The following is a 53,415-nucleotide window of genomic DNA, read 5'->3' on the forward strand; positions in this document are numbered from 1 at the left end:
GCCTCCTCCCCCAAGACCTCCCCGGGGCCAGGCTCACCCCAAGCCTAGAGGAGGCCCTGGAGGAGGCGGACGTCGTCATGGTGCTCAGGCTCCAGAAGGAGCGCATGGAGGCGGGGCTCATCCACCTCGAGGACTACATCGCCCGCTACCAGGTGACCGAGAGGAGGCTCGCCCTGGCCAAGCCCCAAGCCCCCCTCCTCCACCCCGGCCCCATGAACCGGGACGTGGAGCTGGAGGGCCGCCTGGCGGACTCGGCGAGGAGCCTGGTCACCCGCCAGGTGCAAAACGGGGTGGCGGTGCGCATGGCGGTGCTCTACCACCTTTTGGTGGGAAAAGGGAGGTGACGTGCGGTACCATGAGGCCATGGTGAAGGCCGAGGAAGCCCTGGCGGAGCTTCTCAACCGGGTGCGGGTGCGCCCCCCGCAAAAGGCCCGCAGGAAGCGTCCCAAGCCGGTGCTCCTAAAGGGAGAAACGCCCCCTCTCCATGAACTCCTCACCCAGGAACGGCGCTAAGGTCTTCTTCGCCGACACCAGCGCTCTCCTCTACCTCGTAGTGGACCACCCTGGCGAGCCCTTCGCCTGGGTTCGGGGCCTCCTCCGGGAGGCCCCCCTGGCGGCCTGCGACCTCTTCCTTCCAGAAGCCGTGGCCGCCCTAAGAGGGCGCCGGGACGGGGGCCACCTGAGCCCGAGGGGCTTTCGGAAGGCGGTGCGGTCTCTGGAAGAGCTGCTGCCGAGCCTTTACCTCGTGGAAAGCGGCCTGGCCCTGATGCAGGCGGCAAGCCTCCTTGCCCGCGAGTATCCCCTGCGGGGAGCGGACGCCGTCCACCTGGCGGCGGCCATGGCCCTTTTTCGCCAGGTTGCGGGGGTGTTCTTGACCCTGGACCGCAGGCAATACCGGGTGGCCAAGGCTCTGGTGCCCACCTACCCGGTGCCCGAACTGGAGGAAGCATGATCCTGATCCGAAACGTACGGCTCGTGGACGCTATGGGGGAACGCGGCCCCCTGGACATCCTCATCGGCGAGGGGAGGATCCTCTCCCTGGAAGGAGGCGAGGCCCAGCGGGTCGTGGACGGCACGGGGTGCTTCCTCGCCCCGGGGTTTTTGGACCTCCACGCCCACCTTAGGGAGCCGGGAGAGGAGGTGAAGGAGGACCTCTTCTCGGGGCTTCGCGCGGCAGTGCGGGGGGGGTACACCGACCTCGTCTCCATGCCCAACACGAGCCCCCCTGTGGACACCCCGGAGGCGGTGCGGGCCCTGAAGGAAAAGGCCAAGGCCCTGGGCCTCGCAAGGCTCCACCCCGCGGCCGCCCTCACGGAGGGGCAGGAGGGGAAGCACCTCGCCCCGGCGGGGCTTTTGAAGGAGGCTGGGGCGGTCCTCCTCACCGACGACGGCCGCACCAACGAGGACGCCGGGGTCTTGGCGGCGGGGCTCCTCATGGCTGCACCCTTGGGCCTCCCCGTGGCGGTGCACGCGGAGGACGCGGGCCTAAGGCGAAATGGGGTCATGAACGATGGCCCCCTCGCCGACCTCTTGGGCCTGCCGGGCAACCCCCCCGAGGCCGAGGCCGCCCGCATCGCCCGGGACCTCGAGGTCCTGCGCTACGCCTTAAGGCGAAGCCAGGCCACCCCCCGCCTCCACGTCCAGCACCTCTCCACCAGGCGGGGCCTGGAGCTCATAAGGGAGGCCAAGCGGGCGGGCCTTCCCGTGAGCGCCGAGGCCACCCCCCACCACCTCACCCTCACCGAGGAGGCCCTGAGGGCCTTTGACCCCCTCTTCAAGGTGGCCCCGCCCCTGCGGGCGGAGGAGGACCGGGAGGCCCTCATAGAGGGGCTTTTGGACGGCACCTTAGACGCCGTCGCCACCGACCACGCCCCCCACACCCTGGCGGAGAAGGAGGGGGACCTCCTCCGGGCCCCCTTCGGGATCCCCAGCCTGGAGGTGGCCTTCCCCCTCCTCTACACCGAGCTCCACCTGAAGCGGGGCTTTCCCCTCCCAAGGCTCGTGGAGCTTTTCACCGACGGCCCCAGGCGGGTCCTGGGCCTTTCCCCCCTCCGCCTGGAGGAAGGGGCCGAGGCGAGCCTCGTCCTCCTCTCCCCCAAGGAGCGCCCCGTGGACCCCAGCACCTTCGCCTCCAAGGCCCGCTACTCCCCCTGGGCGGGGTGGGTCCTTGGGGGCTGGCCCGTCCTCACCCTGGTGGAGGGGCGAGTGGTTTTCCAGGCGCCAGAATAGCGGACGCCATCGGCCTCGGGCTGGAGTGGGTGGAGGGGCTTCCCCTCTGGGAGGCCCGCCCTCCCTACCGGCACCCGAAGGCGGTGGACCGGATCCGGCAAAGCCTCCGCCCCAAGGAAGGGTCCTCCTGCCCCTGTATCCGCGTGGCCGGCGTCTACGTGCGCTTTCCCGACGGCTCCTACAAAAGGCCCGACATCGCCATCTTCTGCCGGGAGCCCGAGGAGCTGGACGAGGCCATCACCCTTCTCCCCGAGGCGGTGGTGGAGGTGGTGAGCCGGGGCTACGAGGCCAAGGGCCTGGAAATCGCCCCCCGCTCCTGCCTCTCCCAGGAGGTGAAGGACGTGGTGGTCTTTGACCCCTACACCCTTCTCGTCCTCCACCTGCGCCGGGACGGGGCTTTCCGCCACGTCTCCCCCGTGGAGCTGGAGCTCGAGGCGGGCTGTCTCCTCACCGTATGACCTTTTCCCGGGTTCACGGGCGGCGAAGCTCCCTCAGGGAGGGAACCCCCTCGGCCTCCATGAGGCGGAGAAGCCCCAGGAGGAGCCGCCTGGGGAAGAGGGGCCCTCCGTAGACGAAGCCCGTGTAGACCTGGACCAGGCTGGCCCCGGCCTTGAGCCTCTCCCAGAGGTCCCAAGGGGTCTCCACGCCCCCCACGCTCACCAGGGCAAGCCCCTCCGCGCCCTCCGCCAGGTGGCGGAGGACCTCCAAGGCCCTCCTCTTCAGGGGCCTTCCCGAAAGGCCCCCAGCCTCTCCCGCCAGAGGGCTCCTTAGGCCCTCCCGGGCGAGGGTGGTGTTCACCGCCACCAGGCCCTGCAGGCGGTGCTTCTTGGCCAGGGCGAGGACCTCGTCCAGGGCCCTGGGGGAAAGGTCCGGGGCCACCTTGAGGAGGAGGGGCTTGGGGGTGGCCGGGCGTAGGCGGGCAAGGAGCTCGTCCAGGAAGGGGCCTTCCTGGAGGGCGCGGAGGCCCGGGGTGTTGGGGGAGCTGACGTTCAAGACGAAGTAGTCCCCAAAAGGCTCCAAGAGGCGCAGGGCCTCGATGTAGTCCTCCGCCGCCCGCTCCAAAGGCGTGTCCCGGTTCTTTCCCAGGTTCACCCCAATGGGCAAGGGAAGCCCCCTCTGGCGGAAGCGCTTTAGGCGCGTGGCGGCCTCCTCTGCCCCCCGGTTGTTGAAGCCCATGCGGTTGATGAGGGCGTGGTCCTCGGGAAGGCGGAAAAGCCTCGGCCTGGGGTTTCCCTCCTGGGGCCTCGGGGTGAGGGTCCCCACCTCGGCGAAGCCGAAGCCCAGGGCCCACCAGGCCCCTAAGGCCCTGGCATCCTTGTCCATCCCCGCGGCGAGGCCTAGAGGGTTGGGAAAGGAGACCCCAAAGGCCTCCACCCTCAGGCGGGGGTCCTCCACCCGGAGAAGCCTTCCCGGCACCTCCAAAAGGGGCCCCCTTTCCGACCAGAAGGCGAGGAGCCCCAGGGCGAGCCCGTGGGCGCGCTCGGCCTCTAGGGCGAAGAGCAGGCGGTGCATGCCCCCATGCTATCCGGACGGGTTAGGATGGAGCCATGCGCCCTCGGTCCTTGCTTCCCTTGGCCCTAGGAACCCTCCTCGCCGCCTGCTCCGCCACCTTCACCCTCCCCCTTCCCGACCGGAGCGTGAGGGTGGCCGCCGTGGGGGACACGGCGGGCCGGGTGGTCTACCCGGCGGAGGCCCTGAGCTTTTCCCCTCCCGGGAGCGTCCTGAAGGACGCCCGGGTGGAGGGCGTCCTCGAGGCCAGCCAGCCCCTTCTCCTCACCCTGGACCTCTACGCCCGCACCCAGGACCCCGCCAGTGGCTGCCTGGCCCTCCCCGACCCCACCACCCCCTACGCCTACGCCTGCTCCGTGGGCCCCGAGGACGAGAAGGTGGGAGAAGCCCGTTTCAATGGCACCTCTACCGCCTCCTTCTCCCTGAAGGGCACCCACCTCACGGAGGGCTTGCAGGAGGGAAGGCTCTGGCTTGGGGTCATGGCCCAGGGCCTTCCCGCTGCCCAGGTCACCCTCACCTTCAAGAACCTGCGGGCCACCCTCACCCTAGGGCTCTAGCCCTTTGTGCCCTAGGGCGCCTGGGCCCTGGGCCCAGAGGGTATCATGGGGGTAGATGAAGGACGTCTTGCGCCTGGAACTGCCCGTCCTGCCCTTAAGGAACACCGTCATCCTCCCCCACACCACCACGGGGGTGGACGTGGGCCGCATGAAGAGCAAGCGGGCGGTGGAGGAGGCCCTCTCCGCCGACCGGTACATCTTCCTGGTGGCCCAGAAGGACCCCGAGGTGGACGACCCCACCCCGGAGGACCTCTACGCCGTGGGCACCCTGGCCGTGGTCAAGCAGGCCATGCGCCTTCCCGACGGCACCCTGCAGGTGATGGTGGAGGCGAGGAGCCGGGCGAGGCTCCTCCAGTACGTGGCCGCCCCCTACCTCCGGGCCGTGGGAGAGGTCCTTCCCGAACCCCCTCTCCAGGACCCAAGCCTGGCCCGGGTCCTGGTGGGGGAGGTGCAGGAGGCCTTTGAACGCTACCTGCAGAACCACAAGACCCTGCGCCTGGACCGCTACCAGCAGGAGGCGGTCAAGAGCACCCGGGACCCCGCCATCCTGGCGGACCTCGTGGCCCACCACGCCACCTGGCCCTTGGAGGACAAGCAGGACCTCCTGGAAACCCCCCAGGTGGAGGAGCGCCTGAAGAAAGTCCTGGCCCTCCTCCTGCGCGACCTGGAGCGCTTTGAGCTGGACAAGAAGATCGCCGCCCGGGTCAAGGAGCAGATGGACCAGAACCAGAGGGAGTACTACCTCCGGGAGCAGATGAAGGCCATCCAGAAGGAGCTCGGGGGCGGGGAGGACTTTCTCTCGGAGATAGAGGAACTCCGCGAGCGCATAGAAAAGAAGGGGATGCCCGAGCCCGTGAAGGAAAAGGCCCTCAAGGAACTCAAGCGCCTGGAGCGCATGCAGCCCGGCTCCCCCGAGGCCACGGTGAGCCGCACCTACCTGGACTGGCTCCTGGAGGTCCCCTGGACCGAGGCCGACCCCGAGGTCTTGGACATCTCCGTCACCCGGCGCGTCCTGGACGAGGACCACTACGGCCTGAAGGACGTCAAGGAGCGCATCCTGGAGTACCTGGCGGTGCGCCAGCTCACCCAGGGGAAGGAGGTGAAAGGCCACGCCCCCATCCTCTGCTTCGTGGGGCCTCCTGGGGTGGGCAAGACCTCCTTAGGCAAGAGCATCGCCCGGAGCATGAACCGCAAGTTCCACCGCATCTCCTTGGGCGGGGTGCGGGACGAGGCGGAGATCCGGGGCCACCGCCGCACCTACATCGGGGCCCTGCCCGGCAAGATCGTCCAGGGGATGAAGCAGGTGGGGGTGGTGAACCCGGTCTTCCTCCTGGACGAGATCGACAAGCTCTCCTCCGACTGGCGGGGGGACCCGGCGGCGGCCCTTCTGGAGGTCCTAGACCCCGAGCAGAACCACACCTTCACCGACCACTACCTGGACGTGCCCTACGACCTCTCCAAGGTCTTCTTCATCACCACCGCCAACACCCTCTCCACCATCCCCAGGCCCCTCCTGGACCGGATGGAGGTCATTGAGATCCCCGGCTACACCCTCCAGGAAAAGCGGGCCATCGCCCGCCACTTCCGCTGGCCCTTCCAGGTGAAGGAGGCGGGGCTTGAGGGGAAGCTGGAGATCACCGACCGGGCCATAGAGCGCATCGTCCAGGAGTACACCCGGGAGGCCGGGGTGAGGAACCTAGACCGGGAGCTCTCCAAGGTGGCCAGGAAGGCCGCCAAGGACTACCTGGAAAAGCCCTGGGAAGGCGTCAAGGTGGTGGACGCCGAGGACCTCGAGGCCTACCTGGGCGTGCCCAAGTACCGCCCCGACCGGGCGGAGAGGGCGCCCCAGGTGGGCCTGGCCCAAGGGCTGGCCTGGACCCCCTACGGGGGCACCCTCCTCACCATTGAGGCCGTGGCGGTGCCCGGCACGGGCAAGGTGAACCTCACCGGGAATCTGGGGGAGGTGATGAAGGAGTCGGCCCACGCCGCCCTCACCTACCTCCGGGCCCACCGGGAGGAGTGGGGGCTCCCCGAGGGCTTCCACAAGGACTACGACCTCCACATCCACGTGCCCGAGGGCGCCACCCCCAAAGACGGCCCCTCGGCGGGCATCACCATGGCCACCGCCCTGGCGAGCGCCCTCACGGGCCGCCCGGTGCGCATGGACATCGCCATGACCGGGGAGATCACCCTAAGGGGCAAGGTCCTCCCCATCGGCGGGGTGAAGGAAAAGCTTTTGGCCGCCCACCAGGCGGGGATCTACCGGGTCATCCTCCCCAAGGAGAACGCCCCCGAGCTCAAGGAGGTGCCGGAGGAGGTCCTCAAGGACCTGGAGATCCTCTTCGTGGAGGAGGTGGGGGAGGTCCTTAGGCTTCTCCTCCTCCCTCCCCCGCCGCCCACCCTCCCCGCCGACAGGCCCCAGCCGGGGGCGGGGGCTTAGGGAAGCTCCTCCTTGCGGTTGGCGTTGAGGAAAACCCTTTCCCCGAATCGGGCCACCACCTCCTCCGCGGGGACGTAGGTGGCCCCCAGGACCTCCATCACCCGCCTTAAGAGGAAGTCCCCCTCCCGTATCTGCCTCTCCACCTGGGGCAGGCAGTCCCGGTGGTAAAAGGCCATGAGAGGCTCCAGGTGCCCCTCGGGGCTAAAGGGCACCACCACGGGATAGGGGGAGGAGTGGGCCTTCTCGTGGAGAAAGTCCCAGTACTCCCGGGTCAGGAAGGGCAGGTCGGTGGCCGCCACCGCCACCCAGGGGAAGCGGGCGTGGCGGAGGGCCGAGTGGAGGCCGGAGAGGCTATCCGCCCCCGGCAGGAGGTCGGGGTAGACGGGGACGCCAAACCCGGGGTAGGGGCGGTTGGCCACGATGAAGCGCTGGGAAGCTCCAGAAAGGCTTTCCAAGACCCTTGCCAAAAGGGGTTTCCCCTCGTAGACGAAAAGGGCCTTGTCCTCCCCGAAGCGCCTCGAGGCCCCCCCTGCCAGCACCGCGCCCGAGTACACCCTCCAGTTTAAAGCCGGGAGGCGATCCTCTCCGCAAGGAGGGGGGCGTGGAGGAAGCCCGTGGAACCAAAGCCCGTGATGGCGAACCCGCCCTCCACGGGGAAAAGGTGGGGCCCGGGGAGGCGGAAGCGCACCCCCCGCCAAGCCGAGGCCACCCGGGGACGGTAGCCCACCAAGGCCTCGGCCCCCTGGAGGAGCCACTCCACCTCCCCCTCGGTGGGCGGGGGCAGGCGGGGGCTTTCCTCGTGGGGCAGGTAGCTTCCCCCAAGGGCGGCCCCCGCCAGGTAGACCCGGTGGCTCACCGCGCGGGGGAAGTAGTCCCAAAGGGTGAGGACCAGCCCCGGGATGTGCCGCCCCTCGAGGCCCAAAAGGTGCGCCCCACGGCTTCCCCCGGCGTAGACCAGCACCTCCCCCCTAACCCGCCCGCCTCCCTCCAGGAGCAAGTACGGGGGCTCCCAGGCGAGGACCCGCCCCCAAAGGAGGGGAAGCCCTTCGGCGAGGCGGGCTAAAAGGGGCCTGGGCTCCAGCCAGAAGGCCTCCTCCAGAAGCACCCCCTCCCTCTCCCAGCGGTGCTTGAGGCCGGAAAGCCTGCCCGCCACCTTGGGGTGCTCGGCCTCGGGGACGGGGCGGAAGACCCCAAGGTGAAGCTCGGCGAAGCGGCCGTAGAAGGCAAGGGCCCTCTCCAAGGCCCTTTCCCCCTCCTCCGCCAAGGTGAAGCGCCTTCCCCGCAAGGGGTTCACCAGGGCCACGGGGGGGCGGCTCGCCTCCCCCAGGGCCTCGGCCACCACCAAGACCCTTCGCCCCCTTTCCCAGAGGAGCCGGGCTAGGGTGAGCCCCGCCACCCCGGCCCCCAGGACCACCACCTCCGCCTCCCGCATGGCGCCTAAATACCCCACCGTGGCTTTCGCGGGGGCCCCAGAAGGGCTTCCCTCCAACCCCGATTCGGGCATCCCATGTCGCGAAACGAAAGCGCGGGCACCCAGGTACCCCTTGGGTTTCCCTAGAAGCGGTACCCCTCCCCCTCCCTCCGGCAAAGGCCCCGCTCCCGCAGGCCCTCCAAAAGCTCCCGGGCCTCCTCCTCCGGCAAAAAGGGGGAAAGGTGGTGGGGAAGCAGGTACCCGCCCCGCCGCCAGGCCTCCTTCATGGCCAGGCGCTCCAGGGCGGGCCTCGAGGGCCCCCGCCGGAGCAGCCTTTCCTGCCAGCGGGCCACCCCTCCATAGAGGAGACCCGCAAGGCCCAAGGCCAGGACCCAGCCCACCCCGGTGAAGCGAAAGCCGGCGAGGACCAGGAGAAATAGGGCCGAGGCCACAAGGAGGGGAAGGAAGGGGCGCACCCTTACCCCCTAGGCCACGGGCAGGGGGATGGGGGCAGGCACCTCGGCCCCCACCACCTCCCCGAAGAGCAGGTGGGGCGTGGCCTGCTTGATCTCCACCTGGTAGAGGCCCGGCACCGGGGCCTGGGAAGCGGGGAGGAGCACGGGGTGGTTCCCCCGGTCGTGCCCCTGCACATACCCCTCCTCCTTGGCCTCGCCCCGCACCAGGACCTCCACGGTCTTCCCCACCCACTCCAGGTTCCTCCGGTAGCTCCACTCCTTCTGCTTCTCAATGAGGCGCTGGAGGCGCTCCACCTTCACCTCCCGGGGCAGGTCCTGGAAGTGCTTGTAGGCCGGGGTGCCGGGGCGGGGCGAGTAAATGAACATGTAGGCCTGGTCGTACCCCACCTCGTCGTAGAGGGAGAGGGTCTCCTGGAAGTCCTCCTCCGTCTCCCCGGGGAAGCCCACGATGATGTCGGTGGAAAGGACCGCATCGGGGAGCACCTCGCGGATCCTCCGGATCCTATCCAGGTAGTGCGCCCGGCGGTACTCCCGGGCCATGCGGCGGAGCACCCGGTCGGAGCCCGACTGCACGGGCAGGTGGATGTAGCGGCAGATGGCCGGGGTCTCGGCGATGGCCTCAATGATGTCGTCGGTGAAGTTCACCGGGTGGCTGGTGAGGAAGCGCACCCGGGGGATGCCCATCCGGCCCACCATGCGGAGGAGCTCGGCGAAGGAGGGGAAGCCCGGCTGGTCCTTGCCGTAGGAGTTCACGTTCTGGCCGAGGAGGGTGACCTCCACCACCCCCGCCTGTTTCAGAAGCTCAATCTCCCTCAGGATGAGGTCGGGGTGGCGGGAGACCTCGGGGCCGCGGGTGGTGGGGACGATGCAGTAGGTGCAGTGGTGGTTGCACCCGCGGATGATGGTCACGTGGGCGGAAAGGGCCCCCTTGGGGGGCGGGGGAATGTAGTCCAGGACGTCCTCCCGGAAGGTGAGGTCAAAGAACCTCTCGTTCGCCTTCAAAGCCTCCGGGAGAGAGGTCAAGGCCCCGGGGCCCAGAAGGACGTCCACCCCGAACTTCTTGGCCATCTGCTGGCCCTCGTCCAGCTGGGCCAGGCAACCCATCATGCCGATGAGGAGGCCCCGCCTTTCCTTCTCCTTGCGGAGGTTTCCCAGGAGGGAGCGCACCTTCTCCACGGGCTTGCCCCGCACGGCGCAGGTGTTCACCAGAACGAAATCCGCCTCCTCCACCGAGTCCACGAGCTCCCACCCCAGGCTCACGAGCTCGCTGGCCACCAGGTGGGAGTCGTACTCGTTCATCTGGCATCCGTAGGTGATGATGTGCGCGCGCATACACCTCCGAGGGCGACCGGGGGGATCCCGGGCCCATCCCCTTAGTGTAGCAAGAAAAACCCCGCCTTGAAGGCGGGGCCCTTGGTGGCGGCGGTGGGACTCGAACCCACGACACCACGATTATGAGTCGTGTGCTCTGACCACCTGAGCTACGCCGCCCAGCGCCAGGCAACCCCCATCATAGGTGAGGGAAGGCCCAGGGTCAAGGCTCAAAGCCGACGAAGTCCTAAGTGTCCACACTTTGGCTTCGCGACATGGGAGGCCCGAAACGGGGCTAGGAGAGGGCTTTTTGGGGCCCCCGCCGCGGTGGGGTACTTAGCGCCGGGGCCCACATGCGGGCCCAAGCCAGCATGGGGTGGCATCAGATGATGCCCCGCTCCTCAAGAAGCCTCCCCTCGAGGAAGCGCCGGAGGCGGAAGGGCTCTATGTCCAGGCTCCGGGCCCGGCCAAAGACCACCTCCTCCGCCATCAGGCGACCCACCATGGCCGCCTGCTGCACCCCGTGCCCGGAGAAACCCGCGGCCACCAGAAGCCCCTCCTCCACGAAGCCCAGGATGGGGTTGTGGTCGGGGGTCATCTCGTAGTAGCCCCACCAGCTGGCCTTCCGGTCTAAGGAGAGGCCTTCCAGGAAGGGGAAGCGGGCGAGGCCGGCCTCGAGGGTGGGGCCAAGCCAGTCCCAGTCCACCCCCTCCCGGAAGCCCGGGGGCTCCTCGGGGTTGGAGCGGCCGAAGAGGAGGCGGGGGCCTTCGGAGCGGAAGTAGAAGCCCGTGCCGAGGTCCACGGTGAGGGGAAAGGCGTGGGGAAAGGGCGCGGGGGCGGTGGCGAAGACCATGCGGCGCACCGGGAAGACGGGGAGTTCCAGGCCCAAACGCCTCCCCACCTCCCCCGTCCAGGCCCCGGTAGAGAGGAGGAGGTAAGGGGCCTCGTACCGCCCCTTAGGCGTCTCCACCCGCCAAAGCCCCCCCTCCCGCCGGGCGGAGAGGAAGGCTTCCGAAAAGCGCACCTCCGCCCCCAGCCGCCTCGCCTCCCGGAGGTAATAGGCCGTGGCCCCGTGGGGGTCTATGGTCCCGTCCATGGGGCCAAAGGTGGCGTAGGCCAGGCCCTCCTCCCTAAAGGGCACCCTCCTCTGGGCCTCCGCCAGGGAAAGCTTCTCCACGGGGACCCCCAGGGCCTTCTGCACCTTGAGGGCTTCTTCTTGGGCCTCGGCTAGGCCCTCGGGCACCAGGAAGAGGTAGCCCGTGGGGCGGTAGGCGGCCTCGGGGATCTCCCGGTACTCCAGGATGGAGCGGTAGGAGAGGAGGACGTTCAAGGGCTCGGAGAACTGCACCCGCACCCCGGCGGCGCTTTTCCCCGTGGAGCCTTGGGCGTAGGTGGGTTCCTTCTCCAGGAGGAGGACCTCGAGGCCCCCCTCCGCCAAGCGAAAGGCCGAGGCCGCCCCCACGATGCCCGCCCCCACCACGACGATGTCCGGCATAGGTCAAGTCTAGGACACTTTTCCCTGGGGGAAGGGGTATGCTAGGCCCCGGAGGTCAGGTATGGCCTACAGGCACATCAGGATCCCGGAAGAAGGCGAGAAGATCACCATCAAGGACGGGGCCCTTCAGGTACCCGACCGGCCCCTCATCGGCTTCATCGAGGGGGACGGCACCGGCCCCGACATCTGGAGAGCGGCCAAGCCCGTGCTGGACGCCGCCGTGGAGAAGGCCTACGGGGGAAGGCGCAAGATCTCCTGGGTGGAGATCTACGCCGGGGAGAAGGCCAACCAGGTCTACGGGGAACCCGTGTGGCTTCCCGAGGAGACCTTGGAGTTCATCCGGGAGCACCTGGTGGCCATCAAGGGCCCCCTCACCACCCCCGTGGGGGGCGGGATCCGCTCCATCAACGTGGCCCTAAGGCAGGAGCTGGACCTCTACGCCTGCGTGCGCCCCGTGCGCTGGTTCCAGGGGGTGCCGAGCCCGGTGAAGCACCCGGAGCTCGTCAACATGGTGGTCTTCCGGGAGAACACCGAGGACATCTACGCCGGGATTGAGTGGCCCGCGGGGAGCGAGGAGGTGAGGAAGGTCCTGGACTTCCTCAAGCGGGAGTTCCCCAAGGCCTACGCCAAGATCCGCTTCCCCGAGACCTCGGGCCTCGGGATCAAGCCCGTGTCCAAGGAGGGCACGGAGCGCCTGGTGGAGGCGGCCATTGAGTACGCCATCAAGGAGGATCTCCCCAGCGTCACCCTGGTCCACAAGGGCAACATCATGAAGTTCACCGAGGGGGCCTTCCGGGAGTGGGGCTACGCCCTCGCCCGGGAGAAGTACGGCGCCGTGCCCCTGGACGGCGGCCCTTGGCACGTGATGAAAAACCCCAGGACGGGCCGGGAAATCGTCATCAAGGACGTCATCGCCGACAACTTCCTGCAGCAGATCCTCCTCCGTCCCGACGAGTACTCGGTGATCGCCACCCTGAACCTCAACGGGGACTACATCTCCGATGCCCTCGCCGCCCAGGTGGGGGGGATCGGCATCGCTCCCGGGGCCAACATCAACTACAAGACCGGGCACGCCGTCTTTGAGGCCACCCACGGCACCGCGCCTAAATATGCGGGCCAGGACAAGGTGAACCCCTCTAGCGTCATCCTCTCCGGGGAGATGATGCTCCGCTATCTGGGCTGGAACGAAGCGGCGGACCTCATCCTCCAGGCCATGGAGCGCACCATCTCCAAGGGCCTGGTCACCTACGACTTCCACCGCCTCCTCCAGGCCGAGGGGAAGCCCGCCACCCTCCTCAAGACCAGCGAGTTCGGCCGGGCCCTGATCGAGCACATGTAGCCCGCATCGGGGCCCCCGCCGCGGCTTTCGCCGCGGTGGAGTGCTTAGACCAGGGCGAAGCGGGCCTCGAGGGCCGGAAGGTCCGCCTCCAGGAAGCGGAGGCGGGCCTCGGCGTTGAGGGGAAGGGCCTTGGGTAAGGCCACCTGGGCGGAAAGCCCGAGCTCGGGGAGGAGGAAGACCCCCTGCCCGCCCCGCCTTTCCACCAGGACGCCGGGCCCCTCGTAGCCCTCCGCCATGAGGTAAAGGAGGGTCCAGTGGAGCTTGCTCTTCCGCTCCGCCTCCCGCACCAGGTCGGCCACCGCCTCCGCCGCCCCCACCCTTTCCAGGACCTCGGCCTGGGAGAGGGGCCTTTCCCCCTGGAGCCAGGCCCTGAGCTGCTGGTGGGCCACCAGGTCCAGGTAGCGCCTTAGGGGACTCGTCACCTGGGCGTAGAGGGGAAGGCCTAAGCCCTTGTGGGGGGCGGGGACCGCCTTGAGCTGGGCCCGCCTCAAGGCCTTCCGCTGCTCCCACATGGCGGCGAGTCCCTCCCCCCCCACCCGCCTTGTGGGGGCCTCCTGGGTGGCGAAGGGGAAGGGAAGCCCCTCCCGCACCGCCAGGTGGGCCGCGGCGTAGCCCGCAAGGAGCATGGCCTCCCGCACCCAGACCCGGCTTGGGTAGGGGGGGAGGGGGGTGATCCGGACCTCCTCCCCCTCCACCCGCACCTTTACCTCGGGGAGGGCGATCTCCAGGGCGCCCGCGGCGAGGCGCTTCGCCCGGAAGGCCTCCGCCAGGGCCTCCAGGGGCCTCAAGGCCTCCACCTCCAGGGCCTCCCGGTAGGTGAGGCGCTTTACCCGCACCCAGGAGGGGTAGACCCTCTCCTCCCGAAGCTCCCCTTCCTCCGAGACCCAAAGCTCAAAGGTGAGGGCCGGGGAGACCTCCCTTAGGCCCAGGCCGAGGGCCTCGGTGACGGCGGGGGGGAGCATGGGCACCGTCCCCTCGGGGAGGTAGAGGTTCGCCCCGCGGCGGAGGGCCTCCTCGTCCAGGGGGCTTTTCGGGGGGACGAGGGCGGCCACGTCGGCCACGTGGACGAAGAGGCGGAAGCCCCCTTCCACCTTCTCGGCGAAGACGGCGTCGTCGGGGTCTTGGCTTCCCTCGTCGTCTATGGCGAAGGCGGGAAGGTGGGTGAGGTCCACCCGGTCCTCCTTAGGAAGAGGGGGGACGGGGAGGTCCGGGGGCTGGAGGGGAAGGCCGAGCCTTTTCGGGTGGGGGTTTTCCCTTTGCCAAAGGCCCAGGCGGAGGAGAAAGGCGTGGGCCGCCTCGGGGGTTTCGGGGAGGCTTAGGGCCTTTAGGACGGGGCTTTCCCTCCTCTCCCCCCGGGCCAGGGCCTCCACCTCGGCGAGGAGGGGGCGGTCCTCCGGGGCGGGCCTTCCCTCCTTCAGGCGCTCTAGAGCCTCCTGGAAGGCCCGTTCCCGCTCCGCCCGCCTCCTTTCCGCCTCCTGTAGGGCCAGAAGCTCCGCCTGGGTGCGGGCCCGGACCCCTTCCCCCTCGAGGACGAAGCGCTCCCCCTTCTGGGCGAGGAGGTAGGCGCCCAGGGCGGCCTCCGGGGTGTAGGCCCCGTAGACCAGCTCGGCGAGCTCCCTAAGGCTCACCGTCTGCCCCTCTAGGAGTTCCCAGGCGGCCTCCTCCTCCCCCTCGGGCACCTTTAGGTCCAGGGAGGCGGGCCCCGGGTGGAGGAAGAGGACATCCTTGGGACGCACCCTCTGCCTCTCGCCCCCGGGAAGCTCCAGCTCCAGGCGGCCTCCCTTCTCCTCGGCCAGGGCGGGCTTGCCTTTGTAGATGACGAGCGCGGCCACGCCCCCCAGGATACCGCCTGGGTATAGTGGGGGCGTGGAGTGGGACCTCTCCGACCTCTATTCGGGCCCCGGGGATTCTGGGATCTTCCAGGACCTCGAGGCCGCCCTCGCCCTGGCGCAGGGCCTAGACCCCCAGGGGCTTCTGGACCCGGCCCAGGCCCAGGACCTCCTAAGCCGCTACGAGAAGGCCCTGGAGCTCGCCTACAAGCCCTTGAACTACGCGAGCCTCTACTTCGCCACCCGCACCCAAGACCCCGAGGCCAAGGCCCTCCTGGACCGGGTGCGGAGCCGCTTCACCGAGGTCAGAAACCGCCTCGTGCCCCTGGAGGTGGCCCTGAGGAAGCTCCCCGAGGAGGCCTTCCAGAAGCTCCTGGGCCACCCGGGGCTATCCGACCTCCGCCACTTCCTGCAAAGGCAAAGGGCCTACGCCCCCCACACCCTCTCGGAGAGGGAGGAGGAGCTTTTGAACCTCAAGGCCCTGGTGGGAAGGAGCGCCTGGAGCCAGTTCTACACGGAGTACACGGGCCGCTTCCGCTTTCGGGTGGGGGAAAGGGAGCTCACGGAGATGGAGGTCCGGGCCCTCCGCCGTGACCCGGACCCCGAGGTGCGCCGCGAGGCCCACCGGGCGCTTTACGGGAAGCTCCTCGCCGAGGCCCCCACGCTGAGCGCCGTCTTCAATGCGGTCTACCTGGACTACCTCCAGGACCTCCGCCTTAGGGGCTACCGCCACCCCCTGGAGCCCGTGGCCCTCCGGGACGAGGTGGAGGTGAGGGAGATTGAGGCTCTCCTGGAGGCCACCAAGGCCCACTACCCCCTGGTGGAGCGCTACTACCGCTGGAAGGCGGGAAGGCTCGGCCGGGAGAAGACCCCAAGCGAAGACCTGCTGGCACCTTTGGGAAAGAAGCCCAAGGTGCCCTTTGCGGAGGCCAAGGCCCTGGTGCTGGAGGCCTTCCGCCGCTTCTCCCCCGAGCTTGCGGAAATCGCCCGGGAGTTCTTTGAGAAGCGCTGGATAGACGTCTACCCGAGGCCCGGCAAGAGGGGCGGGGCCTTCTGCTCAGGGGGGCTTCCCTCCACCCACCCCTACGTCCTTCTCAACCACACGGACGACCTGGACAGCGCCCACACCCTCGCCCACGAGCTCGGGCACGGGGTGCACTTCTACCTCGCCCGCAAGCAGCGCCTCCTCAACTTCGGGGCCTCCACCCCCCTGGCCGAGACCGCCAGCGTCTTCGCCGAGATCCTCCTGGACGACCTCCTCCTGGAGAGGCTTTCCGGGGAGGAAAGGACCCTCCTCCTCGCGGAGAGGGTGGAGGACGCCATCGGCACCCTCTTCCGCCAGGTGATGTACACCCTCTTTGAGCGAAGAAGCCTGGAAGCCCGGAAAGAAGCCGCCCTCTCCCCGGAGGACTTCCACCGGATCTGGCAGGAGGAACAGGCGAGGCTCTACGGGGAGGCGGTGGCCTGGACGGAGCTGGACCAGGCGGCCTGGGCGGGCATCCCCCACTTCGTCCACTACCGCTTCTACACCTATAGCTACGCCCTGGGCTATTTGGTGGTCCTCGCCCTCTACGGCAAGTACCGGGAGGAGGGAAAGGCCTTCGTGCCCAAGTACCTCCGGGTCCTCGAGGCCGGGGAGAGCGCTAGCCCCAAGGAGATCCTGGCGGAGGCCGGGGTGGAGCTTGGCTCCGAGGCCTTTTTCCGCTACGGCTTCGGCGTCCTGGAGTCTTGGCTTGAGGCCCTCCCTTAGGGGAGAATAGGGGGATGGACCTGGTCTTTCGCCCCGAGCGCTACCCCTTCCTCACGGAAGACCTCCCCGGGGTGGGGGGGGAGATCCGGGCGAAGCCCGAGGACTTCCAGGTGGAGGAGGTGCCCGCCTACCTTCCCACGGGGGAGGGGGAGCACCTCTACCTCCTCCTGGAGAAGGAGGGCCGCACCACCCGGGAGGTCTTGGAGTTCCTGCGGGACGAGGTGGGGGTGCCCGAGAAGGAGATCGGGGTGGCGGGCCTAAAGGACAAGCACGCCAAAACCCGCCAGTGGTTCTCCATACCGAGGAAATACGAGGACGCCCTCTGTCTTCTGGAGAACCTACGGGGCGTGAGGCTTCTTGCCGCCGACCTCCACACCCACAAGCTTAGGACGGGGCACCTCAAGGGCAACCGCTTCCGCGTCCTCATCCGTAGCCCCAAGGGGGGCCTCCCCGAGGCGGAGGCGGTCCTCAGGCGCCTCGCGGAGAGGGGCGTCCCCAACTACTACGGCCCCCAGCGCTTCGGCCTTGGGGGGTTAAACCCGGTCAGGGGCTACGGGCTGGTGAAGGAGGGGAAGGGCCGGGGAAGCCCCTGGCTCAAGCGCTTCCTCATCGGAAGCCTCCAAAGCCTCCTCTTCAACGACTGGGTGGCCCTGAGGATGGCACGGGGCCTTTACGACCGGGTGGTTCCCGGGGACTGGGCCAAAAAGCACGCCACGGGGGGGGAGTTCCTGGTGGAACGCCCGGAGGAGGCGGAGCGCGCCCTGAGGCTGGAGATCAGCGCCACGGGCCCCCTCTTCGGCAAGAAGTACCCCGAGGCCCAAGGGGAGGCGAGGGCCATGGAGGACGAGGTCCTCGCCCGCTACGGCCTCAAGCGGGAAGACTTCCGGGCGAGGCGGGGCGCCCGGAGGCCCATCCGGGTCCCCCTCTCGGAGTGGAAGGTGGAGAAGGCCCCGGAGGGGCTTTGGCTTTCCTTCTTCCTGCCCAAGGGGAGCTACGCCACGAGCCTCCTGAGGGAGGTGATGAAAGAGGAGGTGGACGCCCTCGAGGGCGAGGAAGGGGAGTGATACCCCCCATACTGGCCCAAACCCGCATGGGGGCCCCGGGAAGCCAAGGAAACCGGAGGGAAATAAAGAGGGGGGATGCCGTCCGTCCCCCCTCCTAGCTTCCCTAGAAACGGAACCCCAGCTTCAGCTGGGCCGCCAGCTTGCCCCCCGCAAGGCCCAAGTCCCCGCCTACGAACGCCGGGACATTCAGGGAGGAGGCCAGATCGTATTCGGCGTCCGCCCGGAAGTAGAGGGCCAGGTTGCCAAAGTTAAACCCAGGAACGACCACCCCCAGCCCGGCCCCCGCCCTAAGCCCCTCGGCCACCGGGTAAAGGTAACGGAAGAGGAAGGCTCCGTTCACGTTGCCGTTCACGTCGTAGGCCAGGTCCAAGGCCGGCCGCACCTCCCCCACCGGGGGCTGGAAGAGGAGGCAGTGCCAGGAAGCCTCCAGCCCAAACCCCTGGGTGCCGCCCACCACCGCCAAGGAGGGCTTTAGGGTATCCAGGGACACCTGCGCCGAGGCCAAGCCCATGGCCGCCACCAAAAGAATTAGGGTTTTTCTCATACCGCACACCTCTCGGGCGTATCCTATCATAACCCTAAGGCTCTCTGCAACGCCGCCTTTAAATCCTCTGCCAAAAAGACCTCATACCCCCTCTCCGCCAAAACCGCCCCCACCGCCTCCCCCACCCCCCGCACCAGGAGGGGTGGCGAGCCCAGGTTCAGCATCACCAAAAAGCCCGCCACGTACTCGGCCATCTCCTCCGGGGCCAGGGAAGGCCCTCCGGTACGGCCAAAGCCGGGGAGGTCCAGGAGGTAAAAAGTGTACCCCCCAGGGAGGTCTTCAGGCCAACGGGAGGCCTCCTCCGCCAGGAGGACCACCACCGGGCCTCGCCCCACCCGGTCGAAGACCAGGTTCAGGCCGTAGAGGTGGAGGTAGCCCGTGCGCCTCATAAGGCGAGCCCTCCCGGCAAGGGGCGGAACCCCTCCCCCAGGAGGAAGTCCGCCACCAGGTCCCGGACCTCCCCCTGGGCCTCCCAGGGCACCAGGTGCCCGGCCTCGTCCACCACGAAGCGGAGGGCCTCCCCCTTGGCGAAGTCGGCCACCTTGGCCCCGTGAAGGGGCGGGGTGAAGGCGTCCAGGGCCCCCTGGACCACGAGAACCCGGGCCTCGGTGCCCCTAAGCCAGCGCCTTTCGTCGGCGAGGGCCTCGAGACGCGCAAGCCACCGCCAAAGCCCCGCCTCGCTCAGGCCCTCCCTCCAGGCCTCGTAGATCTCCTCGCTCCCCACGCTCAAGGCCCCGAAGAAGAGGGCCCGGCCCACCCGGGCAAACCCCTCCACCCCGCCCCGCTCCAGGCCGAAGCGCAAGGCGCCAAGCCGCGCGGCCAGGAGCGCGTCCCGGAAGAGGACCGGGGAGAGGAGGACGAGGCTTCTCGCCCCCTCCCGGAAGGCCACCTTTAGCGCGTCCAAGGCCCCCTCGGCGAAGGCCACGAGGTGGAGCCCCTCCTCCGAGGGGAGGTCCAAGAGGAAGTCCAGCCCCGCCGGGGGGGCGAGGAGGCCGGGAAAGAGCCGGATCTCGCCCACGGCCCCTTTATACTCCAGGGCATGGGGATCAAGGCCTTCCTGGAGCGGGAAACCCTGGACCGGACTTTGGGGATTCGCTACCTCAAGGCGGAGAAGGAGGAGGTGGTGGCGGAGCTTGCGGTGGGCCCCAAGGTCCACCAGCCCTTCGGCTTCCTCCACGGGGGGGCCACGGTGGCCCTGGCGGAGAGCGTGGCGAGCGTGGGGGGGTTTCTGAACTGCCCCCCGGGGCACGCCGCCTTCGGGCTGGAGATCAACTGCAACCACGTCCGCAAGAAGCGGGAAGGGACGATCCGGGCCGTGGGCCGGCCCCTCCACGTGGGCCGCACCACCCAGGTCTGGGAGGTGAAGGTCTACGACGAGGAGGGGCGCCTCGTGGCCGCGAGCCGCTGCACCCTGGCCGTGGTCCCCCTAGAACCAGCCCAGGAGCCAGCGTAGCCAGTTTCCGCCCAAAAACCCCTCGTCCCCTAAGGCGCGGAGGTCCCGGTGCCGGTCCAGGCCTTGGGGAGTGGCCTCGAGGCCGAACCCCCCGTCCCAGTCCGTGCCCAGGCCCACCCGCCCCCCGCCCATGAGGGCCTCGGCGTGGGCCTTGTGCCGGAGGAAGGCCTCCAGGGGAAGCCGCGCCATCCCCCGCTTCCAGGCGGGGTCCAAAAAGGCGTTGAAGGGCACGAGGCCCAAGACCCCCTCCCTTTGGGCCAGGGCCCGGAGGAGCCCGTCGGAGAGGTGCCTCTCGGAGGGCACCAGGGCGCGGCAGTTGGCGTGGGTGGCGGCCACGGGGCCCCCGTAGACCTCCAGGGCCCTCCAGGCGGCCTCCTCCGCCAGGTGGGAGAGGTCCAGGGCCACGCCCAAAGCCTCCATCGCCTCGAGGAGGGCCTGGCCCCTCTCCGTGAGGGGGCCGGGCTCGGCGTTCCCGCCGGCGTAGGCGTTTTGCGTGGCCCAGGTGAGGGAAAGGAGCCTGAGGCCCCGCTTGCGCAAGGGGCGGAGGTCCTCGGGGGCTTCCAGGGCGTGGGCCCCCTCCAGGAGGAGGACGAGGCCCAGGACGCCGTCTTGGGGGAAGCGCTCCAGGTGGGCCAAGAGGTCCTCCCGCTCCCGCAGGACCCTGACGAGGCCCCGCCTCTCCCAGGCCTCGTAGAGGGCGAGCTGGGCGTAAACCTCCTCCTCCCAGTCCTCCTGCGCCCCTTCCCTCGGGTCCACGAAGAGGGTGGCGAAGGCCAGGGCCACCCCCGCCTCCTTAAGGCTCGGGAGGGTCACCAGGGGGGTGTCGGGGTGGGGGTCCTGGGCGCGGAGGGCCTCCAAGGGGAGGGTCAGGTCCCGCCCCAAGGCGCGAGCGTTCCAGGCCAGGTCCAGGTGGGCGTCCACCAGGAAGGGAGGCACGGGGAAAGTCTACAATGGGGGGCGTGCGGGCCCAAGACCTCCCTCCCCTCCCCGAGACCCCCGGGGTCTACCTGTGGAAGCGGGGGGAGGAGGTGCTCTACGTGGGCAAGGCCAAGAGCCTCCGCGCCCGGGTGAAAAGCTACTTCCACGCCGAGGGGAAGGCGAGGCGCATCGCCGAGGAGGCCACGGGCCTGGACTTCATCGCCACCCGGGACGAGGTGGAGGCCCTCCTCCTCGAGGCCAACCTCATCAAGGCCCACCGCCCCCCCTACAACGTCCTCCTCAAGGACGACAAGCACTACCCCTTCCTCAAGCTCACCCACGAGCCCTTCCCCACCCTCCTCGTGGTGCGGCGGGTGGAGGAGGACGGGGCCAAGTACTACGGGCCCTTCCCCGAGGCGGGGGCGCTTCGCCGCATCAAGACCCTCATAGACCGCCTCTTCCCCTTGCGCAAGAACTCGGGTTACCCCATGAAGAAAAGGCGCTACCCCTGCCTGAACCACAGCATGGGCCGCTGCCTCGCCCCTTGCGTGGGGAAGGCGGACCCCGAGGCCTACCAGGAGGTGGTGCGCCAGGTGGAGGCGGTCCTCGAGGGCCGGGTGGACGGGCTCCTTCAGGAACTCGAGGCCAAGATGCGGGAGGCGGCGAGGAGGCTTGAGTTTGAGCGGGCGGCGGAGATCCGCGACCAGATGGAGGCCCTAAGGGCCTTCTTCTCCACGGACCAGCAGGCCTTTGACCCGGAGATGGGGGACCTGGACTTCCTGGGCCTCGCCCGCTCCGGGGCCCTCGCCGTGGTGCAGCTCTACCAGGTGCGCTCCGGGCGGATCCTCGGCCGCATCAGCCGCGTGGTGGAGAAGGAGGAGGCCACGGACGAGGAGATCCTCTGGGCCTTCCTCCGGGACCACTACCTGGAGGCCTCCCCCCTCCCCCCCCTCGTCCTCCTCCCCTTTCCCCTGGAGGACCTGGAAAGCCTCGCCGAGCTCCTCAAGCGCCGCGCGGGGCGGAAGGTGGAGCTAAGGGTGCCGAAGAAGGGGGAGAAAGCGAGGCTCTTGGAACTCGCCGAAAGGAACGCCCGCCTTGCCCTGGAGACGGAGCTCAAGCTCCGGGAAAGGCGGGGGGAGCACCCCGCCCTCAAGGCCCTCCAGGACCTCCTGGGGCTTCCCGCCCGCCCCTGGCGCCTCGAGGGCTACGACGTGAGCCACCTCCAAGGCCAGGCCCGGGTCTTCTCCATCGCCGTCTTTGAGGGGGGAAGGCCCAAGCGGCAGGAGTACCGCAGGATGCGCCTCAGGGCGGGAAACGACGACTACGCCGCCATGGAGGAAGGGGTCTTCCGCCGCTACACGGGAAGCCTCAAGGACCTTCCCCTCCCCGACCTCCTCCTCATCGACGGGGGCCTAGGCCAGGTGCGGGCGGCGGCAAGGGGCTTGGAAAGGGCAGGCCTCCGGCTTCCCCTGGTGGGCCTCGCCAAGGGGGAGGAGGTCCTGGTCACGCCGGAAGGGCGGGAGCTCCGCCTCCCCCTCACCCACCCGGCCCTAGGGCTCCTCATCCACCTCCGGGACGAGGCCCACCAAAACGGCCTCCGCTACCACCGGAAGCGGCGGAGCGAGGAGCTTTTCCGGGTCCTCCAGGGCATCCCCGGGATCGGGGAGAAAAGGCGGCGCCTCCTCTTGGAGCGCTACGGGGGGCTTAGGGCCCTAAGGGAAGCTCCCTTGGAGGAGCTCGCCAGGCTTCCCGGAATGAGCCTGAAGGCGGCCCAGGCCCTCAAGGAGGCCCTCAGGGAAACCGCACCCGAACCGGCCTAGGCCTCCCCTCCCGGGTGCCGTCCCCCAGCTGGCCAAAGCGGTTGTCCCCCCAGGCGAAAAGGCTCCCGTCCGCAAGAAGGGCGAGGCTATGGGCGTCCCCCGCCCCCACCGCCACCACCCCCTCCAGGCCCTCCACCCTCCGGGCCTCGAGGCGGCCCTCCCGGGTGCCGTCCCCAAGCTGGCCCTCCTCGTTCTCCCCCAGGGCGTAGACCCGGCCGTCCTCCCCGAGGACGAGGAGGTGGGCCCGGCCCGCGGCCAGGGCGCGGGCCCGGGGCAGGCCCTCCACCTTGCGGAAGGTGGCGCTGTCTAGGCCTGTGACCCAAACGCTCCCGTCCTGGAGCAAGGCCGCGCTGAAGCTTCCCCCGCCCACGGCGAGCCGCACCCTCTCCAGGACCTTAACCGGCCTCGGGCTGGACTCCACCGTGCCCGTGCCCAGCTGGCCGGAGAGGTTGCTGCCCCAGGCGTAGAGGTCCCCTCCCTCCGTCCAGGCCAGGCTGTGGAAGTACCCCGCGGCCACCCCCACCACCGGGGGCAGGCCCTCCACGGGGAGAAAGCGGCTTCGCGGCCTTCCTCCGGCCTCCCCAAGCTGCCCCTCCTCGTTGGACCCGGCGGCGTACACCCGACCCTCGGGGCCGAGGAGGAGGCTGTGGGCGTAGCCCGCGGCCAGGGCCCGGGCAGGGAGGGGCAGGGGCACGGGCTTCCCCTTGCTGGCCCAGGTGCCGTCCCCGAGCTGTCCCTTCTCGTTGTGCCCGAACCCGAGCGCTTTCCCCTCGGGAAGCAGGACCAGGGTGTGGAGGTTCCCCACGGCCACCCCCAGGACCCCTTCCAGCACCCGGACGGGCCTCGTCCGGTTGAGGAAGGAACCGTCCCCCAGCTGGCCGTCGTACCCCCAACCCCAGGCCCAAAGCGCCCCCCCTACCACCGCGGCGCTGTGCCCCTGGCCTCCCCCAAGAAGCCCCTGGCCCAGGGCGAGGCCCCAACCCAGAGCGAACCCCAGCAAGCGCCTTCCCATACCCCAAGCTTAACCGGGGTGCCCTAAGCGCCGCTTAAGGGTATGATGGCCCCTTGATGGTGCGCCGCGCCCTAGAAGAGGCCCTTCGCGAGGCCCTAAAGGAGATGGGCCTGGACCTTCCCCTGCGGGTGGCCAAGGCCCCCAAGGACAAACCCGGGGACTACGGGGTACCCCTCTTCGCCCTGGCCAAGGAGCTCAAAAGGCCCCCCCAGGCCATCGCCGAGGAGCTTAAGGGCCGCCTGAAACTCCCCCCCTTCGTGGAGGAGGCCATCCCCGTAGGGGGGTACCTGAACTTCCGCCTCTCCACAAAGGCCCTCTTGGAGGAAGCCCTAAAGGAAAGGAAGCCCTTCCCCAAGCGGGAAGGCCTGGTCCTGGTGGAGCACACCTCGGTGAACCCCAACAAGGAGCTCCACGTGGGCCACCTGCGAAACATCGCCCTGGGGGACGCCCTGGCCCGCATCCTGGCCTACGCCGGGCGGGAGGTCCTGGTCCTCAACTACATCGACGACACCGGCCGCCAGGCGGCCGAGACCCTCTTCGCCCTAAGGCACTACGGCCTCACCTGGGACGGGCAGGAGAAGTACGACCACTTCGCCGGCCGGGCCTACGTGCGCCTGCACCAGGACCCCGAGTACGAGCGGCTCCAGCCCGCCATTGAAGAGGTCCTCCACGCCCTGGAAAGGGGGGAGCTCAGGGAGGAGGTGAACCGCATCCTCCTCGCCCAGATGGCCACCATGCACGCCTTGGGCGCCCACTACGACCTCTTGGTCTGGGAGTCCGACATCGTGCGGGCGGGGCTTTTGCAAAAGGCCCTTCGGCTCCTGGAGGCAAGCCCCCACGTCTTCCGCCCCACGGAGGGAAAGTACGCCGGGGCCTTGGTCATGGACGCAAGCCCCTTCCTCCCCGGCCTCGAGGACCCCCACTTCGTCCTGGTGCGCTCCGGGGGGGCGGCCACCTACTACGCCAAGGACATCGCCTTCCAGTTCTGGAAGATGGGCCTCCTAGAGGGCCTCCGCTTCCGCCCCTACGAGAACCCCTACTACCCGGGCCTCAAGACCAGCGCCCCCGAGGGGGAGCCCTACACCCCCAGGGCGCAGGAGACCATCAACGTCATAGACGTACGGCAGAGCCACCCCCAGGCCCTGGTGCGGGCCGCCTTGGCCCTGGCGGGGCACCCGGAGCTCGCCGAGAGCGCCTTCCACCTAGCCTACGAGACGGTCCTCCTGGAGGGCAAGCAGATGTCGGGGAGGAAGGGCCTTTCGGTGAGCGTGGACGAGGTCCTGGAGGAGGCCAAGAGGCGGGCCTTGGCCATCGTGGAGGAGAAAAACCCCGGCCATCCCAACAAGGAAGAGGCCGCGGGGATGGTGGCCCTAGGGGCCATCCGCTTCGCCATGGTGAAGACCGAGCCCAAAAAGCAGATAGACTTCCGCTACCAGGAGGCCCTCTCCTTTGAAGGGGACACGGGGCCTTACATCCAGTACGCCCACGCCCGGGCGAGCAGCATCCTGCGCAAGGCGGGAAGCTGGGGAAGGCCGGACCTGGGCCAGGCCACCCCCTACGAGCGCGAGCTGGCCCTGGCCCTTCTGGACTTTGAGGAAGCGGTCCTCGAGGCCGCCATGGAAAAAGCCCCACACGTCCTCGCCCAGTACCTGCTGGACCTGGCGGGAAACTGGAACGCCTACTACAACGCCAAGGAAGGGGATCGGCCCGCCACCCCGGTCCTCACCGCTCCCCAGGGCCTAAGGGAACTCCGCCTGGAGCTGGTGCGGAGCCTCCGGGAAACCTTAAGGACCGGCCTTGGCCTCCTCGGCATCCCCGCCCCCGAGGTAATGTAAGGCCATGCCCGTTCCCCTCCTTGCCCTCCTCCTTCTGGCCTTGGCCCTGGGCCAGCGCCTGGTCTCCCCCGAGGAGGTGGCCCGGAGCCAGGTCATCAAGAAAGCCCTCCCCGCCGTGGTGCGGATCCAGGGTACCCCCCTTAGCGCCGGGGAAGGGGACGTGGTGGGCACCGGCTTCTTCGTGAGCCCCATCCGCGTGGTGACCAACTACCACGTGGTGCAGGACCTCACCGACCTTACCGTGCGCCTCTACGACGGGCGCACCTTCCCCGCCGAGCGCTTCGCCGTGGACCCGGGGATTGACCTGGCCCTCCTCACGGTGAAGGGGGTGCAAGCCCCGGGGGTGCTGGCCTTCAGCAAGGCCGCCACCGCAAGCCTTCCCCTGGGGATGGGGGTGGTGGTGGTGGGCTTCCCCTACGGCCAGGGCCCCCTGGCCTCCTACGGCATCCTCTCGGGGATAGGCCCTCTGGAGGTCCCCACCCCCGACCCCTCCATCGGGGCCGAGGTGGGGGAGTACCTCTTCACCGACGCCCCTCTCACCGTGGGCAACTCGGGTAGCCCCCTCCTAAGCCTCCAGGGGGAGGTGGTGGGGGTGATGGCCGACGTGGTGGGCGGGCCCTCGGGGGTGGGGGGGATCGGGGCGGCCATCCCCGCCGAGCTCGCCGCCCAAAGCGTCCAGGACCTGGAGCGCTTCGGCATCCCCCAGCGGGGCTGGCTCGGGGCAAGCCTGATCAGCCTGGAAGAGCTACCCCCGGTCCTCCTTCGGGCCGTGGGCCTCACCACCGCCCAAGGGGCCATGGTGGACCGGGTGGAGCCGGGAAGCCCCGCCGCCCGGGCCGGGCTCAGGGGGGCGAGCCGGGATGCCCAAGGGAGGCTTGTGGCCCTGGGGGACGTGATCCTGGCGGTGAACGGCACCCCCGTCAAGGACAAGGTGGAGGTGGTGCGCCGCATCGCCCGCTACCGCCCCGGGGACCGGGTGCGCCTCACCCTCTGGCGGGAGGGGCGGAGGCTGGAGGTCACCCTCACCCTCATGGCCCGGCCCAGGAGGTAACCCATGTACATCGCCATTGAAGGACCCATCGGCGTGGGCAAGACCACCCTGGCCCGCCTCCTTGCGGAAGCCCTGGGGGCCGAGCCCCTCTTGGAGGTGGTGGAGGAGAACCCCTTTCTTCCCCTCTTCTACCAGGACCGGAGGCGTTACGCCTTCAAAACCCAGGTCTTCTTCCTCCTCTCCCGCTTCCGCCAGCTCTCCCGCCTCTCGGAAAGGCCCCTTTTCGGGGGGGTGGTGGCCGATTACCTCTTTGACAAAGACGCCATTTTTGCCAGCCTCACCCTCGAGGGCCCCGAGTGGGACCTCTACCTGGAGCTTTACCGTGAGCTCTCCCCCAGGCTCCCCCCGCCCGACCTCACCCTCTACCTGAGGGCCCCGGTGCCTGTGCTTCTGGAGCGCATCGCCAGGCGGGGAAGGCCTTTTGAAAAGGGCATGGACCCCGCCTACCTCGAGGCCCTCTCCCAGGCCTACGAGCGCCACTTCGCCCGCTATTCCCACCCCCTTTTGGTCCTCGAGGCCGATCGGCTGGACTTCAGCCCCACCGGCCCCCACCGGGAAGAGGTGGTGGCCCTGGTGCGGGCCCACCTTTGACCTGAGGGGTCCCGCATGTACGTGGCCATCGCCGGCAACATCGGTAGCGGAAAAAGCACCCTAACCGCCCTCCTGGCCGAGGCTTTCGGTTTTAGGCCCGTCTACGAGGCGGTGAGCGAAAACCCCTACCTGGAGGACTTTTACCGGGACATGAGGGCCTACGCCTTCCCTTCCCAGGTCTTCTTCCTGGCCAGAAGGGTGCGCCAGCACCTCCTGGAGGTGAACGGCCAAAGCCGGGTGGTTCAGGACCGCACCCTCCACGAGGACGCCTTCGTCTTCGCTCAGCACCTCTACCGGGAGGGCTACCTCTCCGAGCGGGACTGGCGGACCTACCTGGAGCTTTTCCACGGCGTGGCCCCCGCCCTGCGCAAGCCCGACCTCCTCATCTACCTCAGGGCGGGCCTACCCACCCTAAGGAGGCGCATCGCCAAGCGGGGCCGCCCCTTTGAGCGGGCCCTCCCCGACCGCTACCTCCTGGGGCTGAACCGGCTCTACGAGGAACTGGTGGCGGGCTGGGACCTCTCGCCGGTCTACGTGGTGGAGGCCGACCAGGTGGACTTCGTGGAACGGGAAGAGGACCGCCAGGCCCTCCTCGCCGCCCTGAAACCCCTCCTCCTGCCATGACCCTGGAAGAGCTCTTCGCCCCTTATGGCCTTTCCGCCCCGCCCCTAGGCGTGCGGGGCCTCACCCTGGACTCCCGGGAGGTGGAGGAGGGCTTCGTCTTCGTGGCCGCCCCCGGGGTGCCCCTGCCCCACCGGAAGCCCTTGGACGGGCACGACTTCATCGGGGAGGCCCTGAGGCGGGGGGCCATCGCCGTGGTGGGGGAAAGGGACCTAGCCCTCCCCGTGCCCTACCTCAAGGTGGCGGATAGCCGCCAAGCCCTGGCGGAGCTCGCCCGGCGCTTTTACGGGGAACCCGACCGGAAGCTCGCCCTCTTCGGGGTCACGGGCTCCAAGGGCAAGACCACCACCGGCTTTCTCCTCCACCACCTTTTGGAGAAGGCCGCCCTCCTCTCCACCGCGGGCCTGGCCTTCGGGGAAAAGCGGCGCCCCCCTTTCGGCCACTTCACCACCCCCGAGGCCCACCGGGTCTACGCCTTCTTGCGGGAAGCGGCGGACCGGGGTCTCGGTCAAGCGGTGCTGGAGGTTTCCAGCCACGCCCTGGCCCTAAAAAGGGTGGAGGGCCTCGCCTTCCGGATAGGGGTCTTCGTGAGCTTCTACCCCGACGACCACCTGGACCTCCACGGCACCCCGGAGGCCTACTTCCAGGCCAAGGCCCTCTTGGTGGAGCGCTCGGAGCTGGCCGTCTTGAGCACCGGGCTTCCCCACCTGGACCACCTGCGCCAGAGGCCCCACCTCCTCTTCGGCCCCGGGGGGGAGGTGTGGGCGGAGGGCCTGCGGGAAACGGAGAGGGGCCTGGCCTTCACCCTCCACACCCCCTGGGGCCGGGGCGAGGCCTTCCTGCCCGTGCTTGGGGCCTACAACCTGGAAAACGCCCTGGCGGCTAGCGCCGCCGCCCTGGCCTTTGGGCTTCCCCTGGAGAGGGTGCTCTCCCGCCTCGCCAGCTTCCCCGGCGTGCCGGGACGGATGGAGGTGGTCTGGGAGAGGCCCTTCCGCGTGGTCATAGACTTCGCCCACACCGGGAAGAGCCTCGAGGCCGCCCTCAAGACCCTGAGGCGCACCGCCCAGGGAAGGCTCCTTCTGGTGGTGGGGGCGGCGGGGGAAAGGGACCCCGGGCGGCGGGAGGACATCGGCAGGGTGGCCGCCCGCCTCGCCGACAAGACCTTCTTCACCGAGGAGGACCACCGCACCGAGCCCCTGGAGGCCATCCTGGAGGCCCTCGCCGAGGCGGCGAGGAGGGAAGGCGGGGTCTTTGAGCTCGTCCCGGACCGGGAGGAGGCCATCCTTCGGGCCGTCCTCGAGGCAGAGGAGGGGGACACGGTGCTCCTCGCCGGCAAGGGGCACGAGACCACCCTGGAACGAGGCCAGCAAGCCCTCCCCTGGGACGAAAGGGCCGTGGCCCTTTCTGCCCTTAGAATACGCTTTCCGGAAGCCTTACCCCCGGAAGGGGAGGGCTGATACCACCCCATGCTGGCTTGCGCCAGCATGGGGGCCCCGGTCAAAAAGGCCCGCAGGGCTTCAAGCCTCGGTTTGCGCGAGGGATTCACGCCCAAGGGGCATGAGGGAGAAAAGCCACTCCGAGAAGGCCTCGAGGCCCCTACGGTACATGGCCTGCCGCTTCTCCTTCTTGCCCATCCTCCCCTCCACCGGGGGCACCAGGCCCCAGTTGGCGTACATGGGCTGGAACCCCTCCGGGTTCGCCGTGGCCAGGTAGCGCACAAGCCCCCCCAGCATGCTCTCCTCCGGGGGCGCCACGGGGGGAAGCCCCAAGACCTTTCGCGCGGCGTTGAGCCCGGCGAGGAAGCCCGTGGCGGCGCTCTCCAGATACCCTTCCACCCCGGCCAACACCCCGGCGGCGTAGAGCCCCTCCGCCTCCTTGAACTCCAGGGTCTCGCGAAGGAGCCTCGGGGCGTTGAGGTAGGTGTTCCGGTGCATCACCCCGTAGCGGACGATCTCGGCGTTTTCCAGGCCAGGGATCATCTGGATGAGGCGCTTCTGCTCGGGCCACTTGAGCCCCGTCTGGAAGCCCACCAGGCTCCACATCCGCCCCGCCTTGTCCTCCTGGCGGAGCTGGACCACGGCGAAGGGCTCCTTCCCCGTGCGGGGGTCCACGAGCCCCACGGGCTTCATGGGGCCAAAGAGCAGGGTCTGGTAGCCCCTCCGGGCGAGCTCCTCCACGGGAACGCAGGCCTCAAAGAACTCCAGCTTCTCCCACTCGTGGGGGGTGTGGCGCTGGGCCTCGAGGAGGGCCTGGTGGAAGCGCCGGTACTCCTCCTCGGTCATGGGGCAGTTGAGGTAATCGGCGCTCTGACCGTAGCGGCCCGCCCGGAAGCACTTCGTGAGGTCAACGCTCTCGTAAAGGACGATGGGGCTTGCGGCGTCGTAGTAGGCGAGGAAGTGGTCGCCGAAGCGGCGCTTCAGGGCCTCGGCCAGGGCCTCGGAGGTCAAAGGCCCCGTGGCGAGCACCGTGATCCCCTCGGGAATCTCCCGCACCTCCTCCCGCACCACCTCGAGGAGGGGGTGGCGGGAAAGCCTTTCCGTGACGTACCCGCTGAACTCCTCCCGGTCCACGGCCAAGGCCCCCCCGGCGGGCACCCTCGCCCGGTCGGCCGCCTCCATGACGAGGCTCCCGGCAAGGCGCATCTCCGCCTGGAGAAGCCCCTTGGCCTGGGCCTCCCCTTCCCCGCCCAAGGAGTTGGAGCAGACGATCTCCGCGAAGCGGTCCGTGCCGTGGGCCGGGGTCATGCGCTTGGGGCGCATCTCAAAAAGGCGCACGGGAACGCCCAGGCGCAAAAGGGCCCAGGCGGCCTCGCTCCCCGCGAGGCCCGCCCCCACCACGTTCACCCGTTCCATCCTTTAGATGGTAGCACCGGGAAGGCCTAGAGAAAAGTGGGCTATAATGGCCCCCGTGGTGCGGCACCGGTTCCGGGTGGAGGAGGTGGAGGCCTTGGGGGCGTTCCACCCTGAACTCCGCCTGGAGCTCCTAGACGGCGAGGTCTACGAGATGGCTCCCCCTTCCAGCGCGCACGCGGGGCTACTGGACTGGCTCCTCCATGCGCTTGCCCCCAAGGTGGCGGGGCGCGCCCAGCTCCGGGTGCAAAGCCCCTTGCGGGACCCCGAGGGAGGACGCTTCCGCCAGGGCTTCCTTGTGGCCAAGGGCGAAGCGACCGCCCCCCTCCTCCTGCCCCAGGCCGAGCTCCTCTTCCAGCCTCCCCTATGAGCCTCGCCAAGCGCATCGTCCCCTGCCTGGACGTCCACGCGGGCCGCGTGGTCAAGGGGGTGAACTTCGTGAACCTTAAAGACGCCGGGGACCCCGTGGAGGCGGCCCAGGCCTACGACGAGGCGGGGGCCGACGAGCTCGTCTTCCTGGACATCTCCGCCACCCACGAGGAACGGGCCATCCTCCTGGAGGTGGTGGCGCAGGTGGCGGAAAGGGTCTTCATCCCCCTCACCGTGGGTGGAGGGGTACGCTCGGTGGAGGACGCCCGCAGGCTCCTCCTCGCGGGGGCGGACAAGGTGAGCGTGAACTCCGCCGCAGTGAGGAGGCCGGAGCTCATCCGGGAGCTTGCTGACCACTTCGGGGCCCAGGCGGTGGTCCTGGCCATAGACGCCAGGTGGCGGGGGGACTTCCCCGAGGTGTATGTGGCGGGGGGACGGATCCCCACGGGCCTCCACGCCGTGGAGTGGGCGGTTAGGGGGGTGGAGCTTGGGGCCGGGGAGATCCTCCTCACCAGCATGGACCGGGACGGGACCAAGGAGGGGTACGACCTAGAGCTCACCCGGAGGGTGGCCGAGGCCGTGAGCGTGCCGGTGATCGCCAGCGGCGGGGCCGGGCGGATGGAGCACTTCCTCGAGGCCTTCCAGGCTGGGGCCGAGGCCGCCTTGGCGGCGAGCGTCTTCCACTTCGGTGAGATCCCCATCCCCCTGCTCAAGCGGTTCCTCTCGGCAAAGGGCGTTCACGTGCGGCTAGACTAGGGGCATGGACCTTTCGGCGGTGCGCTTTGACGAAAGGGGCCTCGTCCCCGTGGTGGTGCAGGACGCCCGCACGGGGGAGGTCCTCACCCTGGCCTATGCCAACCGGGAAGCCCTGGAGGAAACCCTAAGGACCCGGAGGAGCACCTTCTATAGCCGAAGCCGCCAGGCCCTCTGGCGCAAGGGGGAAAGCTCCGGGAACCACCAGGAGGTGGTGGAGGTCCTCCTGGACTGCGACGGGGACGCCGTGGTCTACCGGGTGATCCCCCAAGGCCCCGCCTGCCATACCGGGGAGAGGACCTGCTTCCACCGGCCCCTCCTCGAGGGGGAAAAAGACCTCGGCTTCGTGGTGGGCCAGGTTTACGCCACCATCAAGGAGCGCCTAAGGACCCTCCCCGAGGGAAGCTACGTGGCCCGGATGCACCGGGCGGGCCTGGACCGGATCCTGAAGAAGATCGGGGAGGAGGCGGGGGAGGTGATCCTCGCCGCCAAGAACCGTAGCCCCCAGGAGCTCCGCCACGAGGCGGCGGACCTCCTCTTCCACCTCCTCCTCACCCTGGCGGAGGTGGGCCTTACCCCGGAGGACCTGGCGAAGACCCTCTGGGAAAGGCATAGGCCCGGGGAAAGCCTAGCCCCGGCGGGCGAGCCAGAGCCTCCCGCCTAGCCGCATCCCCTCCAGGAAGCGGTGGAACCACCCCAGGAGCCAGGAGAAAAGGCCCCTTCCCCCCGGGGCCTTGGTCCTCACCGCCTCTTGGTAGCGCCTGGGGCCGTCCTCCACGAAGCCGCCCATGGCCTCAGGATACCCCACGCCCCTTATGATGGAAGCCATGGAAATGGAGCGCCGGTTGGTCCTCGAGGTGGTGCGGGTCACGGAGCAGGCCGCCCTGGCGGCAAGCCGCCTGGCGGGCAAGGGGGACAAGGAGGCGGTGGACGAGGCGGGCACCCAGGCCATGCGCCGGGTGCTGAACGAGCTTCCCATAAGGGGCACCGTGGTCATCGGCGAGGGGGAGATGGACGAGGCCCCCATGCTCTACATCGGGGAGGTCCTGGGCCAGGGGGGGCTGGAGGTGGACATCGCCGTGGACCCCGTGGAGGGCACCACCACCGCCGCCAAGGGCCTGCCCAACGCCGTGACCGTGATCGCCCTAAGCGAAAAGGGCGGGCTCTTCCACGCCCCCGACATGTACATGGAAAAGCTCATCGTCCCCCCGCCCGCCGCAGGGCTCGTGGACCTCACCTGGCCCGTCTCCGCCAACCTCAAGGCCTTGGCCCTCGCCCTCCAGCGCTCGGTGGAGGACCTGGTGGTGGTGGTCCTGGACCGCCCCCGGCACGAAAGGCTCATCCGGGAGATCCGGGAAGCAGGGGCCCGGGTCAAGCTCATCTCCGACGGGGACGTGATCGCCGCCCTGGCCGCGGCCATCCGGGGCACGGGGGTCCACGCGGTGATGGGCATCGGGGGGGCTCCGGAAGGGGTTTTGGCCGCCGCCGCCTTGAAGTGCCTGGGGGGGGAGATCCAAGCCCGCTTCACGCCGCAGAACGAGGAGGAGCGGACCCGCCTTCGGGCCATGGGCGGGGACGAACGCCGCATCTACAAGACCGAGGACCTGGCCCCTGGGAAGGAGATCGTCTTCGCCGCCACCGGCATCACCGATGGGGACATCCTCCAAGGGGTGCGCTTCTTCGGGGGCGGGGCCAGGACCCACTCCATCGTCATGGGGTACGCCACCCGGGTGGTGCGCTTTATAGACTCTATCCATCTTTTTGAAACGGGTGCACGGGTGACCATCCGGGTATAAACTGGAGGACGTGCCCCGGGTTTACAGCGAAGCCGAGGCGGAAAGGCTGGCCCTGGAGTTCTTCGGGGGGGACGACCTGAGGGCCAGCGTCTTCCTCCGCCGCTACGCCCTGCGGGACCGGGAAGGGAGACCCCTCGAGGCCACCCCCCCCGAGATGTGGGGAAGGCTCCTTCGGGCGGTGGCCCGGGTGGAAAAAGGGGCGGAGAGGGAACTCCTATGGCTCCTCTCGGACTTCCGCTTCGTCCCCGGGGGGAGGATCCTCTTTGGCCTCGGCAACTGGCGGAGGAGCACCCTTTTCAACTGCTACTTCCTTCCCATCCGGGAAGACTCCGTGCGGGGCATCGCCCGCTTTCTGGGGGAGGCCATGCGCACCTTCGCCTACGGGGGCGGGGTGGGCACCAACGCCGACGTCCTCCGCCCTAAGGGGGCCAAGGTGGGAAACGCCGGGATGGAGAGCTCGGGGGCGGTGAGCTTCATGGAGCTCTTCTCCACCATGGCGGGGGTCATGGGGGCGAGTGGGGGAAGACGGGGGGCGCTTATGCTCACCTTCTCCGACACCCACCCGGAGCTTTTGGACTTCCTCCGGGCCAAAACCGACCCCGAGCGCGCCAAAGTTCGCCACGCCAACATCTCCTTAAGGGCCACGGACGCCTTCTTGGAGGCAGCCCTGGCCGACGAGCCATGGCGGCTTTCCTTTACCAGCCCGAGGGAGCACCTCACAGCCACCCTCCGGGCCAGGGAGGCCTGGGAGATCTTGGTGGAGGCCGCCTGGCAAAGCGCCGAGCCCGGCCTCCTCTTCTGGGACCGGATTCGCACCTGGGCCACCGCCCAGTACGGGGGGATGGAGGTCCAAGGGGTGAACGTCTGCGGGGAGGTACCCATGGAGCCCTACGGGGCTTGCAACCTGGGCAGCCTAAACCTCGCCGCCTTTGTCCGGGAGCCCTTCAGCCCCAGGGCCCGGCTGGACTTCTCCGCCCTGGAAGAGGCCACCCTCCTGGCGGTGCGCTTCCTGGACGCCATCGTGGACCTGGGCAGAAACCGCCACCCCTTGAGGGCGCAACGGGAGGCCTCCCTAAGGAGCCGCCGCATCGGGCTTGGGGTGATGGGCCTCGCCGACATGCTGGCCATGCTGGGCCTCGCCTACGGCTCGGAGGAGGCCAACCGCTTCGCCGAAGAGGTGGTGCGCCGCATCAAGGAGGTGGCTTACCGGGAAAGCGCCCGCCTGGCCCGCCTCCGGGGCCCCTTCCCCGCCTTTGACCCCAAGGCCCACCTTCAAAGCCCCTTTATCCAGGCCCTCCCCGAGGACCTGGTCCGGGAGGTGGAAAAGGGTCTAAGGAACGCCGCCCTTCTCTCCATCGCCCCCACGGGCTCTATCTCCATTCTGGCGGGGGTTACAGGGGGCATAGAGCCCATCTTCGCCCTCACCTACCTACGCCACGCCGGGGGGCAGGTCTTCCTGGCGGAGCACCCCCTTCTCAAGCGCTACCGGGAGGCCACAGGAGGAGGCCTCCCCCACTGGCCCACCGCCCACACCGTGGACCCCTTCCAGAGGGTGCGCCTCCAGGCCGCCCTGCAGCGCCACGTGGACCAGAGCATCTCCTCCACGGTGAACCTGCCCCGGGAAACCCCCAAGGAGGTGGTGGAGAGGCTCTTCCTCCTGGCCTGGAAGGAGGGGTGTAAGGGGATCACCGTCTTCCGGGAGGGAAGCCGGGAGGAGGTGGTGGAGCCCCTTCCCCCGGTGGGGGTCTGCACCTTCTGCCAAACGGCATGACCCGCTACCGCATCGCCACCCGGCCCTACCTCCCTTACCCTGGGGAGCGCCTCGCCCGGAGGAAGGGGCTTGGGGGGGAGTTTTTTGAACTCCGCTCTTACGCCCCCGGGGACGAGGTGCGCCGGGTCCACTGGCGGGCCTACGCCAAGACGGGGAGGCTTTTCACCCGCCTCGAGACCTCCCCCGAAAGAGGCCGCTTCCGGATCTACCTGGACCAAAGCCCAAGCATGCGCCTTCACGGGAAGCTCCCCTACGCCCGGGAGGTGGCGGCCTTTCTCCTTAGAATCGCCCGCCAGGAGGACCCCTTAGCCCGCCTCGAGGAGGGAAGCCCCGAGGAACTCCGCCCGGGAAGGGGGGTGCTGGTCCTCCTCACCGACGGGCTTGACCCCCTCCCCTGGCCCAAACTCCTCCCCCGGCGGGTGGTCTTGGTGCAGATCCTCTCCCCCTGGGAGCTGGACCCACCCCTGGAGGAGGTTCTCCTGAAGGACGTGGAGACCGGGGAAACCCTCCCCGTGGGGCGGGAGGAGGTGAAGGCCTACAAGGAAGCCCTGGCCGCCCACCTCAAGGCCCTCCGCCTCCTCGCCCTCCTCCGGGGGCGCTACGCCCTCCTCCGGGTGGGCGAGCCCTCCCTCCCCGCCCTCCTACGCCAGGGCGTTCTGGAACTCCTCTAGGCCCAAGGCCCGAAGCCTTTCCGGGTCCACGCCCCCTTCCCAGCCCGCAAGCCTCCGGTAGGCCCTGACCCCCTCCCGGAAAGCCTCGGGGTCCAGGCGGGCCTCGGGGTTTCCCTTGCGGAAAGGCTGGAAGAAGCGCTCGGGAAGCCGGTCCTCCTCCGGGGAGATCCCCTCCCGTAGGTTGAAAAGCCGGGTGAGCTGGAGCGTCCTCTCCCCCACCTCGAGCATCTCCTCCGGGGAAAGCCGCCAGCCCGTGGCGGCGTAGAGGGCCTCCCGCCACTCCTCCGGGGTCCAGGGGACGAAGTCGCACATCACCAGGCTGTTCACGAACCCCCGCTCCCGGGTCTTGGTCCAGAGCATCCGGATCTTGGCCTCGGAAAGGTCCTCTATGGGCAAGGGCTGGAAGTCCTCCCCGTAGAAGCGGAGCTCCCTCAGGGCCCTCCCTTCCTTGGCGAAGGCGGTGTCGTGGAGGTTGTGGTTGTGGTCCGCCCCCGTGGGGCTCACGGCGTAGCCCACCCCCAGGGCCCGCTTGTACCGGGGGTCGTGCATGGGCACCTCCTGCCCCTTCACGTGCATGGCGAGCTCCGGGTGGCCCAGGCTCTCGGCGAGGCGCTTCGCCCCCCTTGCGAGAAGCTCCCCAAGCCTCCCCTCCCTCCTCGCCAGCTTCTCTATGGCGGCGATGAGGGCATCCCCGTTGCCGAACCTCAGGCCCAGGCCCTCGTCGTCCAAATAGCCCTTCTCCACCGCCTCCATGGCGCAGGCGATGGTCACCCCCACCCCGATGACGTCCAGGCCGTACTGGTTGCAGAGGGTGTTGGCCTTGGTCACGGCGTAGGGGTCGGTGACCCCGCAGGTGGAGCCCAAGGCCCCAAGCCCCTCGTACTCCGGCCCCCCGTACTCGGGGCGGACGTCGTACTTGCCCGTGCCCTCAATCTTCACCACCTGCTTGCAGCGGATGGCGCAGGCGTAGCAGGTGTCCCGGCCGATGCGGATGCCGAGGGCGTCCAGGCTGGTCCCGTCCAGGGCCTCGGCCCCCTCCAAAAAGCCATCCAGAAAGTTGTGGCTGGGGAGGACCCCCCTCAGGTTGAAGGGCTTCACCGTGCCCACGGTGCCCATGGTGACGAGGCCCGCCGCCCGGTCCATGCGCTCCTTGGCCATGCGCCGGGCGAGCTCCTTGAGGAGGCCGGGGTCGTGGTAGACGGGAAGCGTCTCCTTGTGGGCCCGGGCGGAGACCGCCTTGAGCCTTTTGGCCCCCATGACCGCCCCCAAGCCCCCCCTTCCGGCGAAGTGGGCCAGGTCGTGGATGACGTTGGCGGTGAGGACCCGGTTCTCCCCGGCGAGGCCGATCTGGGCCACGCGGGTGTTCCCCCCGTGGGCCTCCTTGATGAGGGCCTCCACCTCCAGGGGGTCCTTGCCCCAGAGGTGGACCGCGGGGTGGATGGCCACCTCCCCCCCTTCCACGTGGAGGTAGACGGGGGCTTCCGCCTGGCCCAAAACCACGAGGGCGTCCAGGCCCGCGTTCTTGAGCTCCGCCCCGAAGAAGCCGCCGCCCTCCGCATCCCCGTACCCCCCGGTGAGGGGGCTTTTGGCGGCCACGGTGTTCCGCCCCGAGCCGGAGATGGGGGTTCCGGTGAGGATCCCGGGGGCGAAGACGAGGGCGTTCTCGGGGCCCAGGGGGTCGGCCCCCTTGGGCACGTGCTTGAGGAGGAGGTAGGCGGCCAAAGCCCGCCCCCCCAGGTACCGCCGCCAGAAGGCCTCGCCAAAGCTCTCGTACCAGACCTTTCCCGTGGAGAGGTCTACGAAGGCCACGCGGTCGTGATAGCCCTTGGGCATACCCAAAGTTTAACCCCGCCCGAAGCGGGCGGGGGCCCGAACCGGTAGGGCGAAGGGGCCTTTAGCGGGTCTTGCTGGAGAGGAGGTCCTCCGCCAGCTTCTGGGCCCTATCCAAGGCCGCCTTGGGGTCGGCCTTGTTGAGGATGGCCTCCTTGATGGCCTGGCCCAGGATGTCAAAGCGGATCTGCTCCCACTCCGCCAAGGCGGGCTCAAACTTGGCGTAGCGGCTCTGGCGCACGATGGTGGCGTAGTCGGGGTTCTCGGCGGCGTAGGCCTGGTAGACGGGGTCTTTTAGGGCCCCCTCGGTGACGGGCACGTAGCCCGTGGCCGTGGCGAAGACCGCCTGGGCCCTGGGGGAGAGGACGAACTCCAGGAAGTCCTTGGCCACCGCCTGCTCCTCCTTGGGGGCTTGGCGGAAGACCACAAGGTTGGTGCCCTGGACGAGGCCGTAGCCCGGCTGGCCCTTGGTCCGGCCCGGGAGGGTGGCCACCCCCAGGTCAAACTTGGCCGCTCGGAGGTAGTAGGTGTAGCCGGCGGAGGTGTCCACGCTGAAGGCGTAGGGCCCCGAGCCCAGGTTCTGGTTGATGTAGCCGGAGGTGATGGGCTTGGCCCACCCCTCCTTGACCCCGTTTTGCAGGAGGGTGAGGGCCTCCACCGCCTCCTTGGAGTTCAGCACGAGCTTCCCGTCCTTGAGGTAGCTCCCGCCCAGGTTGAAGAAGAAATAGGCGAAAGTGGAGGCGTCGGGCTGGAACCAGTAGACGGGGCCGCCCTCGGCGCGGGAGAGCTTCTTCGCGGCAGCCACGAACTCCTCGAGGGTCGCGGGCACCGGAACCCCGTGCTTCTTCAGGAGGTCCTTGTTGTAGTAGAGGACCTGGATGCTCTTGTTGAAGGGCACCCCGTAGACCACGCCCCCGAAGCGGACGGCGTTCAAGAAGGCGAGGTTCACCCCTTGGAGCCGGACCCCCAGGGACTCTATGGGCAGGAGGGCCTTGGCCTCGAGGTAGAGGGCGATGTTGTTCTCAAAGGCCTGGGCCATGGTGGGCACCTTCCCGGCGGCGAAGGCCGCCTTGATCTTGGTGGAAAGGTCCCGGTACCCCCCCTGGGGCACGGGGCGGACGCACCGCCCCTGCTGGCCCTTGTTGAACTCCACCACCAGGTTCTCCAAGGCCGCCTTAGGGGCCCCGCCGGTGAAGCCGTGCCAGAGCTCGGCCACCACCTTGGCCTTGGCGCACTGCTCCTTGATCACGTCCTCCGGCTTGGCCTGCTGGGCGAAGGCCACGCCCAGCGCCGCCACCAGCACAAGCGCCTTCTTCATACCCTCACACCTCCGGAGAGAGTATACCCGGCCTCCTGTCAGGGAACGTTCAAGCTCACTTCAGCCCCGTGCGGGCGATCCCCTGGATGAACTGCCTCTGGGCCACGAAGTAGCCCAGGACCACAGGGGCGATGACGAAGGTGCTGGCGGCCATCAGGGCCCCGTAGTCCGAGCCCGCCTCGGAGACGAAGGCCTGGAGGCCCAGCTGCACCGTGCGCATCTCCGGGCTTTGGGTGACGATGAGGGGCCAAAGCAGGGCGTTGTAGGCCCCGAGGAAGGTGAAGATGCCGTAGGAGACGAGCCCGGGCAAGCTCAAGGGCAGGGCGATGCGGAAAAGCTGGGTCAGGTACCCCGCCCCGTCTATGCGGGCGGCGTCAAAGAGGTCCTGGGGGAGGGAGAGGTAAAACTGGCGCAGGAGGAAGATGCCGAAGACCGAGGCCAGCCAGGGCACGATGAGGGCGTAGTAGGTGTCCAGCCAGCCCAGCCGGGCGAGGAGGACGTAGTTGGGGATGAGGAGCACCTCCCCCGGGACCATCATCGTGGCCAGGACGAGGACGAAGACCCCCTCCTTCCCCGGGAAGGGAATCCGGGCCAGGGCGAAGGCGGCCAACGCCGCCAGGAAGAGGCCCACCGCCACCTGGGAGAAAGCGGTGAGGAAGCTATTTAAGAAATAGCGGCCCCAGGGCGCCGCCTGCCAGGCCTCGAGGTAGTTGTGGAACACGTACCCCAAGGCCCCCGGCACCGCGTTCACCCACTCCAGCCGCCAGTACTCCCCCTGGGAACGGAGGGCGTCTGGCGGCAAGGGGGGCTCGAGGGGGCTCCCCTTGGGCCAGAGGACCACCAGGGGCACCCGGCGGAAGCGGACCTCCCCCGTGTTGGTGAGGCGGACCCACCACCCCCCCTCCCCCCGGACCACCTCCACCCTGGTCCCGTCGGCCACGGGATCAAAGAAGGCCCCCGGGGAGCGGGGCACGAGGGCCCTCGGGGGAAGGCCTTCAGGGCCAGGGAAGAAAAACTCCACGCTCCTCCCGGGGCCAAGCCCCCCAAAGAGGGGGCTATCCCCCAGCCTCGCCGCCTTGAACCAGTTCCCCGGCTTCATCCGCTCCGGAACCCAGACGGGCGCCGCCTGGAGGGCCTCCTGGGGGCTTTTAAGGCTCGTGGCCAGCATCCAGTAGAAGGGGAAGGCCATCACCCCTCCCCCCGTGAGGAGGAGGAGGTGCACGAGAAGACGGGCCGCCCTAGATCTCATAGTTCACCCGCTTTTCCAAAAGCCGCCGCTGCACCAGGGTCAGGGCCAGGATCACCAGGAAGGTCACCATGGCGATGGCGCTGGCGTAGGAGAAGTCCGAGTCGCGGAAGCCCTTGTTGTAGAGGTAGAAGGCCAGGGTCAGGGTGTCCTGCAGCACCCCACCCGTGGGAGTGAGGACGTAGACCTGGGTGAAGACCTGGAAGGCCCCGATGAGCCCCAAGGTGAAGAGGAAAAAGGTGGTGGGAGAAAGGAGGGGCCAGGTGATGAGGCGGTGCTTCTGGAAGAAGCTCGCCCCGTCCAGCTCGGCGGCCTCGTAGTACTCCTTGGGGATGGCCTGAAGCCCCGCCAGGAGGATCACCACCTGGTAGCCCAGGAAGTGCCACACGCTCATGGCCATGACGGCCACGAAGGCCAGGCTCGGGCCCGCCCAAAAGCCCTCGAGCCCCACCCCCAAGGGGCGCAGAAGCAGGGCGAAGACCCCGGTGGGGGTGTTGAGCCAGTCCAGGCCCGGGGTGTGGAGGAGCCAGTTGAGAAAGCCGAACTCGGGGTGGTAGATCCAGCGCCAAACGGCGGCCGCGGCGGTCAGGGCGGTGATGTAGGGGAGGAAGAAGAGGGTCCGGTAGAGCCCAAGGAAGGCCACCTGGGTGTTGAGGAGGATGGCCACGAAGGTGGCGAGGAGAAGGCCGGTGGGCACGGTGAAGACCACGTACCAGAAGGTGTTGCCCAAAGCGCGCCAGAAGAGGGGGTCCTCGAGGAGGATGCGGTAGTTCTGAAGCCCCGCGAAGGCCGCCGGGCGTAGGAAGTTCACCCGGTCAAAGAGGCTTAGGTAAAAGGCGTAGAAGGTGGGAAACACGTGCCATACCAGAAGGAGGGCCAGGGCCGGCCAGACCAAGGCCCAGCCGTAGAAGGCGGCCTGGGCCCTCTCGGGCAGGTGGCGTCCCCGCAGGAGGGCCACCAAGAGGGGGGCCAGAAAGGGGGCGGGGGGAAACCAGGGAGCCAAAAGGCCCAGCCCCAGGAGGAGGTGCACCCCTCCAAAGCGGAGCCCATAAAGGGCCAAGGCCCCGTAAAGGCCCAGGCCCAAACCCACCCCCCATCCGGGGACAAAACCCAGGCGCTCCCCGTACGCCCCCAGGGCGAGGAGCGCCCCCAGGGAAAGGAGCAAGTGGTAGGGAAAAGCCCGCATCCCCTGGGGAGTATATAGGATGGAGGCGTGTGGACCCTGACCCTGGACACCGCCACCCCCTACCTTTCCCTGGGTCTTTTCCGGGGGGAGGAGGGCCTGGGCCGGGTGGTGCGGGTGGAGAGGCGGCACGAGGAGGTCCTCTTTGGCCTCCTGGACGAGCTCGTGGCCCAAGTGGGGGCGAGGCGGGAGGAGATCGGCGCCCTGGTGCTTGGAGAAGGCCCCGGCTCCTACACGGGCCTGCGCATCGCCCTGGCGGCGGGGCTCGGCCTGGCCCAAGCCCTGGGGGCCCGGGTCTACGGGGTGAGCTCCCTCCTCGCCGCCTGTTGGCCCTTTTTGCAAGAGGGCGGGCCACCCCTTACCCCCCTCTTCACCGCCAGGAACCGCCTCTACTACGGGGCCACCTACGGGAAGGAAGGGGGAAAGCCCCTCGAGGTCATGCCCCCGAGGAAGCTCAAGGCGGAAGAGCTTCCCCCAGAAGGCCTCCTCCTGGACCCTCCCCCGGACCCCCGGGCCCTCTACGAGCTCCTGCCCTTCGCCCGGGAGGGCCTGGAACCCGTCTACCTCTGACCCCTGGCCAGGGAGGCGAAGGAAAGGGGAAGAAAGGGTACCGCGACCCCTTATACCCCTTTGGCGTGAATCCTTCGCCTAAGCCCAAGTACGGAAGCCCTGCGGGCTTTTTTGACCGGGGCCCCCATGCTGGCGCAAGCCAGCATGGGGTGGTATTAATCCGCTGCCACCCCGTGCAGGGGGGAGAGGTAGCGGTAGCTGGGAAGGGGCTCCCGGAAGGAGGCCCCCTTAAGCCTCTCCGCCAGGAGCACCAGGTTCTCCCCGGCGATGCGGGCGTCCTCCAAAAGCTCCGGGTTCTCCTTAAGGCTCCGCATCCCCTTGCGGTGGGCGTAAACCAGGCCCAAGGGAGCCAGGACGAAGCCCATGTAGCCCAAGGGGAGGAGCATCTGGGCGAGGGCCTGGCTCGCCCCCTCCTCCTCGGCCACCGCTAGAAGGGCCATGGGCTTCCCCAGGTTCAAAAGGCCCTGGTTCTCCATGGAGGTCATGCGCTCCAGGAGGGCCTTCATCCGGGCGGAGGCGCTGAACCAGTAGACCGGGGTGGCGAAGACCACGGCGTCGGCGTTGAGGATGCGCTCCGCCACCCTGCCAAACCCGTCCCAGGGCCCCTGCACGCAGGTCTCGGGGCCGCAGGAGGTGGGGTCTTGGGAGTAGTTCCCCGCGCAGAAGGGAAAGGGGTGTTTCACCAGGTCCAGGCGCTCGGTGATGGCCCCCTTGCGCCTGGCCGCCTCCAGAACCTCCTCCAAAAGCTCCGCCGTAAACCCCTCCGTCCGTGCCGATGCGTTGACGCCGAGCACGCGTAGGCTCATAAATATCACCCAGACACTAAACCGCCTTTAGTATAACATGCGCAATTTAGGGACGGAAGGCCCCGGCCACAAACTCCCCCATCCCCCGGGCCCGCACGGGATACCCCCGGAGGACCCCTTCCCCCAGCACCGGACCCTCCCAGTAGGCCACCCGGGTGGTCCGGGAAAGGATCTCCCCTTCCCGGAAGAGGGGCCTAAGGGCCAGGGAAAGCCCAGGGCCTTCCAGGCGCCAGGCCAGGGTGTAGGTGCGGCCCGAGGGGCTTCTCCAGGCCTCCCCGGGAAGGAAGGCCAGCTCCAGGGCCTCCACCCGCCCCAGGGGGTCCACCCGGCTGCCCAGGACCTGCACCACCTCCCCTCCTTGGTCCTTCACCTGGTAGGCCATGAGCTCCGAGCCGTCGGAGAGGTGAAGGCCGAACCAGTCCCAGGTGGCCGAAACCCCGGAAAGCTGCTCCCCCCACTGGTGGTCCAGCCAGGACTCCCCCTGAACCCTCTCCCCCAGGACCCAACCCCAGGTCCCGGCCCGGGTGTAGGACTGGTAGTACATGCGCCCGGTGGCTTCCGTGCCCGAGTAGCCCGGGGGGTGGACCACGGGGGGCTTTTGGGGGAAGAAAAGGAGGTCCACCCCGGGGGCTTGGAGGCGGAACCCCTCCCCTTCCCGGAAGAAGCGCCAGCCCGCGAGCTCCAGCCTAGGCCCCGCCTCCGCCCGCCCCCTCTGGGCAAGGAGGTCCTGGTCGGAGGCTTCCAGGAAACGCCTTTCGCCGGTGCGGAGATCGGTAAGGGCCAGGTGGGCGGCGTGGAAGGCCCCGAAGAGGCTTCCCGGAAGGCCCAAGATGCGGTAGGAAGGGGGAGCGTAGGCCTTGAAGAAGGCGAAGTGGAAGGCGTAGGGCTCCGCAAAACCCGAGGCGTACCACCACTCCAGGGGAGCGGGCTTGGGGTCCCAATCTCTAGGGTCGGGAAGCCGCTTCGGGTCCACCCCCAAAAGGGCAGGGGCGCAGGCGGCCAGGAGAAGGGACAGGAGGAGCCAAGGCATCCTGCTCCCATTCTAGGCCTAAGGAAAGGGGGTAAAGTGGGGCCGTGACCGACACCCACGCCCACCTGGACTTCCTGGAACCCGAGGAGCTCGCCGAGGTGAAGGCCCACCTCCCAAGGCTTCGGGCCGTGCTCACCCTGGGGGTGGACCCGGGCCGCTGGGAGAAGACCCTAAGCCTGGCCCAGGGGAACGTCTACGCCGCGGTGGGCCTCCACCCCACCAGCGCCCACCTCCTCTCCCCCGAGGTGGAGGAGGCCCTCCGCCACTACGCCCGAAACGAGCGGGTGCGGGCCATCGGGGAGACGGGCCTGGACTACCACTGGACCCCGGAGACCAAGCCCGCCCAGCTCAAGGCCCTGGACTTCCAGGCGGCCTTGGCGGAGGAGCTCGGCCTACCCCTGGTCCTCCACGTGCGGAGCCGGGACGGAAAGGCAGAAGAGGACCTTGCGGAATGGCTCCTGGCCCACCGGCCACGAAAGGCCGTCCTTCACGCCTTCTCCGGCCACCCCGCCCTGGAGGAGGCGGGCCTAAAGGTGGGGGCCTACTTCAGCTTCGCCGGCCCCCTCACCTACAGGAAAAACGCCGCCCTGCGCGAGGCCGCGGCCCGGCTCCCGGAGGACAGGCTTCTGGTGGAGACCGACACCCCCTTCCTGCCCCCGGAGCCCCACCGGGGAAAGCGCAACCTTCCCCACTACGTGCGCCATACCCTGGAGAAGCTCGCCGAGGTGCGAGGGGTGGACTTCGCCGAGATGGAGGCCCGCACCGACCACAACGCCCAGGTATGCTTTGGGTGGACATGAGGCGCCTTTTGGTCTTCCTCTGGCTTTTGGGCCTGGCCCTGGCGGCGCCCCGCCTGGTGGTGGAGCCCGAGGACGGGGTCAAGCCCCTCCTGGACCTCATCGCCTCCGCGCGGCAGGAGGTCCTGGTGAAGATGTACCTCTGGACCCCAAGCCGCATGGACGTGGTGGAGGCCCTGGGCGAGGCGGTGAAGCGGGGGGTGAGGGTAAGGGTCCTCCTGGAGCGGGAGCCCTCGGGGGGAAGGGTGGACCTCGAGGTCTTCCAGGCCCTGAAGGAGCGGGGGGTAGAAGTCAGGCTCACCACGCCCTTCCGCTTCGTCTTCGTGCACGAGAAAAGCCTGGTGGTGGACCGCAAATGGGCCTGGGTGGGGACCATGAACCTCACGGGAAGCTCCTTCACCGCCAACCGGGAGTACGCCCTGATCCTGGACGACCCCAGGCAGGTGGCCGAGATCGCCCGGGTCTTTGAGGCCGACTGGGAAGGGGAAAGGCTGGACCTCTCTCGGGCGCTCCTCGTTTGGTCCCCAAGCCGCAACTTAGGAGGGGTCAAGGAGGGAAACGCCCGGGAGGTCCTTCTGGGCCTCATCCGGGGGGCCAAAAGGGAGCTCTTCCTGGAGCACCAGGCCATGGCCGACCCCGAGGTGGTGGAGGTCCTGAAGGAGGCCTTGAGCCGGGGAGTGCGGGTGCGCCTCCTGGGAAGCCCTCAGGAGCCCGGGGACACCTACTTCCTGGAGGGAGCCCTGGCCCTGAGGGCCGCCGGGGCCCTGGTGCGTTTCCTGCCCGACCCTTACGTCCACGCCAAGGTCCTGGTACGGGACGGGGAGGAGGCCCTTCTGGGAAGCCACAACCTGAGCGCCAACTCCCTGAACGCCAACCGGGAGCTTTCGGTGCGCCTCACCCCCCGGGAGGCCCCCGAGGCCTTTAGGAGGCTCCTTTCCGTGATGGAAGGGGACTGGGCAAGGGCCCTTCCGGAAAACCCCTTCGCCCTCCCCCCGGTGGAGGGGGTGGTCCCCTGGCAGGAGGCCCCCCGGTACTTCGGCCGCGTGGCCACGGTGGAGGGGGTGATCCAGGCGGTGGAGGACCGGGGCACGGTGGCCTTCCTCAAGTTCGGCCCGGGGGAAAGCGACCTCAGGCTGGTGGTCTTCCCCAGAAGCTATGGCCTCTTCGCCCAGCCTTTCCCCCAGAGCTACTTGGGCAAGAGGGTGCGGGCCAAGGGGCGGATCGTCCTCTACGCCGGGTATTACGAGATCGTCCTGGAGGGCCCGGAAAGCCTCGAGGTGCTGGATGGAAGCCCTTAAGGCCCTGGGCTACGAGGTGAGCCCCATAGAGGGGGGCTTCTACGGGGAAAAGCGCCGGGGCGGGGTGGTCTACCAGGTCTTCTACGCGGAAAAGGGCGACCTGCGCCTGAGGCGGAAGCGCCTCCTCAAGGAGGAGGCCCGCCCCCTCGCCCTGGCGGGGGTGGAGGGGGAGTGGGCCGCCCGGTGGGAAGTGGAGGAAAACTTCTTCGCCGTGGCCCCTCCCGAAGACCTTCCCCCTCTGGTCCTGGCCTTCGAGCGGCTTGACCTCGAGGGCACAAACCCCTAAACTTAAGCCCAACATGCGCCCGCGCCGCAACAACGGCTAGCGGGGGGCAGGAGGAAGCCCCCCCGGTCCCTTTTGGCCGGGGGGGCTAAGGCTTAGGGAGGGAAGATGCGGGTACTGGTCAAGGACTTGCAGGCGCACGTGGGCAAGGAGGTGGAGCTTCTCGGCTTCCTCCACTGGCGGCGGGATCTGGGAAGAGTCCAGTTCCTCCTCCTTCGGGACCGAAGCGGCGTCGTCCAGGTGGTCACCGGGGGGCTCAAGCTCCCCTTACCCGAGTCCGCCTTGAGGGTGCGGGGGGTGGTGGTGGAAAACGCCAAGGCCCCGGGGGGCCTCGAGGTCCAGGCCAAGGAGGTGGAGGTCCTCTCCCCGGCCCTCGAGCCCACCCCGGTGGAGATCCCCAAAGAAGAGTGGCGGGCGAACCCCGACACCCTCCTGGAGTACCGCTACGTCACCCTAAGGGGGGAGAAGGCCCGCGCCCCCCTCAAGGTCCAGGCCGCCCTGGTGCGGGGCTTCCGCCGCTATCTAGATCGGCAGGACTTCACCGAGATCTTCACCCCCAAGGTGGTCCGGGCGGGAGCCGAGGGGGGAAGCGGGCTTTTCGGGGTGGACTACTTTGAAAAAAGGGCCTACCTCGCCCAGTCCCCCCAGCTTTACAAGCAGATCATGGTGGGGGTCTTTGAACGGGTCTACGAGGTGGCCCCGGTGTGGCGCATGGAGGAGCACCACACGAGCCGCCACCTCAACGAGTACCTCTCCCTGGACGTGGAGATGGGCTTCATAGGGAGCGAGGAGGACCTGATGCGGCTGGAGGAAGACCTCCTCGCCGAGATGCTGGAGGAGGCTCTACATGCGGCCGGGAGCGAGATCCGCCTCCTAGGGGCAACGTGGCCCTCCTTCCCCCAGGACATCCCCCGCCTCACCCACGCCGAGGCCAGAAGGATCCTCCGAGAGGAGCTCGGCTACCCCGTGGGCCAGGACCTCTCCGAGGAGGCGGAGCGCCTCCTCGGGGAGTACGCCAAGGAACGCTGGGGCTCGGACTGGCTCTTCGTCACCCGCTATCCCCGCTCCGTCCGCCCCTTCTACACCTACCCCGAGGAGGACGGCACCACGAGGAGCTTTGACCTGCTCTTCCGCGGCCTGGAGATCACCTCGGGAGGCCAGCGCATCCACCGCTACGAGGAGCTCTTGGAAAGCCTAAAGGCCAAGGGCATGGACCCCGAGGCCTTCCAGGGGTACCTGGAGGTCTTCAAGTACGGCATGCCCCCCCACGGGGGGTTCGCCATCGGGGCCGAGCGCCTCACCCAGAAGCTTTTGGGCCTCCCCAACGTGCGCTACGCCCGCGCCTTCCCCCGGGACCGGCACCGGCTCACGCCCTAAAGCAAAGCGCCCCGGGCTTCCCGGGGCGCGCCCCTTAGCGCCCTTAGAAGCGGTCCATGAGGATCGCCCGCTTGACCTCCTCAATCAGCTGGGTCACGGGGATGTCCCGGGGGCAGGCCTCGGTGCAGTTGTAAGCGGTGCGGCACCGCCAGACCCCGCCCCCCGAGCCCAGGACCTGGAACCGCTCCCTCTTCCCCCGGTCCCGGGAGTCAAAGAGGAAGCGGTGGGCCTGGACGATGGCGGCGGGACCGATGTAGGTGCCGTTCACCCAGAAGACGGGGCAGCTCGTGGTGCAGCTCGCGCAGAGGATGCACTTGGTGCCCTGGTCAAACCGCTCCCTTTCCTCGGGGGACTGGAGCCTTTCCCGCTGGGGCGGGGGCTCCTCGTTGATGAGGTAGGGCTTCACCGCTCGGTAGGCGGCGAAGAAGGGCTCCATGTCCACGATGAGGTCCTTCTCCACGGGGAGGCCCCGGATGGGCTCCACGGTGATGACGCTCCCCAGCTCCTTCACCAGGGTCTTGCAGGCCAGGCGGTTTTTCCCGTTGATGAGCATGGCGTCGGAGCCGCAGATGCCGTGGCCGCAACTCCGCCGGAAGGCCAGGGTGCCGTCCTGGTCCCACTTCACCTTGTGCAGGAGGTCCAAGACCCGGTCCCAGGGCTCGGCCTCCACCTGATAGGTCTGCCAGCGGGGCCTGGAGTCCTTTTGGGGGTCAAAGCGGAGGACCTTCAGGGTAACCTGCATGCCTCCCTCCTAGTAGGTGCGGGCCTTGGGCTCAAAGCGGCCCAGGACCACGGGCTTGTAGCGGAAGGCCACCTTGCCGTCTTCCACCTTGTAGGCCAGGGTGTGCTTGAGCCAGTTCTGGTCGTCCCGCTCGGGGTAGTCCTCCCGGGCGTGGGCCCCCCGGGACTCGGTGCGGTTTAAGGCGGAGTGGACCAGGGCCTCGGAGACCTCGAGGAGGTAACCGAGCTCCAAAGCCTCCACGAGCTCGGTGTTGTAGGCGTCCCCCTTGTCGTCAATGGAAATCCGCTGGTAGCGGTCCATGAGCTCCTTGAGGATTTCCACCTGCTTCCTTAAGAGCTCCCCGGTGCGGAAGACGGAGGCGTGGTCCATCATGGACTGCTGCAGCTCGGCCCTTAGCGCCGCCACCTTCTCCTTGCCGGTGGAGTTCTTGATGCGCTCTATACGCTCCCGGCTCTCCCCAAGATGCTCCTCGGTGAGCTCGTGGTGGTCGGCGTCCTTGGCGAAGCGGGCGGCGTGGATCCCGGCCCGGCGCCCGAAGACCACCAGGTCCCCCAAGGAGTTCGTCCCCAGGCGGTTCGCCCCGTGGAGGCTCACGCAGGCGGCCTCCCCGGCGGCGTAAAGCCCGGGGACCACGGTGTTCTTCTCGTCCTTGATCACCTGGCCCCAGAGGGTGGTGGGGATCCCCCCCATGGCGTAGTGGGCCGTGGGCATCACCGGCACGGGCTCCTTCAGGGGGTCCACCCCCAGGTAGATGCGGCTGAACTCGGTGATGTCGGGAAGCTTCTTCTCAATGACCTCGGGGGGCAGGTGGGTGAGGTCCAAGAGGACGTGGTCCTTCTTGGGGCCCACGCCCCTCCCCTCCCGCACCTCCAGGTACATGGCCCGGGAGACGAGGTCCCTTGGGGCGAGGTCCTTGATGGTGGGGGCGTAGCGCTCCATGAAGCGCTCGCCCAAGGCGTTCCTCAAGATTCCTCCCTCGCCCCGGGCCCCCTCGGTGAGGAGGATGCCCAGGGGGTAAAGCCCCGTGGGGTGGAACTGGTAGAACTCCATGTCCTCGAGGGGAAGCCCCTTGCGGTAGAGGATGGCCTGCAGGTCCCCGGTGAGGGTGTAGGCGTTGGAGGTCACCTTGTAGATCCGCCCGAACCCCCCGGAGGCGATGACGATGGCCTTGGCCTCAAAGAGGTGGAGCTCCCCGGTGGCCAGCTCCAGGGCCACCAGGCCCTTGGCCACCCCGTCCTCGAGGATGACGTCGGTGACGTGGAACTCGTTGTAGAAGGTGATGTTGTGTTTCACGCACTGCTGGTAGAGGGTCTGGAGGATCATGTGCCCGGTGCGGTCGGCGGCGTGGGCCGCCCGGTGCACCGGGGCCTTCCCCCAGTCCTTGGTGTGCCCCCCGAAGCGGCGCTGGGCGATCTTGCCGTTGGGGAGCCGGTCAAAGGGGAGGCCCATGTGCTCCAGCTCGATCACCGCCTCGATGACCTCCTTGGCGAAGACCTCGGCGGCGTCCTGGTCCGTGAGGTAGTCCCCCCCCTTGACCGTGTCAAACATGTGCCATTCCCAGTGGTCCTCCTCCACGTTGCCCAGGGCGGCCCCTATCCCGCCCTGGGCCGCCCCCGTGTGGCTTCGCGTGGGGTAGAGCTTGGAGACCACCGCCACGTCCGCGCCTTCCTTGGCCGCGTAGAGGGCGGCCGTGAGGCCCGCCCCGCCCGCACCCACCACGATGACCTCGTGCCTGTGCGCCATACTAGTTCACCCCGAAGTCGTGGTTCAGAAGGGAGAGGCTTCCCAAGAGGAACAAAAAGGCGATGAGGCTGTAGAGCACCGCCTTGGTCCAGAAGCGCTTCATGGGATCCCGCACCCAGTCGTCCAGCACGTAGCGAAGGCCGTTGGCCCCGTGGAGAAGGCCCAGAGCCAGGATCAGGAGATCGTAGAGTTTCCAGGTGGTCTGGGAAAGTCTCTTGGCCACGTAATCGTAGTTGATGGAGTTGAGGTCGGTAAGAACGGCGTTCATCCACATGTGGCCGATGAGGAGGAAGACCAGCACCACCCCACTGATGCGCATGAAGACCCACCAGTAGAGCTCCAGGTTGGTGCTGGCCTCGAGCCTCGCCTCCTGGTACCGCTTGGACTTAATCGCCATGGCCGCCTCCCAGAATCCCGCCCCCGATCTTGATCAGGAAGGGCAGGTAGAAGACCACGAAAAGGGCCCAAACCGCATACCACAGCTGCCTCTGGTAGCGCACGCCCCAGGAGGTGAAGTCCATGAGGATGATCCGTAGCCCGTTGAACCCGTGGTAGAGCACCCCGGCGATGAGGAGGAGGAGCCCCACCTGAAACACGGGCTGGTGGTAGAACTTCATGAGGGCGTTGGACACCTCGGGACCCCACATGGCGCTGGCGATGTTGGCCACGTGGAGCATGAGGAAGACCAGGATGCCCAGGCCCGATATCCGGTGCAGGTAAAACGCCCACTGCCCTTCTCTTCCCCGGTACATGGCACCTCCTTGCCGGGGTTATCATACACCCTTCCCCTGGGAAAGGGCGTTGCCCGGCCCACCTTCGGCGCCCATATACCCCCCTCCTGTACCTGATGCCCGAATGGGACAAGGCTCTCCCCCAAGCCCCCCCACCCCGCCCTCTTGGGGAACCCCCCTGGGGGCCAGGGTGGGTTTTCCTTGGCCAGGACGAGGTATTGACAGGGGGGGGAGGGGGGGGCATAATGGGGGGCGTGCCGCAGGGGATACCCCGGGGGGCACGGGAAGGAGGTGGTCATGGTGGAACTCTTTGGATTCGGTCCTCACCTGATGGTGGATGGCTACGACGCCAACCCCGAGAGGCTCCGGGACGCCGAACTGGTGCGTCGGGTCCTGGACGAGCTCCCCGAGGAGATGGAGATGACCAAGGTGCTCCCCCCCTTCGTCTACAGCTACGGCCCCGGGGGCGAGGACGGGGTGACGGGGGTGGTGATCATCGCCGAAAGCCACATCGCCATCCACACCTTCCCCAAGAAGCGCTTCCTCTCCATAGACATCTTCTCCTGCAAGGCCTTTGACATGGCCAAGGCCCTGAAGAGGCTGGCCGAGGTCTTTGAGATCGGCCGCTACGAGACCTACATGATCCAGCGGGGCAAGGAGTTCCCCAAAGACCCGGAGCTGGCCCGGGCCATCGTCCTGGGCGAGCGGGAATACCTGGAAGCCCGGGTGGGCTAAACAAGCCCATGGGCACCTCCTCCGAAGGCGTGGCGGGTTTCCCCGGGCGCGCCCGGGGTTTTTCATTTTGGGCTCATGTTTTCTACCTAACTTTTGGTAAGGGAGGCTTCGTATGGTGCGCAAACTCCTGACGCTGGTAGGGCTGGCGCTGGGCATGGTTTTGGCCCAGAACTTCCGCGGCCTCTCCCTGGGCACCCCCTACCCGGAGATGGGGGTGCAGCCCGGGGAGAGCGTGAACCTCACCCTGACCCTCAAGAACCACGGCCTGCCCCCAGGGGTGGTCCGCCTCTCCCTGGCCGAGGTGGCCCCGGGCTGGCAGGCGAGCCTCATCGGGAGCGGGCGGCTGGTGCGGGCGGTCTACCTGGCCCCCGACGGGGAGGCCACCCTCACCCTCCGCCTTCAGCCGCCCAAGGAGGTAAGGCCCGGCACCTACCGCTTCCTGGTGCGGGCCGAGGGCCTGGGGCAGACCGCAAGCCTTCCCATCGCCCTGGTGGTGGGCCAGGGGCTTCCCCAAAGGCTCAGCCTCGAGGCCGAGCTTCCCATCCTCAAAGGCCCCCCCACCAGCTCCTTCCGCTACCGGGTGACCCTGAAGAACGAGTCCGACCGCGACCTCCTGGTCTCCCTGGAGTACCAGGCCCCCAAGGGCTTCCAGGTCACCTTCACCCCCGCCTTCTCCAGCCAGCAGGTGACGAGCCTGCCCATCAAGGCCGGGGAGAGCAAGGACCTGGACGTGGAGGTCTCCCTGCCCAAGGACACCAAGGCCGACACCTACGCCGTCACCCTCCGGGCCCTGGCCGGGGAGGCCAAGGCGGAGCTGGGGCTTACCCTGGAGGTCACGGGCCGGCCCGAGGTGCGGCTCAGCACCAAGGAAGGGCGCCTTTCCGGCCAGGTGGTGGCGGGGCGGGAAAACCCGGTGAAGCTCCTGGTGAAAAACGAGGGCAGCGCCCCCGCCAAGAACCTCTCCTTCAGCGCCATGGAACCCTCCGGCTGGGAGGTCAAGTTTGAGCCCGACAAGGTGGAGGCCCTAGACCCCGGCCAGGAGAAGGAGGTCACCGCCCGCATCAAGCCCTCGGCCAAGGCGGTGACCGGGGACTACATGGTGACCCTTTCCCTCTCCGGAGACGACGGCGTTTCCGCAAGCCTGGACTACCGGGCCACGGTGGTGCGCTCCACCCTTTGGGGTCTGGTGGGGGTGGGGCTCATGGCCGTGGCCCTCCTGGTCCTGGGCTTCGCCGTGAACCGCTTCGGGCGGAGGTAGCATGGCGGTCATCGAGACCCGGGGCCTCACCAAGCGCTACGGGCGCGTGGTGGCGGTGGAGGACCTGAACCTGGAGGTGGAGGAAGGAGAGGTCTTCGGACTCCTGGGCCCCAACGGCTCGGGCAAGACCACCACCATCCTCATGCTCCTCGGCCTCACCGAGCCCAGCTCGGGGGAGGCCCGGGTCCTGGGCCTGGATCCCATGCGGGAACCCCTCAAGGTCAAGGCCCGGGTGGGCTACCTCCCCGACCAGGTGGGGTTTTACGGGGAGCTTTCCGCCTGGGAGAACCTGCGCTACACCACCAGGCTTCTAGGGCTTTCCGACGGGGAGGCCCAGGCCCGCATAGAGGAGGTCCTGAAGCGCATGGGGCTTTGGGAGGTGCGGGACCGGAGGGTGGCGGCCTTCAGCCGGGGGATGCGCCAGCGCCTGGGCCTCGCCGAGGTCCTCCTCAAAAGGCCTAAGGTGGCCATCCTGGACGAGCCCACCCTAGGGCTGGACCCGGAGGCCGCCCGGGAGTTTCTAGAGCTCATCAAAGGCCTCAAGGCCGAAGGGATCACCCTCCTCCTCTCCAGCCACCTCCTCCATCAGGTGCAGGAGGTCTGCGACCGGGTGGGCCTCTTCCACAAGGGCCGCCTGGCCCTTCTGGGGACGGTGGAGGACCTGGCCGCCCGGGTGCTGGGGGGCGGGTACGAGGTGTGGGTGGAGGCGGGCCCGGGCCTCGAGGGCCTCTTCCGGGGGGTGCCGGGGGTGAGCCGGGTGGAAGCGGCGGGCAACCGCTACCGCATCCTCGCCACCCAGGACGTGCGCCCCGAGCTGGCCAGGATCGCCGTGGAGAAGGGCGCCCTCTACGGCCTCTCCCTAAGGCGGCCCAGCCTGGACGAGATCTACGCCCATTACTTCAAGGAGGTAGGCCATGCGGCGTGAGGGTTCCCCCTGGACGGGCCTCTGGGCGGTCTTCTTCAAGGAGATGGCCGACCACCTCTCCGGCCTCAGGATGCGTATC

Annotated in this window: 56 protein-coding genes and 1 tRNA gene (2 of these 57 only partly in view); 32 read left to right on the forward strand and 25 right to left on the reverse strand. The window is 68.6% G+C overall.

Annotation, left to right across the window (positions count from 1 at the left end; genetic code table 11):
- The 5 genes in view from ACY5J6_RS08605 to ACY5J6_RS08625 are tightly spaced (at most 19 nt apart) and all read left to right on the forward strand, a layout consistent with a single transcriptional unit that may run on beyond the window.
- Positions 1-344, forward strand: the 3' portion of a protein-coding gene (locus tag ACY5J6_RS08605; RefSeq protein ID WP_462844568.1) for an aspartate carbamoyltransferase catalytic subunit. Its footprint begins 562 nt before the window's first position; 344 of the gene's 906 nt are visible here — the last part of the coding sequence; its start codon lies off the left edge, out of view; the stop codon is at positions 342-344.
- A gap of 19 nt (positions 345-363) precedes the next feature.
- Positions 364-513, forward strand: coding sequence for a hypothetical protein (locus ACY5J6_RS08610; protein WP_167345968.1), 150 nt, complete (start codon positions 364-366; stop codon positions 511-513).
- Positions 485-952 carry a type II toxin-antitoxin system VapC family toxin gene (locus ACY5J6_RS08615; RefSeq protein ID WP_462844569.1) on the forward strand — a complete coding sequence of 156 codons (468 nt, stop codon included), beginning with the start codon at positions 485-487 and terminating at the stop codon, positions 950-952. The genes ACY5J6_RS08610 and ACY5J6_RS08615 overlap by 29 nt, the downstream gene beginning before the upstream one ends.
- A complete protein-coding gene (locus tag ACY5J6_RS08620) occupies positions 949-2,229 on the forward strand; it encodes a dihydroorotase (RefSeq protein WP_462844570.1) in 1,281 nt (426 codons plus the stop codon). Before ACY5J6_RS08615 ends, ACY5J6_RS08620 begins: the two co-directional genes overlap by 4 nt.
- Entirely contained in the window at positions 2,226-2,687 is a 462-nt protein-coding gene (locus ACY5J6_RS08625) for a Uma2 family endonuclease (protein WP_462846514.1), read from the forward strand. The genes ACY5J6_RS08620 and ACY5J6_RS08625 overlap by 4 nt, the downstream gene beginning before the upstream one ends.
- 13 nt (positions 2,688-2,700) lie before the next feature.
- On the opposite strand, the gene ACY5J6_RS08630 is transcribed toward ACY5J6_RS08625, so the two are convergent.
- Positions 2,701-3,741, reverse strand: a complete 1,041-nt coding sequence (locus tag ACY5J6_RS08630) for a quinone-dependent dihydroorotate dehydrogenase (protein WP_462844571.1) — start codon at positions 3,739-3,741, stop codon at positions 2,701-2,703.
- Between the two features lie 35 nt (positions 3,742-3,776).
- On the opposite strand from ACY5J6_RS08630, the gene ACY5J6_RS08635 reads away from it, so the two are divergent.
- A complete protein-coding gene (locus tag ACY5J6_RS08635) occupies positions 3,777-4,295 on the forward strand; it encodes a hypothetical protein (RefSeq protein ID WP_462844572.1) in 519 nt (172 codons plus the stop codon).
- 55 nt (positions 4,296-4,350) lie between these two features.
- Positions 4,351-6,735, forward strand: coding sequence for an endopeptidase La (gene lon, locus ACY5J6_RS08640; protein ID WP_462844573.1), 2,385 nt, complete (start codon positions 4,351-4,353; stop codon positions 6,733-6,735).
- Here the strand turns inward: lon and ACY5J6_RS08645 are convergent.
- The 6 genes from ACY5J6_RS08645 to ACY5J6_RS08670 form a co-directional block, all read right to left on the reverse strand.
- A complete protein-coding gene (locus tag ACY5J6_RS08645; RefSeq protein WP_054638099.1) occupies positions 6,732-7,289 on the reverse strand; it encodes an NTP transferase domain-containing protein in 558 nt (185 codons plus the stop codon). The two genes, lon and ACY5J6_RS08645, sit on opposite strands and share 4 nt — an antisense overlap.
- A gap of 8 nt (positions 7,290-7,297) precedes the next feature.
- Complete coding sequence (locus ACY5J6_RS08650; protein WP_462844574.1) at positions 7,298-8,167, reverse strand: NAD(P)/FAD-dependent oxidoreductase; 870 nt, start codon at positions 8,165-8,167, stop codon at positions 7,298-7,300.
- Positions 8,168-8,289: 122 nt separating this feature from the next.
- On the reverse strand, positions 8,290-8,622 hold the full coding sequence (locus ACY5J6_RS08655; RefSeq protein WP_462844575.1) for a hypothetical protein: 333 nt from the start codon (positions 8,620-8,622) through the stop codon (positions 8,290-8,292).
- 9 nt (positions 8,623-8,631) lie between these two features.
- Complete coding sequence (miaB, locus tag ACY5J6_RS08660; protein WP_462844576.1) at positions 8,632-9,954, reverse strand: tRNA (N6-isopentenyl adenosine(37)-C2)-methylthiotransferase MiaB; 1,323 nt, start codon at positions 9,952-9,954, stop codon at positions 8,632-8,634.
- Between the two features lie 82 nt (positions 9,955-10,036).
- Positions 10,037-10,113 (reverse strand) — tRNA-Met (locus tag ACY5J6_RS08665).
- Between the two features lie 202 nt (positions 10,114-10,315).
- The gene (locus tag ACY5J6_RS08670) at positions 10,316-11,428 is read right to left on the reverse strand and encodes an NAD(P)/FAD-dependent oxidoreductase (RefSeq protein ID WP_462844577.1); all 1,113 of its coding nucleotides are present in this window, start codon (positions 11,426-11,428) and stop codon (positions 10,316-10,318) included.
- Positions 11,429-11,489: 61 nt separating this feature from the next.
- Here ACY5J6_RS08670 and icd point away from each other — a divergent pair, with 61 nt between their 5' ends.
- Positions 11,490-12,767: an NADP-dependent isocitrate dehydrogenase gene (gene icd / locus ACY5J6_RS08675; protein ID WP_462844578.1), complete on the forward strand. Its 1,278-nt coding sequence runs from the start codon at positions 11,490-11,492 to the stop codon at positions 12,765-12,767.
- 44 nt (positions 12,768-12,811) lie between these two features.
- Here icd and ACY5J6_RS08680 read toward each other — a convergent pair whose 3' ends face one another.
- Positions 12,812-14,599, reverse strand: a complete 1,788-nt coding sequence (locus tag ACY5J6_RS08680) for an RNB domain-containing ribonuclease (RefSeq protein ID WP_462844579.1) — start codon at positions 14,597-14,599, stop codon at positions 12,812-12,814.
- A gap of 34 nt (positions 14,600-14,633) precedes the next feature.
- Between ACY5J6_RS08680 and ACY5J6_RS08685 the strand changes: the two genes are divergently transcribed.
- Positions 14,634-16,346 (forward strand): M3 family oligoendopeptidase, encoded by a 1,713-nt coding sequence (locus ACY5J6_RS08685; protein ID WP_462844580.1) that lies wholly within the window; start codon positions 14,634-14,636, stop codon positions 16,344-16,346.
- 14 nt (positions 16,347-16,360) lie between these two features.
- Complete coding sequence (truD, locus tag ACY5J6_RS08690; RefSeq protein WP_462844581.1) at positions 16,361-17,410, forward strand: tRNA pseudouridine(13) synthase TruD; 1,050 nt, start codon at positions 16,361-16,363, stop codon at positions 17,408-17,410.
- 103 nt (positions 17,411-17,513) lie between these two features.
- On the opposite strand, the gene ACY5J6_RS08695 is transcribed toward truD, so the two are convergent.
- The 3 genes from ACY5J6_RS08695 to ACY5J6_RS08705 are packed head-to-tail and all read right to left on the reverse strand — an operon-like array spanning position 17,514 to position 18,972.
- On the reverse strand, positions 17,514-17,954 hold the full coding sequence (locus tag ACY5J6_RS08695) for a hypothetical protein (protein ID WP_462844582.1): 441 nt from the start codon (positions 17,952-17,954) through the stop codon (positions 17,514-17,516).
- A 26-nt stretch (positions 17,955-17,980) separates the two neighbouring features.
- Complete coding sequence (locus tag ACY5J6_RS08700) at positions 17,981-18,343, reverse strand: alpha/beta fold hydrolase (protein WP_462844583.1); 363 nt, start codon at positions 18,341-18,343, stop codon at positions 17,981-17,983.
- Positions 18,340-18,972 carry an alpha/beta fold hydrolase gene (locus tag ACY5J6_RS08705; RefSeq protein WP_462844584.1) on the reverse strand — a complete coding sequence of 211 codons (633 nt, stop codon included), beginning with the start codon at positions 18,970-18,972 and terminating at the stop codon, positions 18,340-18,342. Before ACY5J6_RS08705 ends, ACY5J6_RS08700 begins: the two co-directional genes overlap by 4 nt.
- Before the next feature lie 21 nt (positions 18,973-18,993).
- Between ACY5J6_RS08705 and ACY5J6_RS08710 the strand changes: the two genes are divergently transcribed.
- The gene (locus ACY5J6_RS08710) at positions 18,994-19,407 is read left to right on the forward strand and encodes a PaaI family thioesterase (RefSeq protein WP_462844585.1); all 414 of its coding nucleotides are present in this window, start codon (positions 18,994-18,996) and stop codon (positions 19,405-19,407) included.
- On the opposite strand, the gene ACY5J6_RS08715 is transcribed toward ACY5J6_RS08710, so the two are convergent.
- Positions 19,381-20,343: a dipeptidase gene (locus ACY5J6_RS08715; RefSeq protein WP_462844586.1), complete on the reverse strand. Its 963-nt coding sequence runs from the start codon at positions 20,341-20,343 to the stop codon at positions 19,381-19,383. The two genes, ACY5J6_RS08710 and ACY5J6_RS08715, sit on opposite strands and share 27 nt — an antisense overlap.
- 14 nt (positions 20,344-20,357) lie before the next feature.
- Between ACY5J6_RS08715 and uvrC the strand changes: the two genes are divergently transcribed.
- Positions 20,358-22,145, forward strand: coding sequence for an excinuclease ABC subunit UvrC (uvrC, locus tag ACY5J6_RS08720; RefSeq protein ID WP_462844587.1), 1,788 nt, complete (start codon positions 20,358-20,360; stop codon positions 22,143-22,145).
- On the opposite strand, the gene ACY5J6_RS08725 is transcribed toward uvrC, so the two are convergent.
- On the reverse strand, positions 22,117-23,157 hold the full coding sequence (locus tag ACY5J6_RS08725; RefSeq protein WP_462844588.1) for an RCC1 domain-containing protein: 1,041 nt from the start codon (positions 23,155-23,157) through the stop codon (positions 22,117-22,119). The two genes, uvrC and ACY5J6_RS08725, sit on opposite strands and share 29 nt — an antisense overlap.
- Positions 23,158-23,213: 56 nt before the next feature.
- Here ACY5J6_RS08725 and ACY5J6_RS08730 point away from each other — a divergent pair, with 56 nt between their 5' ends.
- Genes ACY5J6_RS08730 through ACY5J6_RS08750 form a run of 5 tightly spaced genes read left to right on the forward strand, consistent with a single transcriptional unit; the run spans position 23,214 to position 28,712 of the window.
- On the forward strand, positions 23,214-24,992 hold the full coding sequence (locus tag ACY5J6_RS08730; RefSeq protein WP_462846515.1) for an arginine--tRNA ligase: 1,779 nt from the start codon (positions 23,214-23,216) through the stop codon (positions 24,990-24,992).
- 4 nt (positions 24,993-24,996) lie between these two features.
- Entirely contained in the window at positions 24,997-26,043 is a 1,047-nt protein-coding gene (locus ACY5J6_RS08735; protein ID WP_462844589.1) for a S1C family serine protease, read from the forward strand.
- Positions 26,044-26,046: 3 nt separating this feature from the next.
- Positions 26,047-26,634, forward strand: a complete 588-nt coding sequence (locus ACY5J6_RS08740; protein ID WP_054638250.1) for a deoxynucleoside kinase — start codon at positions 26,047-26,049, stop codon at positions 26,632-26,634.
- Positions 26,635-26,649: 15 nt separating this feature from the next.
- Positions 26,650-27,258: a deoxynucleoside kinase gene (locus ACY5J6_RS08745; protein WP_462844590.1), complete on the forward strand. Its 609-nt coding sequence runs from the start codon at positions 26,650-26,652 to the stop codon at positions 27,256-27,258.
- Positions 27,255-28,712, forward strand: a complete 1,458-nt coding sequence (locus tag ACY5J6_RS08750; RefSeq protein WP_462844591.1) for a Mur ligase family protein — start codon at positions 27,255-27,257, stop codon at positions 28,710-28,712. Before ACY5J6_RS08745 ends, ACY5J6_RS08750 begins: the two co-directional genes overlap by 4 nt.
- A gap of 60 nt (positions 28,713-28,772) precedes the next feature.
- Here ACY5J6_RS08750 and trmFO read toward each other — a convergent pair whose 3' ends face one another.
- Positions 28,773-30,107, reverse strand: coding sequence for a methylenetetrahydrofolate--tRNA-(uracil(54)-C(5))-methyltransferase (FADH(2)-oxidizing) TrmFO (trmFO, locus tag ACY5J6_RS08755; RefSeq protein WP_462844592.1), 1,335 nt, complete (start codon positions 30,105-30,107; stop codon positions 28,773-28,775).
- 46 nt (positions 30,108-30,153) lie between these two features.
- Between trmFO and ACY5J6_RS08760 the strand changes: the two genes are divergently transcribed.
- Genes ACY5J6_RS08760 through hisIE form a run of 3 tightly spaced genes read left to right on the forward strand, consistent with a single transcriptional unit; the run spans position 30,154 to position 31,890 of the window.
- Entirely contained in the window at positions 30,154-30,474 is a 321-nt protein-coding gene (locus ACY5J6_RS08760) for a Uma2 family endonuclease (RefSeq protein WP_462844593.1), read from the forward strand.
- Positions 30,471-31,229, forward strand: a complete 759-nt coding sequence (gene hisF / locus ACY5J6_RS08765) for an imidazole glycerol phosphate synthase subunit HisF (protein ID WP_462844594.1) — start codon at positions 30,471-30,473, stop codon at positions 31,227-31,229. The genes ACY5J6_RS08760 and hisF overlap by 4 nt, the downstream gene beginning before the upstream one ends.
- Positions 31,230-31,233: 4 nt before the next feature.
- Positions 31,234-31,890: a bifunctional phosphoribosyl-AMP cyclohydrolase/phosphoribosyl-ATP diphosphatase HisIE gene (gene hisIE, locus ACY5J6_RS08770; RefSeq protein WP_462844595.1), complete on the forward strand. Its 657-nt coding sequence runs from the start codon at positions 31,234-31,236 to the stop codon at positions 31,888-31,890.
- On the opposite strand, the gene ACY5J6_RS08775 is transcribed toward hisIE, so the two are convergent.
- Entirely contained in the window at positions 31,855-32,016 is a 162-nt protein-coding gene (locus ACY5J6_RS08775) for a hypothetical protein (RefSeq protein WP_462844596.1), read from the reverse strand. The two genes, hisIE and ACY5J6_RS08775, sit on opposite strands and share 36 nt — an antisense overlap.
- A gap of 37 nt (positions 32,017-32,053) precedes the next feature.
- Here ACY5J6_RS08775 and glpX point away from each other — a divergent pair, with 37 nt between their 5' ends.
- Genes glpX through ACY5J6_RS08790 form a run of 3 tightly spaced genes read left to right on the forward strand, consistent with a single transcriptional unit; the run spans position 32,054 to position 35,464 of the window.
- Positions 32,054-33,022 carry a class II fructose-bisphosphatase gene (gene glpX / locus ACY5J6_RS08780; protein WP_054638251.1) on the forward strand — a complete coding sequence of 323 codons (969 nt, stop codon included), beginning with the start codon at positions 32,054-32,056 and terminating at the stop codon, positions 33,020-33,022.
- Between the two features lie 10 nt (positions 33,023-33,032).
- The gene (locus ACY5J6_RS08785) at positions 33,033-34,793 is read left to right on the forward strand and encodes an adenosylcobalamin-dependent ribonucleoside-diphosphate reductase (protein ID WP_462844597.1); all 1,761 of its coding nucleotides are present in this window, start codon (positions 33,033-33,035) and stop codon (positions 34,791-34,793) included.
- Positions 34,790-35,464 (forward strand): DUF58 domain-containing protein, encoded by a 675-nt coding sequence (locus tag ACY5J6_RS08790; protein ID WP_462844598.1) that lies wholly within the window; start codon positions 34,790-34,792, stop codon positions 35,462-35,464. The genes ACY5J6_RS08785 and ACY5J6_RS08790 overlap by 4 nt, the downstream gene beginning before the upstream one ends.
- On the opposite strand, the gene ACY5J6_RS08795 is transcribed toward ACY5J6_RS08790, so the two are convergent.
- From ACY5J6_RS08795 to ACY5J6_RS08810, 4 genes are all read right to left on the reverse strand, one after another.
- The gene (locus tag ACY5J6_RS08795) at positions 35,435-37,297 is read right to left on the reverse strand and encodes an aldehyde ferredoxin oxidoreductase family protein (RefSeq protein ID WP_462844599.1); all 1,863 of its coding nucleotides are present in this window, start codon (positions 37,295-37,297) and stop codon (positions 35,435-35,437) included. The two genes, ACY5J6_RS08790 and ACY5J6_RS08795, sit on opposite strands and share 30 nt — an antisense overlap.
- A 61-nt stretch (positions 37,298-37,358) precedes the next feature.
- Entirely contained in the window at positions 37,359-38,612 is a 1,254-nt protein-coding gene (locus tag ACY5J6_RS08800; RefSeq protein ID WP_462843076.1) for an ABC transporter substrate-binding protein, read from the reverse strand.
- A gap of 55 nt (positions 38,613-38,667) precedes the next feature.
- On the reverse strand, positions 38,668-39,801 hold the full coding sequence (locus ACY5J6_RS08805; protein ID WP_462846516.1) for a carbohydrate ABC transporter permease: 1,134 nt from the start codon (positions 39,799-39,801) through the stop codon (positions 38,668-38,670).
- A gap of 49 nt (positions 39,802-39,850) precedes the next feature.
- Entirely contained in the window at positions 39,851-41,044 is a 1,194-nt protein-coding gene (locus tag ACY5J6_RS08810) for a carbohydrate ABC transporter permease (RefSeq protein WP_462844600.1), read from the reverse strand.
- A 27-nt stretch (positions 41,045-41,071) separates the two neighbouring features.
- Here ACY5J6_RS08810 and tsaB point away from each other — a divergent pair, with 27 nt between their 5' ends.
- Positions 41,072-41,611: a tRNA (adenosine(37)-N6)-threonylcarbamoyltransferase complex dimerization subunit type 1 TsaB gene (tsaB, locus tag ACY5J6_RS08815; RefSeq protein ID WP_462844601.1), complete on the forward strand. Its 540-nt coding sequence runs from the start codon at positions 41,072-41,074 to the stop codon at positions 41,609-41,611.
- A 155-nt stretch (positions 41,612-41,766) separates the two neighbouring features.
- On the opposite strand, the gene ACY5J6_RS08820 is transcribed toward tsaB, so the two are convergent.
- Complete coding sequence (locus ACY5J6_RS08820; RefSeq protein ID WP_462844602.1) at positions 41,767-42,417, reverse strand: flavodoxin family protein; 651 nt, start codon at positions 42,415-42,417, stop codon at positions 41,767-41,769.
- 46 nt (positions 42,418-42,463) lie between these two features.
- The gene (locus ACY5J6_RS08825) at positions 42,464-43,447 is read right to left on the reverse strand and encodes a lipocalin family protein (protein ID WP_462844603.1); all 984 of its coding nucleotides are present in this window, start codon (positions 43,445-43,447) and stop codon (positions 42,464-42,466) included.
- 44 nt (positions 43,448-43,491) lie between these two features.
- On the opposite strand from ACY5J6_RS08825, the gene ACY5J6_RS08830 reads away from it, so the two are divergent.
- From ACY5J6_RS08830 to aspS, 4 genes are all read left to right on the forward strand, one after another.
- On the forward strand, positions 43,492-44,247 hold the full coding sequence (locus ACY5J6_RS08830) for a TatD family hydrolase (protein WP_462844604.1): 756 nt from the start codon (positions 43,492-43,494) through the stop codon (positions 44,245-44,247).
- Positions 44,229-45,542 carry a phospholipase D-like domain-containing protein gene (locus ACY5J6_RS08835; protein ID WP_462844605.1) on the forward strand — a complete coding sequence of 438 codons (1,314 nt, stop codon included), beginning with the start codon at positions 44,229-44,231 and terminating at the stop codon, positions 45,540-45,542. Before ACY5J6_RS08830 ends, ACY5J6_RS08835 begins: the two co-directional genes overlap by 19 nt.
- Positions 45,529-45,828, forward strand: coding sequence for a hypothetical protein (locus ACY5J6_RS08840; protein ID WP_462844606.1), 300 nt, complete (start codon positions 45,529-45,531; stop codon positions 45,826-45,828). Before ACY5J6_RS08835 ends, ACY5J6_RS08840 begins: the two co-directional genes overlap by 14 nt.
- Positions 45,829-45,933: 105 nt before the next feature.
- On the forward strand, positions 45,934-47,202 hold the full coding sequence (gene aspS / locus ACY5J6_RS08845; RefSeq protein ID WP_462844607.1) for an aspartate--tRNA(Asn) ligase: 1,269 nt from the start codon (positions 45,934-45,936) through the stop codon (positions 47,200-47,202).
- 43 nt (positions 47,203-47,245) lie between these two features.
- Here the strand turns inward: aspS and ACY5J6_RS08850 are convergent, their stop codons facing one another.
- The 4 genes from ACY5J6_RS08850 to sdhC are packed head-to-tail and all read right to left on the reverse strand — an operon-like array spanning position 47,246 to position 50,439.
- Positions 47,246-47,944, reverse strand: a complete 699-nt coding sequence (locus tag ACY5J6_RS08850) for a succinate dehydrogenase iron-sulfur subunit (RefSeq protein ID WP_462844608.1) — start codon at positions 47,942-47,944, stop codon at positions 47,246-47,248.
- A 9-nt stretch (positions 47,945-47,953) separates the two neighbouring features.
- Complete coding sequence (gene sdhA / locus ACY5J6_RS08855; RefSeq protein ID WP_462844609.1) at positions 47,954-49,687, reverse strand: succinate dehydrogenase flavoprotein subunit; 1,734 nt, start codon at positions 49,685-49,687, stop codon at positions 47,954-47,956.
- Between the two features lies 1 nt (position 49,688).
- Positions 49,689-50,084, reverse strand: a complete 396-nt coding sequence (locus ACY5J6_RS08860) for a succinate dehydrogenase (protein ID WP_054638116.1) — start codon at positions 50,082-50,084, stop codon at positions 49,689-49,691.
- Positions 50,074-50,439 carry a succinate dehydrogenase, cytochrome b556 subunit gene (sdhC, locus tag ACY5J6_RS08865; protein WP_462844610.1) on the reverse strand — a complete coding sequence of 122 codons (366 nt, stop codon included), beginning with the start codon at positions 50,437-50,439 and terminating at the stop codon, positions 50,074-50,076. The genes ACY5J6_RS08860 and sdhC overlap by 11 nt, the downstream gene beginning before the upstream one ends.
- Positions 50,440-50,715: 276 nt before the next feature.
- Between sdhC and speD the strand changes: the two genes are divergently transcribed.
- The 4 genes from speD to ACY5J6_RS08885 all read left to right on the forward strand — a co-directional run.
- Positions 50,716-51,153, forward strand: a complete 438-nt coding sequence (gene speD, locus ACY5J6_RS08870; protein ID WP_462844611.1) for an adenosylmethionine decarboxylase — start codon at positions 50,716-50,718, stop codon at positions 51,151-51,153.
- A 112-nt stretch (positions 51,154-51,265) separates the two neighbouring features.
- Positions 51,266-52,411 carry a COG1470 family protein gene (locus ACY5J6_RS08875; protein ID WP_462844612.1) on the forward strand — a complete coding sequence of 382 codons (1,146 nt, stop codon included), beginning with the start codon at positions 51,266-51,268 and terminating at the stop codon, positions 52,409-52,411.
- Position 52,412: 1 nt separating this feature from the next.
- Positions 52,413-53,336 carry an ABC transporter ATP-binding protein gene (locus ACY5J6_RS08880; protein WP_462844613.1) on the forward strand — a complete coding sequence of 308 codons (924 nt, stop codon included), beginning with the start codon at positions 52,413-52,415 and terminating at the stop codon, positions 53,334-53,336.
- Positions 53,326-53,415 carry the 5' portion of an ABC transporter permease gene (locus ACY5J6_RS08885; RefSeq protein WP_462844614.1) on the forward strand. 867 nt of this gene lie beyond the right edge of the window, so the window shows 90 of its 957 coding nt (coding positions 1-90); the start codon lies at positions 53,326-53,328; its stop codon lies beyond the right edge, outside the window. Before ACY5J6_RS08880 ends, ACY5J6_RS08885 begins: the two co-directional genes overlap by 11 nt.

This window comes from Thermus sp. H19.2 (assembly GCF_054979525.1).

Coding starts and splice junctions, on each gene's coding strand:
- ACY5J6_RS08610 (WP_167345968.1), top strand. CDS start 364: ATGGTGAAGGCCGAGGAAGCCCTGGCGGAGCTTCTCAACCGGGTGCGG.
- ACY5J6_RS08615 (WP_462844569.1), top strand. CDS start 485: ATGAACTCCTCACCCAGGAACGGCGCTAAGGTCTTCTTCGCCGACACC.
- ACY5J6_RS08620 (WP_462844570.1), top strand. CDS start 949: ATGATCCTGATCCGAAACGTACGGCTCGTGGACGCTATGGGGGAACGC.
- ACY5J6_RS08630 (WP_462844571.1), bottom strand. CDS start 3,741: ATGCACCGCCTGCTCTTCGCCCTAGAGGCCGAGCGCGCCCACGGGCTC.
- ACY5J6_RS08635 (WP_462844572.1), top strand. CDS start 3,777: ATGCGCCCTCGGTCCTTGCTTCCCTTGGCCCTAGGAACCCTCCTCGCC.
- lon (WP_462844573.1), top strand. CDS start 4,351: ATGAAGGACGTCTTGCGCCTGGAACTGCCCGTCCTGCCCTTAAGGAAC.
- ACY5J6_RS08650 (WP_462844574.1), bottom strand. CDS start 8,167: ATGCGGGAGGCGGAGGTGGTGGTCCTGGGGGCCGGGGTGGCGGGGCTC.
- miaB (WP_462844576.1), bottom strand. CDS start 9,954: ATGCGCGCGCACATCATCACCTACGGATGCCAGATGAACGAGTACGAC.
- ACY5J6_RS08670 (WP_462844577.1), bottom strand. CDS start 11,428: ATGCCGGACATCGTCGTGGTGGGGGCGGGCATCGTGGGGGCGGCCTCG.
- icd (WP_462844578.1), top strand. CDS start 11,490: ATGGCCTACAGGCACATCAGGATCCCGGAAGAAGGCGAGAAGATCACC.
- truD (WP_462844581.1), top strand. CDS start 16,361: ATGGACCTGGTCTTTCGCCCCGAGCGCTACCCCTTCCTCACGGAAGAC.
- ACY5J6_RS08695 (WP_462844582.1), bottom strand. CDS start 17,954: ATGAGAAAAACCCTAATTCTTTTGGTGGCGGCCATGGGCTTGGCCTCG.
- ACY5J6_RS08700 (WP_462844583.1), bottom strand. CDS start 18,343: ATGAGGCGCACGGGCTACCTCCACCTCTACGGCCTGAACCTGGTCTTC.
- ACY5J6_RS08710 (WP_462844585.1), top strand. CDS start 18,994: ATGGGGATCAAGGCCTTCCTGGAGCGGGAAACCCTGGACCGGACTTTG.
- uvrC (WP_462844587.1), top strand. CDS start 20,358: ATGGGGGGCGTGCGGGCCCAAGACCTCCCTCCCCTCCCCGAGACCCCC.
- ACY5J6_RS08725 (WP_462844588.1), bottom strand. CDS start 23,157: ATGGGAAGGCGCTTGCTGGGGTTCGCTCTGGGTTGGGGCCTCGCCCTG.
- ACY5J6_RS08730 (WP_462846515.1), top strand. CDS start 23,214: ATGGTGCGCCGCGCCCTAGAAGAGGCCCTTCGCGAGGCCCTAAAGGAG.
- ACY5J6_RS08735 (WP_462844589.1), top strand. CDS start 24,997: ATGCCCGTTCCCCTCCTTGCCCTCCTCCTTCTGGCCTTGGCCCTGGGC.
- ACY5J6_RS08740 (WP_054638250.1), top strand. CDS start 26,047: ATGTACATCGCCATTGAAGGACCCATCGGCGTGGGCAAGACCACCCTG.
- ACY5J6_RS08745 (WP_462844590.1), top strand. CDS start 26,650: ATGTACGTGGCCATCGCCGGCAACATCGGTAGCGGAAAAAGCACCCTA.
- ACY5J6_RS08750 (WP_462844591.1), top strand. CDS start 27,255: ATGACCCTGGAAGAGCTCTTCGCCCCTTATGGCCTTTCCGCCCCGCCC.
- trmFO (WP_462844592.1), bottom strand. CDS start 30,107: ATGGAACGGGTGAACGTGGTGGGGGCGGGCCTCGCGGGGAGCGAGGCC.
- ACY5J6_RS08760 (WP_462844593.1), top strand. CDS start 30,154: ATGGCCCCCGTGGTGCGGCACCGGTTCCGGGTGGAGGAGGTGGAGGCC.
- hisF (WP_462844594.1), top strand. CDS start 30,471: ATGAGCCTCGCCAAGCGCATCGTCCCCTGCCTGGACGTCCACGCGGGC.
- hisIE (WP_462844595.1), top strand. CDS start 31,234: ATGGACCTTTCGGCGGTGCGCTTTGACGAAAGGGGCCTCGTCCCCGTG.
- ACY5J6_RS08775 (WP_462844596.1), bottom strand. CDS start 32,016: ATGGGCGGCTTCGTGGAGGACGGCCCCAGGCGCTACCAAGAGGCGGTG.
- glpX (WP_054638251.1), top strand. CDS start 32,054: ATGGAAATGGAGCGCCGGTTGGTCCTCGAGGTGGTGCGGGTCACGGAG.
- ACY5J6_RS08790 (WP_462844598.1), top strand. CDS start 34,790: ATGACCCGCTACCGCATCGCCACCCGGCCCTACCTCCCTTACCCTGGG.
- ACY5J6_RS08795 (WP_462844599.1), bottom strand. CDS start 37,297: ATGCCCAAGGGCTATCACGACCGCGTGGCCTTCGTAGACCTCTCCACG.
- ACY5J6_RS08800 (WP_462843076.1), bottom strand. CDS start 38,612: ATGAAGAAGGCGCTTGTGCTGGTGGCGGCGCTGGGCGTGGCCTTCGCC.
- ACY5J6_RS08805 (WP_462846516.1), bottom strand. CDS start 39,801: ATGGCCTTCCCCTTCTACTGGATGCTGGCCACGAGCCTTAAAAGCCCC.
- ACY5J6_RS08810 (WP_462844600.1), bottom strand. CDS start 41,044: ATGCGGGCTTTTCCCTACCACTTGCTCCTTTCCCTGGGGGCGCTCCTC.
- ACY5J6_RS08820 (WP_462844602.1), bottom strand. CDS start 42,417: ATGAGCCTACGCGTGCTCGGCGTCAACGCATCGGCACGGACGGAGGGG.
- ACY5J6_RS08825 (WP_462844603.1), bottom strand. CDS start 43,447: ATGCCTTGGCTCCTCCTGTCCCTTCTCCTGGCCGCCTGCGCCCCTGCC.
- ACY5J6_RS08835 (WP_462844605.1), top strand. CDS start 44,229: ATGCTTTGGGTGGACATGAGGCGCCTTTTGGTCTTCCTCTGGCTTTTG.
- ACY5J6_RS08840 (WP_462844606.1), top strand. CDS start 45,529: ATGGAAGCCCTTAAGGCCCTGGGCTACGAGGTGAGCCCCATAGAGGGG.
- aspS (WP_462844607.1), top strand. CDS start 45,934: ATGCGGGTACTGGTCAAGGACTTGCAGGCGCACGTGGGCAAGGAGGTG.
- ACY5J6_RS08850 (WP_462844608.1), bottom strand. CDS start 47,944: ATGCAGGTTACCCTGAAGGTCCTCCGCTTTGACCCCCAAAAGGACTCC.
- sdhA (WP_462844609.1), bottom strand. CDS start 49,687: ATGGCGCACAGGCACGAGGTCATCGTGGTGGGTGCGGGCGGGGCGGGC.
- ACY5J6_RS08860 (WP_054638116.1), bottom strand. CDS start 50,084: ATGGCGATTAAGTCCAAGCGGTACCAGGAGGCGAGGCTCGAGGCCAGC.
- sdhC (WP_462844610.1), bottom strand. CDS start 50,439: ATGTACCGGGGAAGAGAAGGGCAGTGGGCGTTTTACCTGCACCGGATA.
- speD (WP_462844611.1), top strand. CDS start 50,716: ATGGTGGAACTCTTTGGATTCGGTCCTCACCTGATGGTGGATGGCTAC.
- ACY5J6_RS08875 (WP_462844612.1), top strand. CDS start 51,266: ATGGTGCGCAAACTCCTGACGCTGGTAGGGCTGGCGCTGGGCATGGTT.
- ACY5J6_RS08880 (WP_462844613.1), top strand. CDS start 52,413: ATGGCGGTCATCGAGACCCGGGGCCTCACCAAGCGCTACGGGCGCGTG.